The organism is Trichocoleus sp. DQ-U1, from assembly GCF_039961925.1.
Taxonomy (GTDB): domain Bacteria; phylum Cyanobacteriota; class Cyanobacteriia; order Cyanobacteriales; family FACHB-T130; genus FACHB-T130.
In genome coordinates this window covers 1-45,790 of record NZ_JAMPKB010000047.1, presented here as the reverse complement: position 1 = coordinate 45,790, position 45,790 = coordinate 1, and the positions used below count along the sequence as shown (strand labels likewise).

The following is a 45,790-nucleotide window of genomic DNA, read 5'->3' as shown; positions in this document are numbered from 1 at the left end:
AGACAGGACTTTATGAACCAAAGCTTACTCCCCGCGATTTGAAAGCACTTTGTCGGCTGCTGAAATGGACTTTGGAAGAACTGCCCGATTACTTCGGTTCACCGCAACTACAGTAGCGATCACGTTTGGGCAGAGGATGTGAGCGCGTTTTTGGGGTGAAGAGTGCGATCGCGCCTTAGTGCAGATCCTAGATTAATCGTGAAATCGCTTAACTTATAACTCTGCTATTAAGTTAGGAAGAATTTCTTACGTATAAATACAGAGGCACACTCATTAACAAACGTGATTGCATTGAGAAAGAAAAAGGCTTTTTCTTTCTGCTTAGGTATTACGTAATGTTAAATACAAATTTAAATTGGAATAATATTTTAGGCTCTATTCCAGCCAAAGCGCATGAGCCTATTGTAACTAATCAATTTGTAGTACCCCTTCTAGAAGCGCTCGGATTTAATAATCAAGAGCGATTTCCCCAGTTTGGGACAGGTAGAGGTGCTGACAAGGTAGATTTCGCAGTTCGTAAAAACAATGACGGTGATGTTTTTTTAATTTCTAAAACTAATCCTTACCTGCTGGTTGAAGTGAAGGGACGCGCAACAGATGCTGGTGTTCCAATCAACTTATCATTAAATACTCGCCAATACTTAGATACTAAGGAACAGCTTAAAAGATATCTTCTTGCTCCTAAGTGTAAAACCGTTCAGTGGGGTATTATTACTAATTCAAACCATATCCAACTATTCAGAAGGCATGGAAAGATAGTAATTCCAGCAACTGCCAACATTTTAATCAATCATAATAATATTAGTAATGTAATTGCTAACATTAAACATTTGATTGACAATCCGCCAAAAGCTTTAACCGCTTGCCTCTACAACGATAAAGGAGGTGTGGGTAAAACCACAACAACTATCAATTTAGCGGCTATTTTATGGAAACAGGGGAAAAAAGTTCTTGTAGTTGATTTTGATCCACAACAAAGAGATTTAACTGAGTTACTTGGGATCAAAGAAACCTCTGTTAAACTTTCGGATTGTCTGATTAATAGATCGTTGGATATTCGCGATACAATTCAGCCCTTTCAGCTTGCAGATAAAAGTGGGAAGAAAATAAAGTTATTTGATGTTATTCCTTCAGATTCAAAACTGGAAAACTACATGGAGCATGACTATGAAGCAAAAATTCAAAAAGGTTCAGGGAGATTACAAGACTTACTTCGGGTTTGTGTTAATGATTATGATTATATATTGATTGATGCGCCAACCAATTGGACATTTTTTAGTAAAAGCTGTGTTCGCGCTTCAGATGTAGTGCTTATCCCGACAAAGCACACTAACTTTGCATCTATAAAAAATGTATTTAAAGTAATTAAGCAGTTTATTCCAGAAGTGCAAACACTTAGACATGACAGTGGTCCAACTGCTTTACCAATTTTCTTCAATGAACATAAGCCAACTGAGCCTTCAATCCAAAGGACGCACTTGGAAATTAAAAATATTTTGACTAAAAAATCTATTAATAATGGTCAACCAGCTATGTTAGATCCTGAATTACTGCCCTACTATTATCCTAGAGCTAAAAAAGGGAACTTCGATACAACTATATTCAGTATTCCAGAATACGCAGTTGTTTCCAGTGCTGCCTTCGCTCGTGTCCCAGCAGTTTTCAAAAACAAGAACGTTGCTGAATATTATCTCGGCTTAGCTAAGGAGTATTTTTTGTATGGTTGATTTTGATAATATTGGTAAGCTTATGCACTTGCCTCTAGCTGATATTGAGCCTGGAGAGCTATTTTCAGCATCAGAATTTATCATTACTGCCGCAGCAGATGCAGTATTACAATCAAATGGGCGTAATTGGATTCCTATTGTTGTTAAAGAAATAGGTGACTATCAGTATCAAGTTGTTAGCAATCACTTTGTTTATGCAGTCGCTCAACAAGCTGAATTAGAACGAGTCTGGTGCATTGTAATTCAACCAGAGCCTAAAAGCATTGAACAAGCAAGAATTTTAGCGAGAGAAGTTACTCCTAAAGTAAATCTGAGTACAGCATCAAGAGATACCATTTTAGCTGCACTTAGATACTTAATTGCAGAACCAGATGGCGCATTAAAGGGAGTAGATGCAATTGTAGCTGCTAATCGAATTGCAGCAGCTAATAGAAAAAATTGGTCAGGCTTTAGCCCTATCACAACTTTGAAATGTGGAATTACTAAGGGCAAAAAGTTGGATGCCCTTGCTAAAGTATTTTTTCTATCGCCACCAACGGCACCAACGCCGCCGCCAGAGGTTATCAGTATTAAACAGGCATCAAGAGAGGATATTTTTAGCCGTATAAGCTATTTATCAACTAATAAAATCGGTGGGTTTGAAGCAGTTGATGTAGAAAAAGCAGCCGATATTATTTTTACTGCCAGTAAAGGTAAGTGGAAAAGCTTAAATCCTATCTCAAAACTTGAATGTGCTATTGATACTGCCAAAATCAAGACTCTTAAAACAGTATTTAGTCTTTGATATCATCCACGATTAGCTGTGCAGCCTCAATTTCTGAATTATCCAATTATTCTTCGGGGGCTGCTAAATTTTGATAATCTAATGTTCGCAATGGAGTAAGCGATCGCATTCCACTACGCAAGCGCGATCGCTTCTATAAAATAAAACCCCGTAGGTTGATACCCACGGGGTTTTAGTTGTGAAACACGCTCTAACTACTTTTTACCGACTGGGAATTTATCTTGTTCTGGGTTGGGAGTCGTGGGAAGCGATCGCTTCTCCTGTGACTTTGTTTTACGCACCTCCCCATTTTTGTGCCCCCGTTTTCTGCCAAATCCGCGCTTCGGCAGTTGCACAAGCCAGCGCTGCAAGTTGTCCACGTAGGTGAATAGCACCGGCACCACCACCAGCGTTAGCAGCGTGGAAGTCGTGAAGCCACCCATCAGCGCGATTCCCATCGGAGCGCGGACTTCAGCCCCCGCACCGATTCCCAAGGCAAGGGGAATCGTTCCCGCAATCGTAGCCAGAGAAGTCATCAAAATCGGTCGCAGACGATCCATCCCAGCGGCGATTAGCGCCTGATATTGCGACTTCCCTTCCGCCTGGTTAATCAAGGTATAGTCCACCAGCAGGATGGAGTTTTTCGTCACAATCCCCATCAGCAAGACAATCCCAATTAGCGCATATAACCCCAACGCTTCTTGGGCAATCATTAACCCCAACAGTGCGCCGCCTAAAGAAAGAGGCAACGCCACCATAATCGTCAAGGGATGGAGGAAATTATTGTACAGCAGCACCAGGATGGCATAGATACACATAATTGCCAGTCCGATTGCCGAACCAAAGCGACCGAAAATCTCCTGCATAATCTCGGCATCCCCAGCGGATTCCTGCACAACTCCGGGAGGCAGATTCTTGAGGGCAGGTAGCTGTTGCACCGCTTGCACCGCATCTCCTAAAGCAAGACCCTGCAAGTTGGCTTGTACCGACACCTGACGAGCGCGATTAAACCGATCGATTTGCGCCGGACCGCTGCCAAAGCGGATATCTGCCACCGACAGTAAGGGAACCAGATTGCCGTTTTGGCTTGGCACCTGAAGATTTTTGAGCGTGTCAATATCCTGCCGCGCATCGGGATTTATCTGCACTCGAATCGGAATTTGCCGATCGGGGAGGTTAAACTTAGCCAGATTCGCTTCATTGTCGCCAATGGTGGCAAGGGATGCAGTACGCGCGATCGCTTGCACCGTCACTCCCAAATCCGCAGCTCGTGCCGCATCGGGAATAATCAGAATTTCTGGCTTCACCAAACTGGCAGTAGAGGTTGCTTCCACTAAACCGGGCACGCTTCTCATCTGCTTTTCCAGAGCATCCGCTGCCAAGTTCAAAGCTTCCGGGTTTTCACTTTTGAGGACAATTGATAAATCCTTGCCCGCTCCACCGGCTCCCTGGCTTTGGAAACTAATCCGCGCCCCCGGCACTTGGGAGAACTGTTGGCGCATTTGATTCTCAAATTCCTTTTGAGGGATATCCTCTCGTTGTTCCTTCGGCTTTAAGTTGACAAAAAGATTGGCAGTATTGACTTCTGTCGTTGCCAAGACACTCTCAACGGCTGGGCTTTGCTGAATTAACCGAGTTGTCTGCTGTACAACTTTTTTAGTATCTTCCAGCGTCGAACCGGGAGGGAGTTGCACCGCAACTTCCGAGAAACCAATATCCCCGTTATTAAATAATCCCTTGGGGATAAACGGGACTAGCGCCAAACTGCCCAGGAAAAAAGCCAACGCGATCGCCATCGTTGTCAGGCGATGCCGCAAAGCCCACTTCAGCACAAAGCGATACGGTTGAAATCGATTTTTTTTCCGGCTGTTAGCGCCGTTCCCGTTCCCATTTCCGGGTAGCTGATTGGCGGGTGAGGTTTTCTTCGGTTTGAGCAAATAAGCGCCCATCATTGGGGTAATCGTCCGCGCCACCAGAGTAGAGAAGATTGTCGAGACAGCAACCGTCACCCCAAACGGCTGGAAAAACTGTCCCGGAATCCCACCCATAAACGCCACTGGCAAAAACACCGCGATAATCGTCGCCGCGCTCGCCAACACTGCCAAACCCACTTCCGCTGAAGAATCCAAAGCCGCTTGGAAGGGCGTTTTGCCCATATCCATGTGGCGATCCATATTCTCAATTTCAACAACCGCATCATCCACCAAGTTCCCCACCGCCAGCGCCAATGCCAGCAAAGTCATGTTGTTGAGGGTGTAACCCAGCAAATATTGCACGGCAAAGGTAGGCAGCATGGATAACGGCAGTGCCACGGCAGTAATCAACGTGGCACGCCAGTTCCGCAAAAAGATTAGAATCGTCAGCACTGCCAGCAGAGACGCTTGGATCAAGTCATCAATGGTGCCATCGTAGGATTCGCGGATAAAGTCAGCGCGAGTAAAGATGAGTTTTAGCTGGACATCCGTCCCCAGGTTTTTTTGCAGTTCTTCTACTTTCTGGCGTACCCCTTCTTCCACCGTCACCAGAGTGCTGCCAGTGCTACGCAAGACGGAAAAAGACACCACGGGTTGATTATTCAGCAGTGCCGCCTGCCGGGGGTCAGAAGAGCCATCGCGGATTTCTCCCAAAGCGGATAAGGGCACCGAACCCCCGCCCGGAAGGATAATCTCATAGTTTTGCAACGCCTGGACATTCGGCGCACTGCCTAAGGTACGAATGCTTTGTTCGCTCCCGCCTAACTCCGCTCGTCCGCCGGGTAAATTGACGTTGAGGGCGCGGATTTGGTCGTTGACTTGAGTCGCTGTAATGCCTAGAGCTTTCAGACGATCGGGATCGAGATTGACGCGAATTTCGCGGTCAACACCGCCAACCCGCTTGATTTGAGCGACTCCCTCCACCGATAGCAGGGCGCGGCTAATCGTTTCGTCAACCAGATTACTTAATTCTTCTACCGATTTTTGCTTAGAAATGACGGCGTAGTTCATAATCGGCCCACCGGAGAACTCCAGCCGTTGCACGATCGGTTCGTTGATGTCTGCGGGTAAACTTTGGCGAATTTGGGCGACCGCATTGCGGACATCATTCGTCGCGCGATCGCTATCTGTCCCCAATACAAAATTAACGACGGTGGTAGAGACGCCGTCGTTAACTGTTGAATTTAATTGGTCTATATTTCCCAGACCCGCTACAGCATCTTCAATCGGTTTCGTCACCTGAGATTCCAGTTCCGCTGGTCCCGCCCCCGCCTGGGTGACGGTAATCGAAACCGTTGGTAGATCGATATTTGGGTTGATATCAATGCCCAAACCTGTAAAGGAAAACCATCCGACCACGGTCAAAAACAAAAATAAGACCAGGGTAGGAACGGGTTTGCGAATTGACCAGCCGGAAATGTTCATAAAAGGCGAATTAAAAGATTAAAAGATTGCTGATTGCTCGTGGCTAATCGCTGATTATCCTTCGCATTAGCCATTCGCTACTGACCATTGACCACTCGAACTTTGTCGCCTTCTTTGAGATACCCGGCACCGGCAACGACGACGCGATCGCCTGGTTTTAACCCGCTCTTAATCTCCCTTGTGTCCCCGGTCGCCACTTCTCCTAGTTCTACCTTCCGAGCTTGAACCGTGTCTTCACCCGATAGCAGGAATACAATTGCACTACCATCCGGCTGAGGGAGTACCGCCTTAGCAGGCACCGTTACCCCGGTTGTCGTAGTAGTCGTAATTGCGGCACGGGCAAACATCCCCGGTCGTAGGGACAAGCTTTCCCCGCTCGAAGGTTGGGGCAGGTCGATCGTGACGGTTGCTTCACGCCTTTGTGCGTTCACGAGGGGCGCGATTTCTCTGACTCGCCCCTGCAAGCGAACACGGCTATCGTTATCCGAGGTAATCGTGGCAGGTGCCCCAATTTTTACTTGCGGCAGTTGGATAGCAGGAAGTTGTGCCTCTAGTTCCAGTTGTCCGTTGCGGATGATCGAAAAGAGCGGTTTACTGCCAGAAGTGACATCCCCAATCCGGGCTATTTGCTGAATTTCATCATCTACTTTTGGTCTGGTAACAATGCCTCTAGCCGGAGCGCGAACCTGGGTTTGCCCTAGCTGAGTTTGCAGTTGTTGCAGATTTGCCGCACTGCTCCTGACCTCAGCTTCAGCACTATTGATATTCGCTTGGGCAAGGCGAACCTCTTCTCTCGCGGTTGCGGCAGTGGTGGCGCGAGCATCTAGCTCTTGACGACTAATCGCCCCTGCCTGAGCCAGTTGCTGATAACGCTGGAGATTCCGTTGGGCTTCGGCAAGGGTGGCTCGGCTTTGCGCTAAGGCAGCTTGTCTTTGCCGGACAGCAGCTTGGCTCGATTCTAGCTGTGCCTTTCCCCGATCGAGTTGCGCTTGTAGGACGGAATTATCCAGAACTGCCATTACCTGTCCGGCTTCCACCGTTTGTCCCTCGTCCACCAAAACTCTCTGGATTTGTAAGCCGGTTGTCTGGGACAAAACGGGGATGAGTTCGCGGGCTTCTACTGTGCCGCTGGTTGTCAGCGTGCGGGCGACTTCGGCGGATTGGGCGACAGTTGCAGTGACACTTTGGCTGGGTGGTGCTGCCTGTTGCGTGGCATCTGGCTTCTTCGCAGTCTTAGGCTGTGAAAGCAGTTTCATTCCGCCTGCGGTGAGGGCGATGCCTATCCCTACGCCAAGCGCCACACCCTTCCAACCAGACAGAGCTCTTTTTTTGCGATCGCTCCGCTTCCAGCCGTCGTCGGAGGATTCTTCGTCACCGTCCCAGGTTTCATCTAATTCATCAACTTCTATCTTTTTTGGGGCTTCGTCCATCACCGCGCTCCCTCCACGCTTTCACCTTACTGGCGGCAACCTTTTGCAAAGAAATGTTGCAAGGGCTACTTTTACTATGATGCAAAATTTCCGGAAAAAGATGCGATCGCAATGTGACGCTAGGAACCCAGACTTGCGGTAGAGTTCTCAATAAAAGACCCTTGGCTTAGCAACAAGAACGACCTGATGAAAGCAGTTTTGATGACAGCATCTGGCGCACCGGAAGTCTTGCAACTTCAGGAAGTCCCAAACCCGACGATTGAACAAGACACAGAAATCCTTGTCCGTCTTCGGGCGGCGGGAATCAACCCGATTGACACCAAGTTGCGGCAGCGGGGCACCTTCTACCCAGACCAAATGCCCGCTATTTTAGGCTGTGATGGGGCGGGAGTCGTGGAAGCAGTCGGTTCTGGCGTCCAGCGGTTTAAGGTTGGCGACGAAGTGTATTTCTGTGCAGGTGGACTGGGGGCAAAGCTGGGAAATTATGCTCAAATGGCGGTTGTTGATGAGCGATTTGTCGCCAAGAAACCCACCTCCATAAGCTTTGCGGAAGCCGCTGCTGCCCCTCTGGTTCTGATTACCGCTTGGGAAGCCTTATTTGAACGGGGGCGGCTAGAACCCAAGGAACGGGTGCTGATTCACGCGGGTGCTGGTGGTGTCGGTCACGTCGCCATTCAACTAGCTAAGCTAAAAGGTGCGGAAGTTTGTACCACCGTTAGTTCTCAGGACAAGGCTGATTTTGTCCGCGAATTAGGTGCCGATGAGGTAATTTTTTATCAGCAAACTGACTTTGTACAGGCGGTTCTAGATTGGACTGGAGGAGAGGGCGTAGACTTAGCCTTTGATACGGTGGGCGGGGAAACCTTCTATAAAACGTTCCCCGCCGTGCGGGTTTATAGCGATCTGGTGACGATTCTGGAGCCAGACCCCGCTTACTCTAATTGGAAGATTGCGCGATCGCGCAATCTCCGGATTAGCTTTGAATTGATGCTCACGCCTGCATTGCAAGGACTTCTGGAAGCTCAACAGCATCACGCAGAAATTTTAGAACAGTGTGCAACCTGGATTGATGAAGGTTCGCTGAAAATTCACCTCGCCAAAACCTTCCCCCTCGAAGCCGCCGCCGCCGCCCACCAACTGTTGGAAGCCGGATCGATTACAGGTAAAATCGCCTTGGTGATGGAGGGTGAATAAAACTAACCCTCGTTGCGTGGCTTCATTAGCTGCAAAAGTGCTGTCAAAGCCTTGTCTTCCGAGGCATTGACCCGGCGATCGAGCAAGGCAATGCTGACCGCTTTGGGAAGTGCGATCGCTGCAATATCTGGATCGAGTCCTTCCAGCAATTGCTCAAGCGACTGGGGCACTTTCAATGCCGATCTGACACCCAGCAGCATGGGTTCTTCTAAACCGAGTGCCTGAAGCTGACGAGACCAAACCTCCCAGCTGATCCTGACTTCCGGTTCCGCCGCCTGAATCAAATAAGCCAGCAACCGCTGTAGTTTACTTTGTTGCTGGGGCGTTAGCTGAGGCTGGGAATCCTCCGCTGGCTTTGCATCGGTTTCTTGATTAAGGTTGTGGACAATTTGCTGCCAGTCTTGTTTGTCGCACCCTTCGGGTTGGTCTACCGTCAGCGAAATGCTAATTTTTTGGTCTGAACCGGCGTTGAGGTGCGTGACTTGGGCACGTACACCGAGAAAGCCCAGCCACTGGGCAATCGTCCCAATCAGTGTGGAACGAGTTGCCTGACAGCTAGCGAGTAACCGGATTTGAGTGCGAACCATTGGGCGCACGATTTGCGAAAGCATAGTTTACAAAATTGCCTGGATGGTTATCTGCTTATTAACGCTTCATCTGCATTGGGTGCTGTTACCAATCAGACTTTTCTCACCTTACATTTTGCACCGGGAAACTTCTTCCCTACAGGTGTAGGTTTTTGACGATTTGGGAGCGTTAAATATTCAAAACTTACCCGTATAAGGAGGAGTTGGGGGAGAGGTTCGTGGATTTCTGGCGAAACAGATGAGTATGTTCAGGATCGTACAGACGCGAACGACGTTTCGCTGTCGCCAAAGACTCTGGCGTATTTTCCACCGTCCCCAAGGCGGGACTAATCACATAAAGCGTCGTCCGAATCAAATTTTCCTGCTGCGTCACAGTTGCCATTTGATCCAAAGGAACCAGGAAGATTTTCTCATCAGGCCAACCGACTCGAAAGCAAATCGCCACAGGTGTATCGGCGGGGTAGTGCTGCATCAGTTTCGCTTGCGCGTCTTCGACGTGACGCGCCGCTAGATAAAGGCATAAACTTGCCTGATGCGCTGCTAGGGAGGCTAATTCTTCTCGTTCCGGCACCGCTGAAGCGCGTCCGCTAATCCGGGTGAGGATAATCGTCTGTACCAGTCCTGGCACCGTTAGCTCAACTTTGAGCTTGGCGGCGGCTGCCTGGAAAGCACTGATGCCGGGGACAATTTCAAAAGGAATGTCAGCCTCTGCCAAGGCTTGCATTTGCTCGAAGACAGCACCGTAGAGGCTGGGGTCGCCAGAGTGGAGGCGGATCACAGATTTATGCGATCGCACTCGTTCAATCATCACTGGCAGAATTTCTTCGAGGGTTTTATTCCCGGTGCGAATAATTTCCGCATCCGCACGCACCCCCTGCAAAATTTGCACCGGCACCAGAGAATCGGCAAATAAGATTACATCCGCAACCGCGAGTAGTTTCTGCGCCTTAACCGTCAATAAATCTGGATCTCCCGGCCCTGCACCGACAATGTAAACGGCTGGTGCCAGGGGAGACAATGATTCGCCAATAAATTTAGTCGCCAATTCAGACAAACCTCTTCTAGAGTGTGTAACTTATCAGTCATCTGTTGATCGTTCTGCAATTTTGACAAAATTGCAGATTGCTTCTGATTCCCGTACAGCGGTAGCTATCTGCGCCTACCGAGTCAAAAAAATTAAATTGATTACGGACACTTTCCGGATTCGTTCCACTTCCCCGGTAATTAAGGAATGGTAGATGCACCCTGGTTTTGCTCTAGAGTTTGACTCTAGAGCATTTTTTTTGGGATTTTTTTGGGAATAATTTCTCCTGAAACCTGGCTTTTTCTACCAATTCACTTGATTAACGCGACACTTCAACTCTCAAAGCCCGATTATAAAGACGGTTGAGGCATCTGAGGTTTAATCTCGCCCCCGTGAAATGGGAGGATTCATCGTTGGGTGTTCTCGCTGGTAGCATTGTTATCACTAGAAGCTGACACGACATCTGGCAGAGAACGACGCAACAAATAAACCCAAGCCAGACCCGCTAATCCCAGCGCCATTCCCAGTAAACTGATTGCTTGTGCCATTCGCAACGGCCCCAGCATCAAGCTATCGGTGCGTAACCCCTCAATCCAAACGCGACCGGCGCTATAAGCCACCATGTAAACCAAAAACAGCGTGCCTGCCTTGAGACGTGGTCTCTTCAAATCCCGAAAAAACAAGGTCATCAGCAACCCAAAAACCATTAAATTCCAAAGAGATTCATAGAGAAAGGTGGGATGGAAGTAGGCAAAATTTTGGTAATCGGGCGGACGGTTCTCGACCGGAATCAACAGTTTCCAAGGCAGATCGGTAGGTGCCCCGAAGGCTTCAGAATTGAAGAAATTGCCCCAACGCCCGATGGCTTGACCCAAAATGACAGAGGGCGCGACTAAATCGGCAAGTTGCCAAAAAGAGATTTTTTGGATTCGGGCAAAAATCAAAGCCGCCAAAGTGCCACCGACGATCGCCCCATGAATGGCAATGCCTCCTTTCCAGATGGCAATGATGTCACCCGGTCTTTGGGCGTATTGTTCCCACTCAAACAAAACATAGTAGAGTCGGGCACTGGGAATCGCCGCTACAACTAGCCAGAGTGCGAAATCGCCCGGTATATCTGGGTTGATGTGACGGCGGGAAGCCAGATATCGAGAAAGGGTGACGCCAATTAATACCGCTGAAGCAATCAATAGACCGTACCAGCGAATGGTAAACGGTCCCAGCTCAATGAGGATTGGGCCTGGAGAGGTAAATTCAAATGCCAAAGGCAGAGAGGAAATATCAAGAAGCATCGGCTTTGATTGAGTTCCAGCGTAGCCCGGACAAGACTCGCTGCTAGCACTTCATAGTTTATCGAATGCTTGATTCAAGTCTTGCATAGCAGCAGCTAGATCGCGATCGCTCACCCGCCTCTAGCCAATTCTCAGTCCCCTCGTCTCAGTTCCCTGGAAATCCGAACACGCTGACACCCCTTTCAAAGGGCAATCAACATTCAATCAATCAAATCGCTGCTACCCATTGCAAAAAATGTCAAATTATGCAGGTAAATAAATTTCGCGATCGCAAGCAGCAAGATTAAGACAAATAGCGGTAGCGAGTACCGATCGGATAGATAGATATTGATATTGCAACTCTACTTATATACGACCGTGATGGCAGCACTCGCGGCACAATCACGCTGAGATCGAACAGATATGACTGAAGACCGAATTACTCAAAATCTTATCGTTGAAAATCATAATCTGCGGCTAAATCAGCGTTCATTTATGCACCTACCACGCAGCCTGAGTACCTTAGAAACTTGGGGATTCGGGTTCACAGGTCATCTGATCTGGATTAGTACAGCCCCTCTGATACATGCAGCATTAGGCTCATCTGCCATCTTTGTGTGGTTGCCCGCAGTGATAGTGGGGATGCTGCTGAACCTGCAAGTGAAACGGTTAGGGGAACACTGGCCTGAGATGTCAGGAGGGACTCCAAATTATACTTCTAAATTACTCAGAAACTATTCCGGTCTGGGTCGTTATGCAGCGATCGCGTACTTCATCAGCTGGGCCGGATATCTGCCACTCAATCCCATTATCATCACCAATCTGATCAAAACCAACTTAGACCCTTTGGGCATTAATTGTCCCGAAACGTTTCTCAGAATTGGCTTTACGCTGATTGCTTATATTGTGGCGCTCAGCGGTACCCGTACCTTGGCGATCCTGCACACATTTTTTATTCTGCCAGCGGTAGGATTTTTACTGGTATTTTGCCTTCAAGGTTTGGGATGGTTAGCCTTCTCCCCCAATAGCCCCGGACTTTTCCCGACCAGTTGGTCAACCTTAACGTTTGTGGACTGGGCAAAGTGGTCTTTGTTCGCGGTCTACATTACCTACGCCTGCGAGACAGCCTCCTCATTTGTAGCCGACAGCCGACGCCCTGGAGAAACGCTGCGATTTCTGAGCTTTGCGGCTTGGCTAATGCCTCCTGTGATTCTGGGCGGTTCTTGGGTACTGATGCGCTTGGCAACTGTACCCAACTTGAGCGAAGACACGTTCTTGAACTTATTGGCGGCAGCAAAGCCATTCTGGGGCGAGTCAGCTTCCTTAATCGTGACACTCCTGATCGCTTCGTGCGGTCTTCTCGCTACCGCCACTGCGGTTTCTAACAGTCCTCGGATTTTGTACCAACTTGCCTTGGACGGATACCTATCACCCGTGTTTGCTATTGTCTCCCGGCAAGGCGTCCTGCAACCCGGTCTTATATTTTCCCTTTTAATCAGTTTGCTCTTTCTGGTTTGGGGAGATATTTCCCGGATTGTAGTATTAACAGGTGTTAGCTTCCTAGCATCGATCGCGTTATTCCATTTAGGACTGTGGTTGCAGCGAGGTAGACCAGAGGTGCGATGGCCTTGGTTGTCGCTTGGTTTGTTCGTAGTAGACGCGGTTGTTCTAGTCGTTGGAGGCTTAGCTTGGAGCTGGCAAAACCTACTCATTGGGCTGCTGTCTCCAATCGCTGTTTTGGCTTGTGATGCGGCTATCCGTCGGATCGCCTTTCCGCCTTTCTATCCAGCTTGGTGGATTGAGCGTTACCAGGTGAAACGCTTTCAGGTCAAAGATTTTGTTGCCTTTCAGGTCATCATCCTGATTTTATTGGTTTGTAGTGCGACCGCGATCGCCTGGGTGCTTCGGGATGGGATTGGGCAGGCTGCGGGGAATGCCAGCAACAATCTTTTAGTCATTTTGCTGATGATGATCGCTTTTGTAGCGATCGCGGTTGCCTGTTGGACTAGCTTACCCCAAGTTTCTGCGATCGCTGAAGCACGGGAACACGCGGAAAACCTTTTTATCGCTGCCCTTGATACGGTTCCGGATACGATTCTGGTGCTGGATGATAGCGGCGCGATTCGTCAAGCCAACCCAGCAGCTGTTGCCCTTTTCGAGATGGACGCTTATCAGCTGATTGGGCGTCGCCTCAACGATTTCCTCTCTGGGTTAGCTGGGTCGCCTGAGATTTGGCAAAGTCGCAGCGAACAGACATTCCGGCAGGATGAAACGAGCTTACGCACGATCGAGGTGACGCTTTCCCACCGATCGAATCGCCAACTTCAAGAATATATTGTCATCCTACGCGACATCACCGAGCGCAAGCTCTCAGAAGAAACATTGCAGCAATCAGAAGAGACTGCTAGAAAGCAAGCGATCGCTCTAGAAAAAACTCTGCGAGACCTGCGGCAAACCCAAGCTCAACTAATTCAAACTGAGAAAATGTCTAGCCTCGGTCAACTCGTTGCGGGTGTTGCCCATGAGATTAATAACCCTGTCAACTTCATCTACGGAAACCTGACCCATGTGGGTAACTACACTCAGGATCTTCTCGGTTTAGTCAACTTTTACCAGCAGGGTTATTCCTACACTGACCCAAACATTCAAGGTCTGGTTGAAGAGATCGATCTTGATTTTTTAATTGAGGATTTACCGAAAACTTTGTCTTCGATGAAAGTAGGGGCAAACCGGATTCGGGAGATTGTTCTGACTTTGCGTAACTTCTCTCGGTTGGATGAATCCGAGATGAAACCCGTCAATATTCATGAGGGAATCGATAGTACCCTCGTGATTTTGCACAATCGCCTCAAGCATAAACCAGAGTTTCCGGCTATTCAGGTTATCAAGCAATATGGCAACTTGCCGCTGGTGGAATGTTATGCCGGACAAATGAATCAGGTATTTATGAATATCTTGAATAATTCGATTGATGCTTTGCAGGAGCAAGATAAAGCGCGAAGCTCAGAAGAAATTAAAAAGAAACCCAGCACTTTAACAATTTCTACCCAACTTTTAGACAAGAATTGGGTGAGAATCGGGATTAAAGATAATGGGCCGGGGATGAGTGCAAGTGTCCTAGGGCAACTGTTTGACCCGTTCTTTACAACAAAACCAGTCGGTCAAGGCACTGGACTGGGTTTATCGATTAGCTATCAAATTGTTGTAGAAAAGCATGGCGGAAAGATGAAGTGTCTATCTCGACCTGGGGAAGGTGCAGAGTTTCAAATTGAGATTCCGATCGGGCAAACTTATAAAGTGAACCCCAGCGTCGATCGAGAGGTTCTAGGATAGAGATCCTAGCGAAAACTTTTGATTATTTATGTCTGCTACGTCCCGCTCTCAGGTTCAGTCTTCTACAGACAGTCAGCATCAAAATCAGTTTGATGAAACTGCGCCCGTTGCTAAACAGGGGGTAACGAATAAAAACCCAGCCAGAACGATTCCTCCTCTTTTAGGGGCAAATTTAGCTGAATTAACCCAATGGGTGCTTGCTCAAGGACAACCGGCTTATCGGGGACAGCAACTGCATCAGTGGATTTATGAAAAAGGAGCGCGATCGCTTTCCGAAATTACTGTATTTTCTAAGCAGTGGCGCGACCAAGTAGCAGATGTCCCGATTGGACGCTCTACGATACATCATCGTTCTGTTGCTCCAGATGACACGGTGAAGTATCTGCTGCGGTTGGCAGATGGTCAAATTATCGAAACAGTCGGTATTCCCACAGAAAAGCGCCTCACGGTGTGCGTGTCTTCCCAGGTGGGTTGTCCGATGGCTTGCGACTTCTGCGCTACTGGGAAGGGCGGTTTTACCCGCAATCTCGCACGCCACGAAATCGTCGATCAGGTGTTAACAGTTCAGGAAGACTTCAAGCGACGAGTCAGCCATATTGTGTTTATGGGGATGGGGGAACCGTTACTGAATACGGTAAATGTTTTGGGAGCGCTAGAGATCCTGAATAAAGATGTGGGAATTGGACAGCGTTCTATCACCCTTTCTACCGTAGGGGTACGCGATCGCATCCTCGATTTAGCGCAACATCACTTGCAAATCACCCTTGCAGTTAGCCTCCACGCACCCAATCAGGCACTTCGGGAAAAACTTATCCCCACAGCTCAGCGATATCCCCTGGAAGATTTGTTAGCAGAATGTCGGGAATATGTTCAATTAACAGGTCGCAGATTGACATTTGAATACGTCCTGCTTGCGGGTGTGAACGATCTTCCCCAACACGCCAATGAACTTGCATCCCGCCTGCGGGGATTCCAAACTCACGTCAATTTAATTCCCTACAATCCTATCCACGATGCTGACTATCAGCGTCCGGATTCTACTCGGATTCAAGCTTTTGTGGCAGCTCTAAAAAAACAGCATATTGCTGTTAGCGTTCGCTACTCTCGTGGTTTGGAAGCCAATGCTGCTTGCGGACAACTTCGAGCTTCTAAATAATCAGTACAAGCAATTCTTTGAGGATTGCTTCTACAGACGACTTGCATCAAGACCGGGTGCGTATGCTTCGATTACTCTCCCGGTTCGAGAACAAGTCACCATCAAGTAGTCACAAGTACGGCATTGTGTCCGCGTTAGCTGGCTGCTAGAAATGTAATGCCGTTCACCCGGACTGCCACAGTTAGGACAGCGAATTGCTTGGACGAGCTGCATTGTTAAAGTTTTCATGTCAGTAAGTTTTTTAAAACAAGAGAATTGCTAGATTTGACCCCGATACCATCCGGTAAAAGTGTAGCTAAAGTAACAATTTAGCTACATGCAATGAGTGAAAAATCAATTTACCTTTCTAGACTATTATGGCAACCTTTTTGATAATTATCCATAATCAATTGAATGATTTATATGAATCATTCTTTAGGAATATGAGTCTATCTAGCTTTGATCCCCATTGTGAACTTATGCAAATGCGGGAGGTTTGCACAGGCATTTAACATCGTTTAGACATTTCTGACGTGTTGATTTTGTAAAGTTGGGCAGTTCTTTAGTAATAATTTATAGAAGTTCTCAACATCTATCAGAATTAAATTTACAGCTAAAATAAAATTCTCTGGTTAAACTTTATGTGGATTTAAGGTTTAATAAAATTCTGGCATCTGTCTATAGAGATATTTCTTTTTTACAAAATAGGGTTGAGCGAGAAGATTGCAGATAGGGGCATCAGCGATCGCTCTGATGAAACGTAAAGGATGCCAAAAAAAGCGATTCACCCTCAAGAGCAAATCGCTGACCGTTAAGGATTGAGATTAAATCCGGTTAATCGCGCCTCCCATTAGAAGCACCTCCTCACTCCGGCTCCCCTCTCCGTGAAGGTCGAGGGTCTGGGGGTGAGGTTCTATCAAGCCAATTTAAAAAGTCAGTTGACGCGCCGTACTATCGTCAACGAAACGCTGTTCGCCAACACCCACTAGCTGCACGATAGTTTCGCGAGTAGGGGGCGTCCAATTGCCCTCTCGCGCTGGAATTTCAACCACCGTTTGTTGTCCTTGGGAATAAACGCGGTAGGTTGTAGTTGCAAAGCCACCCGTTTGATATTCAAACGTATGCCCATCATCTTCGTAGAGTCTAAACTCGCCATTTCCAGGCCAGATGCGGAGGGTGAGTTCGTCAAGGGGACGTTCATCCGTGTATTGCATCACCGGCTGCATGGGGATAATCGCTCCCGCACGCACATATAGCGGCATTCGCTCTAACGGTGCATGAGCTAAGATATGGGTCGCGCCTTCGTAACGTTCTCCTGTCCACCAGTCGTACCAAGTGCCTTCGGGAAGATACACGGCCCGATACTCCACTCCTGGTCGATAGATGGGTGCTGCCATGAGGGAAGAACCGAGCAATACTTGGTCGTAGAGTTTATAGGTTTTCGGGTCGTTGGGGAAATGATAGAGTAAGGGACGTAAAATCGGTGCGCCAGTAGTTGCAGCTTCCCAGAAAAGCGTGTAAACGTAGGGCAATAGCTGGTAGCGGAGATTAATATATTCGCGGCAGATAGCTTCAACGCGATCGCCAAAAACCCAAGGTTCGTGTCTTGCCGTACTCATTGCCGAGTGACCGCGCATCAACGGGTAAAGCATTCCCACTTGCATCCACCGAGCAAATAATTCCGCCGTGGCGTTGCCAGCAAAACCGCCAATATCGGAACCGACAAACGCCACACCGGATAGTCCCATATTGCAGAGCATCGGCAGAGACATCTCCAGATACTCCCACAGCGATTGATTATCGCCCATCCACACCGACGACCAACGCTGAATTCCGGCAAAACCGGAGCGTGTCAGCACAAACGATCGCTCTGTAGGACGCAGCCGCTTCAGTCCTTCGCAAGCCGATTGAGCCATTGATTGCCCATACAGGTTGTGAGTTTCGGTATGGGTAGTGCGTTCTTCCGGCGAACCTTGGGGGGCATCTAAGGGAAAGGATATTTTATTCCCCGGATCTCCAAACGGGCGATCGTCTATCGCCGGTTCGTTCATATCGTTCCAGATACCCGCAACGCCGACTTCTGTCAGACTTTTGTGCAAGTCGCCCCACCACTGGCGCACTTCCGGACGCAGAAAATCGGGAAATACTGCTTTGTCGGGCCAAACGTAGCCGTGGAATAGCTCACCCTCTGCCTTACGGATAAAATAGTCATTTTCTATCCCTTGGTCGAAGACGTGGTAATCGGCTTCCGGCTCGTACTTGACGCCTGGATCGATAATTGTCACCGTCTTGAAGCCATCCTGCGCCAAGTCATTGACCAATTGGGCAGGATCGGGGAACCGTTTGGGACTCCAGGTAAACACCCGGTAGCCCTTCATGTAGTCGATATCGAGATGAATCACATCGCAAGGGATGCGACGGTTGCGGAATTCCTGGGCAAGTTCTCGCACCACCTCTTCAGATTCGTAACTCCAACGGCATTGGTGATAACCAAGCGACCATTTCGGTGGAAGTTGCATCCGACCTGTTAGCTGCGTGTAGGTGCTAAGAATTTGCGCCGGTTCCGGGCCATAAATGATGTAATAATCCAGCTCATCGCCCCGCGTTTCCATCCGATAGACGCCCGGTTGTTCTGCACCAATATCGAACTGGCTCCAAAAAGTAGTGTTAAAGAAGATACCGTAGGCGAGTTCTGGACGCAGCGCTATAAAAAATGGAATCGCCTGGTACATTTCATCGGTAAATGAGCTGTAATCGAGGGCGTCAACTGTCCAGTTTGTTTGGACTTCGCTGAGTTTGTCGAGTAGCTTGGTGCGTTCGCCAAAACCGTAGAAATGTTCATCAGCTTCGATGCGTTTCCAGGCAGCGATCGCGCCTATGCGTTCAGCCATTCCCATCCCGGTATCTTGCGCGAAGGGTCGCCCAGTTTTATCAAAACACTCGATCCGGCACCCTTGGCGGTGGATGTACACCCGCATCTGCTCGGTTTCGATTTCTACCGCTGCGTCAGTTTCCCGAAGTTGGAAGGGTACGACTGACCATTCTGGATCGTCCAAGGTGACTGCCCAAGAACGACGTGGCATCAAATCGCCGCTGGGTGCCCAGCGTACTCGGACTAAGTTTGGTGCCAGGATGCTAATGGCAAGGCGCGAATTCTCACAATCGCCGTAGATTCCTCGATCGTGGCGTTCTATGGTTTTTAGGGTTCCAATTGTTGACCAAGATGTCCCTGTCGTAGGCAGTTTTCCAAAATATTGCGGCATCACCCCTCCCGGTAAACTGTGAATTTGAGTAGAAGCGATTGATAAGTTGCCCCTACAGCTAGCGATCGCTAATGAGCAAAATGCTTTTACTCACCTCGATCCAGCTTGTAACAGTTGATCGGCTGCGGCTTCTTCCAGGGGGAAGGTTTTGCTCCGGAGAAGCAGGGCTTTGAGAAGTCCGTTTAACATAGATCAGGACTTACGCTCTCGTTATGGAAAAACGAACCGCCAAGGACGCCAAGGACGCGAAGGAATAAGTAGTTTTAGAGAGTTATTGCGTAAGTCCTCATAGGTGTCAGCATCAATTCAAAGCGTATGGGATATGATTGCGCGATCGCGTTAGCGAAGCGAGGCGTTAGCCTAGCGCTGAAGGCTGCTGCCGAGAACATCGGCGGTTATCCCCGCCCAACTGATGCACAATCTAGACTTGAAGAAGTTTTTTGGAGAAAACTGCTGATGAAATTCACGCGCCGCGAATTTATCATGGTCTCTACGCTGGCGGCAGGGTTTGCCGTAGCAGTTCGCCCCATTTCTGCCCAAGTCATCACTACCGATAAAAAAGGCTTGGTGGCGGGTGAAGTGAAGATACCCGTAGAAGATGGGGCCATCCCCGCTTATCGGGCGATGCCTGCCAGGGGTAAGAATTTCCCCGTCGTGCTAGTTGTGCAGGAAATCTTTGGCGTCCACGAACATTTGCAAGATATCTGTCGCCGTTTTGCAAAACTGGGTTATTTAGCGATCGCGCCGGAACTCTATGCGCGTCAAGGCGATGTTTCCCGGATGAGCGATATTCAAGAAATTATCACCAAAGTAGTTTCTAAAGTCCCCGATGCTCAAGTTATGTCAGATTTGGATGCAACGGTTGCTTGGGCAGCCAAGTCCAGTAAGGGCAACACTGATAAACTGGGAATTACAGGCTTTTGCTGGGGTGGGCGAATCGTTTGGCTGTATGCGGCACATAATCCCACGCTAAACGCTGGCGTTGCCTGGTACGGACGCCTAGTAGGCGAGTCTTTGCCCCTCATTCCCAAATATCCTCTCGATCTAGTTGATCAGCTGAAAGCGCCCGTACTGGGACTCTATGGCGGCAGCGATACCGGCATTCCGAACGAAACAGTCGAGAAGATGCAGGCGGCGCTGAAAGCAGCAGACAATGCTTCGGAAATTATCCTTTATCCAGACACGCCCCACGGTTTTTTTGCCGACTACCGCCCCAGCTACCGCAAAGAGGAAGCAGAAGACGGCTGGAAACGCCTGCAAGCTTGGTTTAAAAAGTACGGGGTTGCTTAAGAAGCGATCGCTCATTCTGCGCTTCGGTTGCTTTTAAGTCTACTTAAGCCCTGGCGATTGGAAATCGCGGCTATACAAACGAAGTCCGCCTTCGCGGACTAAGGAAAAATCATTCTTGAACCTGTGTTAGCGAAGCGTGCCGAAGGCTAGGCAGGTTTTGTCTGTATAGCTGCGGTTTCAACCACCAAATCTTAATTTGAAACCGCTGTGCAATGTCATGCCCCTATGGAACTATCTCCAGATTGATGTTTCTTCCCAAGACATTGATAAACTAAGCGATGTATCAGTAGCTGTCAGGTAAAACTTTGCTAGACGAACAAGCCAAAAAAACTATTCTGCGTAAGATTCCTCACGGACTCTATATCTGCGGTGTCAAAGATGGCGAAGAAGTTAACGGCTTCACATCCAGCTGGGTGATGCAAGGCTCGTTTAAGCCACCGCTGGTTGTGAATTGCGTTAAGCAGGATTCTAAATCCCACGCCATGATCAAAGCCAGTGGCGTTTTTGCGCTTAGTTTCCTGGATGAGGGACAGCAAGACTTAGCGGAAAAATTCTTCAAGCCGCAGCGCCGCGTCGGTAATAAATTTGAAGATGTGGAATTTTATCTAGGACAAGAAACCGGCTGTCCCATCATCGCCGACTCCCTTGGTTATGTGGAGTGTAAGGTTGTCGGTGCTGTGGAACACGGCGATCATACGGTTTATGTCGGGGAAGCGATCGCTGCTGGCGTCCACCGCGAGGGTAAACCGCTTTTACTCGAAAATACCCCTTGGCAATATGGTGGGTAATCGGTAATTGGTAATCGGTAATTGGTAATTGGTTAGTAGCAAAGGACTAATAACGAATGACTAATAACGATTACCCATTACCTAATCCCTTTTAAAAGGAATTAGAGTAAAAGATTATGCCGCTAATCAAAGTTCAAACTTCTGTTGATTCTCCCGATCGGGGTGCTGTCGAGGGATTGCTGAAAAGTCTTTCTGCTAAATTAGCCAAGCATACAGGCAAACCGGAATCTTATGTGATGACAGCTTTTGAGCCGAGTGTGGCGATGACATTTGGGGGGACTCTCGATCCCGTCTGCTACGTCGAAATTAAAAGTGTCGGTAGCATGAGTCCGTCGCAAACAAAGGCAATGAGCCAAGATTTTTGTCAGCAAATTAATGAGAAACTTGGTGTATCTACAAACCGGATTTACATTGAGTTTGCTGATGCGAAAGGTTCAATGTGGGGTTGGGATGGGTCAACATTTGGTTGATTAAATCCTACTTGATAATGCCCGCACCTAGAAGGCTGGGGCTACACAAATAAAGTCCGGCTGCGTGGGCTAAGAAATTGGAAATATTGAGGTTTGTAATTGGGTGCAATACATTGTGACCTCTCCCCAACCCCTCTCCTACAAGGAGAGGGGCTTTTCCCCTTCCCTACAAGGGAAGGGGGTAGGGGGTTAGGTTCTATATTTGATTCAAATGACAAGCATTATATGGAGGCGATCGATCGCATTTGTCTCTTACTCAGCTTGCGTCCAAGGTGCAGGTCTTTCCAAATTGTCTGGCAAGACAGTTTTGCTATCTCCGTATGCTCTTTCAATTTGCTCTTGTTTAAGGTTTTGGACTTCCCTGAGTTTTGCTCCATGCAGTTTAGCATCATCAAGAATTGCTCCTAAGAGGTCGGCTTCACTGAGGTTTGCCCCTTGCAATTTTGCCCTACAGAGTTTTGCCTTTTGCAGGTTGGCTTTTCTGATACGTGCCCACTGCAACTTAGTATCCCAAAGGTCTGCCTCTTGCAGGTTGACCCTATCTAGGTCTGCCTCTTGCAAATTGGCGTCACAGACTTCTGCCCCTTCCAGGTTAGCGTTAAATAGTTTCACCCCTACCAGGTTGGCTTCATTAAGTTTTGCTCTTTCTAGCTTGGCTCCATTGAGTAGTGCCCCTTGCAGATTAGCTCCATTGAGTAGTGCCCCTTGCAGGTTAGCTCCATAAAGGTTTGCCCCCCTGATATCGGTATTTTGTAAATTAAGTCTTTGATTGTTCGGGTCTTTTTCTACGTTGCGCTGTCCGATAACTGTAAGAGCTGCTTGAATATCCGTAGGAATTTTTGGTGATTGATCCTGCTGTATCTCTTCTTTGTTCAAAGGAGCCTTCTCTCGCACAAAAGCAGTCAACACTTCCATAATTGTCCAATGGTCTTTTTCGGAATCCTCAGCAATTCGTTTTAGGGCGTAAATTCCACCTAAACGGATAGAGATATTCTCATGACCAAGAAGTTCAACAGCCTTAGTAAAGCGTTCTGTGATTTGCTTATCTTGTGCTGCTTCTGCATTCTTTAGGGCAGCTTTAGCATTATCAAGAGCTGCATCAGCGCTCTTATTGGCAGCTTCAGCACTTTTATTGGCCGCGATCGCGCTATCATCCATCGCTTTAGCTCGTTTCGCCGCATAGAAAACGTTAAAGAGGATTGCGGCTCCTCCAAAAGTTGTTGCAACAATTTTTAAAGCTTCAATAACAGAGTTGACGCCCTGCCTTTTAAGTTCAATAAACTCCTTTGTGGTCAGGATTTTAGAAGAATTCTTGAAGTGTTCAATGGGTACTACATCAATTTGCCATAAACCCAGAAAAACTATCACTCCTATGCTAATAAATGTAAGTGACAGAATTATAAGCCAGTTTTTTAAGCCCTCTGTTTCATCACGCATAAAGTTATCCTGGCAGAGAGTTTATCAGCGAATTAATTGCTCGAATTGCGACTAAAAGCACTAAACCTCCAATCGCTAATAGACTCAAAGGACGTAAGATTCCCTCCAATTGTCTCAAACGTTTCTCTAAGTCGCTTTCGTAATATTGCTCCAATTTTCGCAGCGCCGCATCTAAATTTCCAGTTTCTTCGCCAGTGCGAATATATTGGATTGCAAGTGGCGGTAACTTGGTTTGCAGACTCTCGCTGAGGCTTCTACCGAGACGAATTTGCCGAGCAGCTTTTGCTACGTGGGTTGCCATCTGAGGATCGGGGATGCGATCGCGCAACAATTCCAGCGCGGCGAGAATGGGCACCCCACAACTTAAAGGCAATGACAGCTCGGTAAAGTAAAGGAGCGATCGCGCTTGCATGACTTTATCCAAACCGGGAAGTTGCGCCGCTAACCGCTGTAACCCGCGTCCGGGAAAGCGAGAATTCAGGATAGCTACCCCAACCAAAAGCAATGCCAATCCAAAACTGCACAGCCAGAAACCAGGGTGGGAGAGCTTTTGAGGATTTCGCTTAAAAAGTGCGGCGACGAGTACCAGCAGACTCCAAATCAGCGCGATCGCGGCGATTCCCACCGAACGATAGAGGCGTTGCCGTTTGACTTTGGCTTCCGCCGCCGTTGCCAATCTCTCAAACGTCTCTGCTAGCGATCCGCTGTATTCTGCTAACCGAATTAGGCTAATCGTCCAGCCATCAAAATATCGAGCGTCTAGTGTCAAAGCTGAAGCCAAATCTTGCCCAGAATCCACTGCTGCACTGACTGTTTGCAGATAGCGCCCGAATGGAGAATTGCGATCCTGATTTACCAAATTTAAGCTTTGCTGTACTGAAATGCCAGAATTCAGCAAAGTGGCGAACTGCTGGAAAAATTGAGCCTTTTCCTGGTTTTTCAACTTAATGTGTAGATTCACTAATCGGATTTTAGCTTTTGCTGATTTTCTAGCGAACCTCCTGAAAGTTAAGGAGTGGCGCTGGTTGCACTAATCTAGAGACTCTCTGCGATTACAGCAGAGGTCGATTGCTGGCTCGTGTATGCCGCGAGAAGAGGCTGCTGACGCGATGAATCCTCTTTGGTTGCGATCGCTCTGGTTTAGTGGTTGGTGCTTCTCGCCAAAACCGGAGACTTTTAACAATTCGTAGTTTTAGGGGTACTGTATGAGTACAATTTCCTTAAGCTAGCTCACACACCTCTTCCGTGATTGCAATCTATCCTGGCAGCTTCGATCCAATTACTCTGGGACACCTCGACATCATTAAGCGCGGTTGTCGGCTTTTTGATGGGGTGATTGTTGCGGTGTTGCGGAACCCCAACAAAACGCCCCTGTTTACAGTACAGGAGCGCATCGAGCAGATTCGTCTATCGACGCGATCGCTGCCGAATGTAGAAGTTGACAGTTTTGACGGTTTGACAGTCAACTATGCCAGAATCCGAGAAGCGGGCGTGCTGCTGCGCGGTTTGCGGGTGCTTTCTGACTTTGAACACGAGCTACAGATGGCTCATACAAATAAAACTCTGGACGACCGGATTGAGACGGTTTTTCTAGCAACCTCTAACGAGTACAGTTTCTTAAGTAGTAGCTTAGTGAAAGAGATTGCCAGATTCGGCGGCTCTGTCGATCATCTTGTTCCCCAGCACGTCGCCTTAGATATCTACCGATGTTACGCCAAGACTCTTCCCGCCTCGAACCCGATAGTAATGGACGCTTCCCCGAAGGTGAATTACCCGACAGTGGATCGGGAAGTGTAGATATTCAGCGGGAACTCGACCGCATCGAAGAAATGATTCTCGATAGTACGCGCATTCCCTTGACTAGCCTGCGCTTAGTCGATGAGAATCCGTTACTCGATCAGCTGGATTTGGTGCGGATCAATCTGCCACCAGCTTTTCAGGAAGCCGAAGAAATTGTTCGCCAGAAGGAAGAAATTCTCCTGCAAGCGGAGGATTATGCACAGCAGATTATTGAGACAGCAGAACGCCGAGCCGATCAGATATTGGATGAAATGGGCTTGATTCGGCAAGCGGAACGGGAAGCTCAAGCGATTCGGCAGGCGGTGCAGCAGGAGTGCGACGCCATCCAAGAACAAACGATCGCAGAACTCGAACGGATGCGCCTACAAGCACAACAAGACCTAGAACAGATGCGATCGCTTGCTCTCCAAGAATGCGAGGACATTCAAAACGGAGCGGATGATTACGCCGACCAAGTTCTCACCAATATCGAGCAGCAGCTTAACGATATGCTCAAGGTCATCCGCAACGGTCGGCAACAGTTACAAAATGACGCTCCTCCACCACCGTCGCCGCGTACTCCCACGATTAGAGAAGTGGAGGGGGACAGAGGCAGAGGCACAGATAAGAAGAAGTAGGTATTAGGTGGCGGTGCCTATCCACGATACTTTTGTGCTTTAGCTCTCAAACCTTCATATTAGATTTGTGTAATTATCCATAATAAAAGAACCCCACCCCCAGCCCCTCCCCGCAAGTGGAGAGGGGAGCCGGAGCCGGAGCCGGAGCCGCAGGTGAGGGCGGGGAGGGGTTCCTCTTAAGTGCGGTTTATCCTTACTAGAGGTAGCCCAGTTCTTCCAGCTTTCTCAAAACTTTCTCTGTGCTTTCCTCTATCGTTTCTTGGTCTGTGTGGCATTCGATTTGGGGATGCAGGGGCGATTCATAGGGGTCATCAATCCCAGTGAAGTTTTTGATTTCCCCAGACCGCGCTTTCTTATACAACCCCTTCACATCTCGCTGTTCGCAAACCGCTAACGGTGCATTCACATAAACCTCAACAAAATCTCCAATACGCGATCGCACTTCTTCTCGAATTTCCCGGTAAGGCGAAATTGCCGAAATGAGTACGACTACCCCGTTGCGAGTCAGGAGATGAGCCACAAAACCAATGCGCCGGATATTCTCATCCCGGTCGTCTTTACTAAACCCCAAGCCTTTGGTCAGGTTTTGGCGCACCACGTCTCCGTCGAGGATTTCCACCTTGTATGCGCGTTTCTGTAATGCTTGCGCCACTTCCTGGCTAATGGTGGTTTTTCCCGCACCGCTTAAACCTGTAAACCATACGGTGACACCACGCTGCTCTCGATCCATTGTTCTTCGCTAAAACTGACGGTATTCTCATCCGACTTTAAGCGATCTGCGGAAAATGGGAAAGCAGGAGCATCATCGTTACATCTTTTAAACTAAATGAAGAAAGAGAGGACTTCCAGTCATGGCATTTGATTACGATTTGTTTGTCATTGGGGCGGGTTCGGGGGGATTAGCGGCTTCCAAACGCGCGGCTAGCTACGGAGCGAAAGTAGCGATCGCAGAAGGCGATTTAGTGGGTGGTACCTGCGTCATCCGTGGTTGTATTCCCAAAAAATTGATGGTTTACGCCTCCAAATTTTCCCATTTGTTTGAGGATGCCGCAGGCTATGGCTGGACTGTGGGCGAGAGAAGCCTAAACTGGGAGCATCTGATTACGACTGTCGATAAGGAAGTCCACCGCCTCAGCCACTTGCATATTGGGTTTTTGGAAAAAGCTGGGGTGGAGTTAATCCAGAGTCGCGCCACTTTATTAGATCCGCATACGGTGGAAGTGGATGGGCGCAAAGTCACGGCTGACAAGATTTTAATCGCCGTCGGTGGGGAAGCCATCAAGCCGAATTTACCAGGGATGGAACACACCATCACTTCCCGCGAGATATTTCTCCTCAAGGAACAGCCGAAGCACATTGTCATTATTGGCGCTGGCTATATTGCCGTGGAATTCGCCTGTATCATGCACGGACTGGGATCGAAAGTCAGTTTGTTGCTTCGAGGCGATCGCATTCTCAAAGGCTTTGATGACGATATTCGCACTGCCATTCAGGATGCCATGACCCATCACGGCATCAACATTATCACGAATGTCACCGGGAAAGGCATTGAGAAAACCCCAGAGGGTCTGAAGGTCGCCTTTACCGAAAAAGGCAAAGACGCGGATACAACCCTCACGGCAGACCAAGTTCTAGTCGCCATCGGTCGCGCACCTTTGTTAGGAAAACTTGGTTTGGAGAATGCGGGCGTTAAGGTTGTTAATTGTGAAGACGAAGATTTACCCAGGTTGCACGGGTACAGCGTCAACTGTGCCATCGAAGTCGATGAGTACAGCCGCACCAACCAGCCGAATATTTTCGCTGTAGGCGATTGCACCAACCGGATCAATTTAACCCCCGTCGCCATTGGCGAAGGTCGCGCTTTTGCTGATACTGAGTTTGGCAACAATCGCCGGGTATTCAATCACGAAAATGTTGCCTCCGCCGTATTCACTCAGCCAGAAGCCGCTACGGTAGGAATCAGCGAAGCCGATGCTCGGAAAAAGTTGGGCGATGACAACGTGCAAATTTATCGCGCCCGGTTCCGTCCTCTGTTCCACAGCCTCACCGGCGCGGATGAGAAAGTCATGGTCAAGTTGGTCATTGACAAAAATACCGACCGCGTGCTGGGCGCTCACATGGTAGGCGAGTATTCAGCTGAGGTGATTCAAGGAATTGCGATCGCAGTCAATATGGGAGCCACCAAAAAAGACTTCGACGCCACCGTTGGCATTCATCCTTCCACCGCCGAAGAGTTCGTCACTCTGCGATAAATTACGCTTACTTATCATTTTGTTGACCCGCTCCTAAAGCCTTTTTAGGGCGGGTTTTTGGGTAGTAGGCGGTTGGTATCCTCCAAGCGAAGATCCTCGTCATCAAGAGTAGCGCGATCGCTCTTTTTTCTCATTTTCTCGATAGATGCGATCGCACTTTCTCTAGTGATTCACCGCATAGATGCGCTGCTTGCCTTTGAACCTTTTCCCCAGATGCCCAGTCTAAAGCATTAGAAATCCAACAGTGGTAAGAGAGAGCCAATCGGTGCCAGCTGTACCAATCAATGCGCTAATGGGCGATCAACCCAACGAAAAACTCCATCTCGACACCGATGCTTACCTGGTAAAGCGGTGTCAAGAAGGCAACAAGCAGAGCTTTCAGCAACTCTACCAGCGCCATCAGCAGCGCGTTAGATCAACTCTTTACCAACTCTGCGGTACCTCATACTTAGATGATTTGGTGCAAGAAGTCTTCTTACGCGCTTGGAAGGGATTACCAAAATTGCGGGAAACCGCCCATTTTTCGACTTGGCTTTATCGCATTAGCTGGAATGTCGCTTCCGATCGGCGGCGGCAATTTGCTGTAGAAACCCGAAATTTTGCGTCTTTACAGCAAAGCGCTACCAATGCCTTCCCAAGTCAACAAGAATCTCCCACTCTGATGCACTTACATTATGAAGATTTAGTGCAGCGCGGACTGCAACAGCTAAGTTTCGAGCATCGCGCCGTACTGGTTCTGCACGACTTAGAAGACGTTCCGCAAAAAGAGATTGCAAATATCTTGTCGATTCCAGTTGGCACAGTAAAATCGCGGCTCTTTCATGCTAGAACCTCCATGAGGCAATTTCTCCAGAAGCAAGGAGTCCAACTATGACTCAGTTCCCCGATGATGACAAACCCCTAGTAGAGTTTCTGCGCCAACACCGGGGTTATGTTCCCCCATCTGCACCCGATTTAGAGAGCCAGATTATGCAAGCAGTAGCATCTGCGCCTTCACAGCCGCAATGGCGGCGACAGAGGTGGATTTTACCTTCTGCCCTTGTTGCTAGTCTGTTAGTTAGCTGGGCAGGATACCGCGTGCTGGTGCCTAACACTGCATCGACTGCATCCAAAAACACCGCAGAACTGGAAGCATTTCTGGCGACGAACTGGGATAGTGTTGTCGCGGGTGAAACGCCCGCGTCGTCGAGCAGCCAAGATGCAGAAGCTGATTGGTTGCTCTCAGAAAATTAGCTTTTTTAGGGAATCGGTATGGGTAATAATCAGTTGTCCTGAACGATCTTATTGCTACTGCCTAATGACCAATGAAGAATGGCTAATTGCGTCTTAACGAATTACTAATTACTAATTACTACTAACGACGGAGATTGTTTTCATGTCCCTAAATCGTATTTCTCTGTTAGCGGTTCTCATACTATCTATAGGGAGTGCGGTTGCTCTTGCCGATCCGAATCCCCAATCTTCTCAAACAATTGCCCAAAATTCGCCGGGTGGCCGTCTTCAAAGAGGCAACAAGGATGGACTCCTTCAGCAACTCAATCTTACCCCACAGCAAATGCAGCAAATGCAGGCGATTCGGCAGAAGTATAGAACCCAGATAGCGCCGCGCCAGCAAACTCTACGTCAAGCTCGGCAAGAGCTAGCGACACTGATGAATAGTACAGCTTCCGCCAGCCAAATTCGCTCTAAAAATCAGCAAGTTGAAGAGTTGCAGCAGCAGCTACAAAAGTTGCGGTTTGAAAGTATGTTAGAAATGCGAGAAGTTATGACTCCAGAGCAACGCGCCAAGTTTGTCCAACTGATGCAACAGCGACGACAACAAAAGGGGCAACGGGCGGGGAAAAATAGAGGACAAGGATTTCCAGGTTCGCTGGAGCGAAATTTTTAGCGGTTGATACGCCGGAAACTACTGCCCAATTGGATGCTTGATTATCTTTATCTGCATGGATTTGCCTCTAGTCCCCAGTCAACGAAGGCGATCTATCTGCGCGATCGCTTATCTTCCCTGAAAATCCCCTTGACAATCCCCGATTTCAACCAAGGCGATTTTTCCCATCTGACGATAACTCGGCAAATAAAGCAAGTCGCCGCTGAATTTCCCCCAAACTCAATGCCTGTTACTGTCATAGGCTCCAGTTTGGGGGGGTTAACCGCAGCTTGGGTGGGAGAAAAATACCCCCAGGTTCAGCGGTTAGTGTTGCTAGCTCCGGCTTTTGAGTTTCTGACTCACTGGTTGCTCCGACTGGGGGAAGAACAACTGCAACAATGGCAGACAGAGCAATATTTGCCGGTATATCACTATGGCGAGAAGCGATCGCTTCCTCTGCACTACCAGTTCGTCACCGACGCCGCCCAATATCAAGACGAACAGCTACAGCGCCCCATTCCTACTCTGCTTCTGCATGGGCGTCACGATGAAGTGATTCCAATTGCAGCTAGCCGCAACTACGCCGCCTCACGCCCTTGGGTTAAATTTATCGAACTAGAGGACGATCACAGTTTAGGAAACGTCCTGCCTGAAATTTGGGAATTGATAAAAGCTTTCTGCCAGTAATACTAATTTGTTTAGCCACGCCTTTAGGCGTTCCGCTTCAGTATAAAAACTAAAACCCGCCTAGGCTACTGGCGGGTTTATGAACGAGCTATAAATGGTCAGGTTAGTCAAACGAAAGAGGAAAATTTCAAGAAAAGTTGACGAAACCAAAAACTAACTCTACTAGGGTGGACTTAATTCGCAACAAACCTTTTCTAACTATCTTGCATTCCCTACGCCGATTCAGGCAATGATCTAGATCCGCGACCAACAGTTCAAATTCAAAAAGAAGCGAATGAACTTCAGCGCGATCGCTACATTTATTAGAGAAATACAACCGAGATTCGGTGTTGCGTTGGATAAGAGCGGGAGACACAGGCTCGAATCCGAAAACTTGGTGTCGAAGGTTCTTACTTCGTTGTGCCTATATTTAAATTAGCACTTGATTCTCCAACCTAACTCGTTCGTTAAATTAAATTCATATCCCTTTATGTGTCGAAATCTTTAAAAATGCTAGTTCAAAAATGAAAGATTTGCGATACACCGATGACAAAGCCCCCTCCAATATTAGGAGGGGGCTAGATTGCAAAATTTTAGTCGTTATTGACCCGTACTGCTTGACCCACCAGTTGTAGAACTGCTTCCCGGTGTGGTGCCGGTGGTTCCATTGGTGGTCGAACTGCTTCCCGGTGTGGTGCCGGTGGTTCCATTGGTGGTCGAACTGCTTCCCGGTGTAGTGCCGGTGGTTCCGTTGGTGGTAGCACCGCTATTCGGTGTGGTGCCGGTGGTTCCATTGGTGGTAGCACCGCTATTCGGTGTGGTGCCGGTGGTTCCATTGGTGGTAGCACCGCTATTCGGTGTGGTGCCAGTTGGATTTTGGGTGCCTGGGGTGGTGCCAGAAGTATTCGTTCGAGTTGAGTTCTGACGCACTGAAGGCGCGGTTAGAGTTGTACTAGGACTTGATTGAGTAGTCCCAGAAGTATTCGTTCGAGTTGAGTTCGACGGTTGAGAAGGCGTTACGTTAATATTTGTCTGATTTCGAGTCGGTTGTTGCCCGGAACTCGGAGGAACTGTAATGTTTACATTTGGCGCTCTTTGAGCAGGCGGTGCGTTTTGTGTCTGAGGAACCTGAATCACCGTAGGAGCCTTCTCAACTGTGGTTCTTTCGATAATTCTCTCTTGTGTAGGCTGTTGAGAAGCGCCCGATGAAGACGTATCTGGTGCAGTTGAGTTCGGTGCAACAGAAGCTGAAGGTGAAGGGGAAGGTACGGGAACCACCACAGGCGCAGGCGCAGTGTACTCTTCTACCTGCTGATTTCGTTGGTTGAGGAAGTAGAGGGCACCGAGGGTCAACCCTAGCAGAGAGGTGAGGGCAATCCCTATCAACAAGCCTCTGGCGGCATTATTATTATCGCGGATTTCTTGTCCTTCCTCGTTGACGCGGCGCTCGGAAACGCGACCGTGGACATAACCATCTCGATAGGAGGTCACTTTGCCTGGGTCTACAGTGCCATTCCCGTGAACCGTGTTAGTTGGGCCAACCGGATTATGGGGAGAAACCGGCTGATTTGGGTTCTGGGGAACTTCACGGTTATCGTTATTGCGATTTTGTAGGTTAGACATGAGTATTACTACAACTCCTGAATGGTTTAAAGGCAGAAAAGGATGTTTAAAACTGTTTATGGTCAGTAGATTTGAGCAACGCTGTCTCAACCAAGCCTAGCTAGCAAGGTTAGGAGCCTACCTCGCGCAGAGTTAGAAACATTGTTTTCAATGTCCCCTGTCCTGCTTGTTATTGAGGTGCTGGAACGAGTTCCTGAATTTCCTGAATATTTATCTACAGTTCTTTCAAAGATGGTTGTCTTTTTCTCGATGCTTTGAGAGGGACTGTCATTGGGAACAGGCACAGAGGGTAGAGAAGATTCATTTCGCTGAGCAACGAAGAACAGAGTTCCAACGAGGAAACTTACAATCGATGTGAAAGCAAGATTCATCAGCAAATTAGTCAAGGCATTGGTATTCTCATCAACGAGATAGCTCTGTTCCTGAAAACGACGTTCAGAATTGCGACCTTTAAGGTACTCATTCTGGTAGGAAACCCGTTCAGAATTGCCTCTACCCTGATAGACCGATTTAGGCCTTTGATTGTTATCGGTTTTAGGGTGGTTGTACATGAATGTCGATCGAACTCTTTGTGTCAATCAGGAAACCGAGAAGACCCTGATTTTTTTAGATTGATTGGCAACTACAAGCTAAGAAAGTTATTTACTTAGCTGTTTTGTCTTTATAAGCAATACGATATCCGTTAGTCTTGCCTGAATCTCTCTATCTGAGAATGGATTGTCTCCTCCATCCAAGGATTGAGATCGAAAAATCGAAAGGAAGAAGTCCGTGAAAACAGCACGCAGTTGTTCAAAAAAGCTTAAAAAAACCGTTTTCATCAAGAAAACGGATTTGTGTCATTTTATTTTTTTATAATTGCTATTTAATTAACGCAGCAAAACGTTCCAAGTCGCTGGACCCACTACACCGTCGGCGTCTAGCTTAAATCTTTGTTGAGCAGCTTTTACCGCAGTTTGAGTCGTTGCATCAAAGACACCATTCACCGTTCCTTTGAAAAAGCCAAGGGTTCGCAGGCGCTGTTGCAAACTGGTAACGGCTGGGCCTTGCGTTCCCAGCCTCAGAACTGGAAAATCGAGCTGTCTGGGCTGCTGCGGGTTCGTCCGTGTCTGAGAGCTAGGAGCAGCGGTTGTGGAACGGTTAGCGGTGGTTCTGGCAGCGATTGCCGGACGGTTGGGGGTTCTGGCAGTCGTTGCCGGACTGTTGGAGGCTGGAACATTCACACTGGGACGGGAAGTTGCCGCGGGTCTGGGATTGGCAGCGGTGTTTGTCGTAGTTGGGACGGGAAAAGATGCTGCCCCAGTGGTAGAAATTGTTGAAGCTGAAGGAGACGGGATAACCAGTGGCGTCGCGGCTGCTGTAGATTCCGATGGTGGGGCGACTGGAAATAAACGCTTCCAGGTTTCTGCACCCACGATTCCATCCGGTGCTAAACCAGCGGCTTGCTGAAAACGGGAAACTGCGATCGCGGTATTTTCCCCGTACACGCCATTTACGTCGCCATTATAGTAACCCAATAGTTTAAGGGCTGCCTGGAGTTCCGCTACTTCTGTTCCTTGGCTACCGGGTCGTAACGTTTGCCGAGTAACGGTTGCGGATGGAAATGTTTGGGCGATTTCTTTGGCATCACTGGGGATCGCCATAAAAGGTAAAAGTAAAAAGGCAAAAGGCAAAAGAATGTTTTTTTTCATTTTTACTTTTTCCTCTTGAGTTTACAAAAAGGCAAAAGGATGTTTTTTTCATCGCTTTTTCCTCTTGACTTTACAACGCGATTGGAAAAAGCGAAAAGGTTCAAGAAAAAATCTTTCATTTTTACTTTGTCTTTTTACTTTTTTCCTTTTTTAATTTTTAATGTCTAATTTTTCGGCTGGACCAACGAGAGAGACATAAGGTTCGGTAAAATACCGGGAAGCCACTTTTTGGATCAACTCTGGGGTGACGCTGGTAACTTTTTCCTGAAACTCGGTATCAAACTCAATTCCCAGCCCCAAAATTTCGTACCAGCCGAAAACTTGAGCCAGCTGAGCATTGGTTTGTTTGCCGAGAGCGTATTGACCAAGCAGCTTGTTTTTGGCAGCTTGTAGCTCCCGATCGCTCAGTTGAGTGGTGCAAAGGCGTTCCACTTCAGTTCGCAAGCCTTCATAGGCGATCGCGGTGTTTTCCGGTGCCGTGCCCATATATACCACAAACTGAGAGGTTTCTAGCCGAGTCGGATAAAAAGCTGAGACATCGTAAGCCAATCCCCGCTTCTCGCGCAGTTCCACAAACAAGCGGCTAGAAAGACCGTTGCCCAAGTAAGTATTGAGCAGTTTCAGGCAGGCGTAGTCGGTTTCTTGCACGGATGGCGCGACGTAGCCCAGCATCACGATGGATTGCTGCGTATCTTGTGGGGTAGCGCAAGAAATGGGTTCAGGGGTGATTTGGGGCAGACTGAGGGTAGGTAGAGGGGTGGTTCCACTCTGCCAATCTCCAAACACTTGATTAACCAAATCAGTGGCGTCTTGGGGAGTCAGGCGACCGGCAATACTGATAACTAGGTTATCGGGACGGAAATACGTCTGATGGTAATGCTGGAGGTCAGCGCGGCTTAAACCAGAGACGGTAGCTTCGGTGCCCAGGCTGGAGAATCCGTAGGGATGATTCTGGTACATGGCTTGCCGCAGCTGGTCGAAGGCGATGGTGAACGGCTGTTCCTGCTGGGAGCGAATATCCTGCAAAGCGAGACGCCGTTCCAGTTCCACCTCGGCTTCTGGAAAGCTAGGCGATCGCAATAATTCCCCTGCCAGTTGCAACATCTCCGGAAAATCTGCGGATACTGTTTTGAGACTCAGCAAGAAATAATCCGCAGCCGCATCAGCACCGAGACTGGCTCCCACTGACTCTACTTGCTCGGCAATTTCTAGGGAAGAAAGGCGATCGGTTCCTTTGGTGAGTACCGTGGATAGCAGGTGAGAAAGTCCAGCTTTTTCTCGTGGCTCCCACCGACCTCCAACCCGTGCAAAAATTCGACCAGCAATGATATCAGCCGCTGGATTTTCCACCGTAATTAATACGATGCCGTTGTCTAAAACACTGCGGTGGATAGTTGGGTTGGCGAGCGATCGCGTCACACTTTGAGTCATTCGTTGTAGAGTCCTTAGTCATTGATCGTCGGCGATGAGTCATCGATCGTGAGTGCTAGGAACAACTTACGACTCGCTAATGACGAATGACTCATCACTCCTCTCCTCAAGCTAACAAGGTTTGAGGATTGTGACCGCATAGCGGTACGGGGAGAGATACTGCTGTGCCAGCTGCTGAAGTTCTGTGTTCTCAAAAGACTGTATTTTTTCGGGATAAGTCGTGGCGACTTCAGCCGCTGCAATGGTGTTGTAATAGCCATACAACCCCGCTAGCTGGCTGGGTGCTTCTGTAGAAAAAGCATAGTCATTCGACAGCAGGCGTTTACAGCGAGAAAGTTCTCCCTCGGAAACAGGAGCGTTTTGCAACTCGGAGATCGCATCGCCAATGATTGCCTCTACTCGATCTAGATTCTCTGGTGCGAGGCAGGCACTAATCGTAAACAAACTGGAATCCCGTTGTAGGGAGAAACTACTACTAATGTTCTGGACTAATTGCTGCTGTTCTCGCAAGTTCCTGATCAGCCGGGAAGACCGCCCTTCTGCCAACAGTACCGAGATCAAGTCTAAGCCGTAGGCATTTCGCAACTGCTCTACACCGGGTCCCACCCATGCCATCATCAGACGAGCTTGTCCTAGCCTAGGTAAGTGGATTTCCTGACGCCGAATTTCTATCATCGGAGGTTCGGCTTCGGCTTCAGCCAGAGGACATTCCAACGGCGGGGCGAAGTGCTGGAACGAGCGATTTACCAGTTCTAGTGCAGGTTCTTTCTCAACTCCCCCAACAATGACGACGGTCATGTTTTCCGGCTGGTAGTGGGAGCGATGGAAGCGACGCATCTCTTGGGGCGATCGCTCCATCAGATGCGCTTCTGTTCCTAAGATGGGACGCCCGTAAGGATGGCGTTGGTAAATACTTTCTGTCAGGGCTTGGAATCCAATAAAATCAGGATCGTCATAACTCTGGCGGATTTCCTCCAAAACTACATCGCGTTCCCGAATAAATTCTTCTTCTGGGATCGCCGCGTTTAAGAGAATATCTGCCAGAGCAGGCAAGGTATTTTCTAAATACTGAGCGGCTGTAACAATAAAGAAATGGGCGTAGTCGTGGCTGGTCGCCGCGTTCGTCATGCCGCCGGTATTTTCAATTACTTGGTCAAATACACCGGGCGGCAGTCGGTCGGTGCCTTTGAAAATCATGTGTTCCAGAAAGTGAGCCATTCCCGACCACTCTTCTGTCTCAGCGATCGCCCCCGCCCGCACCCAAACATCTACCACAACCACTGGTGTCGCTGGGATGTGTTGATAAATCACTGTTAAGCCGTTGTCCAGCTTGAATACCTCAGCTGGAAATTTTGAAGTAGTATTTAAGAGTTGCAACAAACTTTTTATTTTCTAACTGTAGTTAGATACGAATTCAATTATCCTAGCGCCTAACGCTAAATAATTATCATTTGTCGATCCAAAGTTGGCACCTTTGCATCCATTATTTAAGAAATACAATCAAAATTTAAAACTTTCAGCCAAGTAAGATACAAAAATCCCCTTATCTCTTGGACAAGGGGATTTTAATTCTATGAGGTTCACCGCAACGCCGTTTTACCTCAGTTTATGACCTGGATAAACCAGGTGGGCACCTAATGTCTGACTTAAAGTTTCCGGGTACTTGCCCGGTCTACTGCTGTCAAAGCTTTTTGGTTCCCGTTAGAACAAGGCAAGATCAAAAAACGTTATTGGCAGTCACCAACGCCGCAGCCTAACCTAAAAATTATTATAGCAAAGGAGCTAGGCCGTGGGGGAGTAGAAGAATCTCATTTAGTTCCCCTCTCCTGTGTTCACTCCTAACCCATACCTCCCAACCTCTAACTCCTAACTCCTAACTCCTCAGCCCTCAGTCCTCAGTCCTCAGTCCTCAGTCCTAACTCCTAACTCCTCAGCCCTCAGTCCTCAGTCCTCAGTCCTCAGTCCTAACTCCTAACTCCTCAGCCCTCAGTCCTCAGTCCTCAGTCCTAACTCTTCAGCCCTCAGTCCTCAGTCCTCAGTCCTCAGTCCTCAGTCTTCAGTCCTCAGTCCTCTTCCCTCATTCCTCTGAATACCAGATAGATTCAATGGTTTGAGCGATTGCTTCTGCCTCAGAACGGTCGGCTGTTTCTAGCAAAACGGTGACGTGACCGAGTTTTCGACCGGGACGAGATTCGGTTTTGCCGTACCAGTGGACGTGAGTGTGAGATAACTCAGCTAGCTGTTGCCGTTTGGCAAGATAATCGCTCTGAGAATGCTCGTAACCGAGTAAATTTACCATGACAGCACCCGCACTTTTGAGAGCGGGACTGCCTAAAGGGAGACCGCTGACGGCTCTAAGTTGCTGCTCAAATTGAGAAGTTTCGCAGGCATCCAGGGTGAAGTGTCCGGAGTTGTGAGTGCGGGGGGCAATTTCATTGACCAACACTTTTCCGGCTGGAGTTAAAAATAGCTCAATGCCAAAGACGCCAACCGCTTGCAGGCTATCTAGAAGCGTATGTGCGATCGCTTTCACCTCTTGTTCCACCGTTAGCGTAATTGCCGCGGGCACTAAGACACGCCGACACACTTGATCGACCTGCTGAGTTTCTACGACTGGGTAAGTCACCACCTCGCCTGCGGCAGAACGAGCGGCAATAATCGCTAATTCTCGCTCAAAAGGCACAAATTCTTCTAACAACACTGGCGCATATTTCAGTCGCTGCCAAGTTGACTCTAGGGCGTGGCTATCTTTAATAATGAAGGTGCCTTGACCATCGTAGCCGCCGCGTCGGGCTTTTAGAACGACGGGAAAATCCAGGTCTTGGAGGTTCAAGGGGTGAGTGAAGGATTTTGAAAGATTGACTTCCTGATTCTCGGCGTCTCCCTCCAGCGTTGTAAAACTGGGAGTTGGCAAGCCGATATCTTCTAAATAGCAGCGCTGATCGTATTTATCTAACAGCGGGGCTAATACTTCCAGCTTAGGGCGAAAGCAGACGCCTTGCTGGACAAGAGAATCTAAAGCGTTCAGGTTAATAAATTCGTTTTCAAAAGTAATGACATCGCAGCGAGACGCTAACTCGGCTGTAGCGGCAGCATCATCAATGGGAGCAAAAATGGTGGAAGATGCGATCGCGACCGCTGGATCGCTCGGATTGGGCGTTTGCACCACCAATTCAATCTCCAATGCCTCCGCTGCACCTGCCATCATCCAGGCTAGCTGTCCCCCCCCAATTACTCCTACACGCTTCATCGACACCCCAAAGACTCACGAGTTGCGATACCAGTTTTAGAATTTACACCAGATGCTTTAATACAGAGTTCTTTTATTTGCGCCCCATCTAAAATTGCATCGGTGAAGTCCGCACCAGCGATATTTACACCGTCAAATATAGTACGCAATAGGATACTTTCCACCAAAACGGCATCGCTTAAATCCGCGCCGTTGAGTTTTACCTGATCGACCATTGCATTGGTTAAATCTGCCCCGTGTAAATTGGCATTCGTCATCACCGATGCACTAAAAATCGCCCCTTTTAAGTCCGCACCCTCAAAGTTAGCGAGTTCCATGTTGGCATTGGAAAACTCAGCCACCTGCAAAGTTTGACCGGAGAAATCCTTGGCTTTCAGTTCGGCATTGCTATAGGACAAGGGAGGCGGGTAGTATCCTGCTTGGGCTGGAAATGCCCAGATAACGAGAACGATTGTTAGTAGGAACGCAGCGAGTTGCCGAAAGATCATAGAAAAGCGCTTCAAAACACGCTATAGAGTTGGCTATCTTTCAGGTTAGTGTATTCTGGAATCCTTCTAGATGCGAACCAGACCCTTAAAATTGTGAGTGAGCGAGGTTTAAGGAAAGCTTATGCCATACTTTTTAGTGACTTGGCTACTTACAGCGATCGCGCTAATGATTACTGCATACATTGTCCCCGGCTTTACAGTCACAAATTTTCTGGCTGCGCTGGTTGCTGCGATTGTTTTGGGCTTAGTGAATGCAATTGTCAAACCCCTTTTGGTAATTTTGACATTGCCGCTGACGCTCGTGACCCTAGGGTTGTTTCTGTTTGTGATTAACGCCATCACAATTTTGATTGCTGGGGCGATTACTCCCGGTTTTAGTATCGCTGGTTTCGGGCAGGCTTTGATAGGTTCAATTGTTCTGAGTCTAGTGGCTAGTGGGCTAAACTTTTTGTTCAACAGAGAAGCCGAATAAATTAACGGATTTTGGCGTCAAAACCGGCGTCAAAACCCAAGTAGCCGCGGGGGGTAATCATCCAATCGGCGTGGGTGCGAGTGCTGCTATTGCCAATCAGTACCGTTGTCAGCATATCGATGGGAGTATCGAGTAATTTCTCAAGTGTAATCAGAGTAATTTCTTCGTCTTCTCGATAAGCTGATTTCACGATCGCTACCGGCGTTTGGCGATCGCGATATTGCAGAAAGATACTTTGGGCGATCGCGATTTGTTGGGTGCGAGTTTGCGATCGCGGATTATAAAGTGCGGTAACAAAATCTGCTTGCGCGGCGGCTGTCAGGCGCTTTTCAATCACCTCCCAGGGGGTCAGCAAGTCGCTCAAACTAATCGCGCAGAAGTCGTGCATCAAAGGCGCACCCACCCGCGAGGCAGCGGCTTGCAGGGCGGTAATTCCCGGAAACACCTGTACTCCTGGCGTTTTGCCATCCCAGCCTTTTACTTGGAGTTCTTCCATGACTAACCCAGCCATGCCGTAGATGCCGCAATCTCCAGAAGAAACAACCGCTACGGTTAAGCCCCAATTCGCTAATTCTATTGCTCGTTCTGCCCGTTGACGTTCCTGGGTAATCGGTAACGCTTCGACAATCTGTCCGGGACGCAGCAAAGGAGAAATGAGGTCGATATAGAGAGAGTAGCCAATAATGGCGTCAGCGCAGGATACGGCGGTTTGAGCCGCTGGGGTCATTTGGTCTAATTTTCCAGGTCCCGTACCTACTAGCAGTAAACAGCCCGTGCGACCTGTATATTCTCGCTCGGATTGCGCGATCGCGACCGTTACCGCCCCTGGTTGACCTTCTAACTTAAAAACTTGTTTTGCCACTTTCAGCAGTGCAATGCCTTCCGCCCCTACAGAAGCCGCATGAATCGCTGCGGCTTCTGCAACACTGGGTGTTCCGACTTCTGCTTCCACAACCGCTGAGGGCGTGGGGACGCTAACAGAACGCAGGATATCCGCCGGGAAAGTTCGCAAAGGCAAATGGCGATCGCGGCATAATTCCACTAACCCAACTTCATCGGCTTTAATATCGATGGTGGCAATTCCGGCGATCGCTTCTTGGGCTAAGTGATTTTTCTCAAACACCTGCCCAATCGCTATTTCTATCAACGCTTTCGAGGTTCCTCGTTCGCAGCCGATTCCCACCCACAAGACTCTAGGATGCCACTGGACTTTTGGCTGCTCCAATTCTGAGGAAAATTGTCGCCGGGTGGGGCTAATCCAAATCCTCGCCGGGGATGATTTTGGATCATCGGGTTCTTGGTTAGATTCAACAATCTCTGATTGACTGGCGGGATATTCTGGAACCCCAAAATCAAATGGATGATTTTGGGGAAGATGACTTTGCCATAAAGGAGAACCCGCTTCCTGAATGACTTGTACCCGTTCCCCTCTCGCTACCGCTGCACTAACGCCCGTCCAATCTCCCTCGCCTCGATTCCAGCCGAAAGGAACGCCCAGCATATCCACTGCGGGTAGTCCTAAACCAGCGGAGGCACCCGTCAAGACTGGTGTTGCCCCAATCGTAAGCGCGATCGCTTGTGCCAACCGATCCGCCCCTCCCTGATGACCGCTACACAGACTAATCACAAATTGGCTATTTTCATCCACCACGACCACTGCTGGATCGCGGTATTTATCTTGCAACAAGGGTGCAATCAAGCGCACCACTGCTCCAGATGCCAAGCAGAAAACAAAGCCCCGATGCGTATTCCACAACGTCGCTAGGTGGTCTTTGAGGGAACCGCGATAAACTTTGGCTGACGCGATCGCCCTTGCCTCTACAACATCAGTGAGAGACTCTGGAACCCAAAGAGTAGCACCCGTGGATTGACAAAGCGGCTGTAGTTTTTGGGCACCCGTAGGAGTGGTCGCGATCGCGGCTAATGGTTGAAAATCACCTAACAGTAATACCATCGATTGTCTTGAGTTGTTTTGTGACGATTATTTTGCGCGATCGCAAAGCGTATGTCCAAAGGGCTATGGCACTACTCGCTCTCCGGATTTTACTCTTCTTCGAGGGTTTCTGAGTCGTACTCTTCGTCTAGCTCCTCGACATCTTCATCGTATTCCTCTACAGCTTCTTCGTCTTCGTCGTATTCCTCGTCTTCGTATTCTTCGTCTTCTTCTTCTGCGACGGCTTCTATATCCTCTTCTTCTTCGACGTATTCTTCGTCTTCCTCTTCTTCCTCTACAGCTTCTTCATCTTCGTCGTATTCTCCGTCTTCGTCTTCTGCGATGGCTTCTATATCCTCTTCATCTTCGACGTACTCTTCATCTTCGTCTTCGACGTAGTCTTCGTCTTCGGCGACGACTTCTTCATATTCTTCCTCTTCATCCTCGACGTATTCTTCGTCTTCGGCGACGGCTTCTATGTCTTCAACGTCTTCGACGTATTCTTCATCTTCCTCTTCGACATACTCTTCGTCTTCGGCGACGGCTTCTTCGTACTCTTCCTCGTCACTGCCGATGTCGCCGTCTGAAATATCGAGAGCATCGCCAATCAGCGGGATAATGTCATCCAAAAAGGAGGCGTCATCATCACTCCAAACGCCCCGGCTATAGTCGAGGTCAGTGACGCTGCGAATCGTCCAGCAGTCATCGCAATATTCGGGATTGGTCATGTAGTCGTAGGGAATGTAACAGTATCCCTTGTCTCCCCAGTGTGCGCCCCAAGAATTGCGAACCACAAATACCCGATCTTTGTCCGAGTAGCCGACGCACAACATCGCGTGACCGCCTTGAGACTCCTCTCGCTCCGGGTTAGGCATGGGAATCCCCTTATTTCCCTCCCTCATGAACGAATCGAAAAGCTGTAACCCAAAGGCAAACGGATAACCCTCGGCTAGACAATGCTTCATGGCGTACAAATCCACGTCAATTCGCTCAGCATCGTCGATCAAGAATTGGGTTGCTTCCTCATAAGCTTGGTCGTGGGGACGGTGAAACAACCGCTCTGGGTGATAGGGCCAGGTTAACTCAGAACAAGCGCCCATCTTTCGCAATACCTGAATGCAATTGCGAAGTGTTGCTCCAGCGTCTTCATCGATTTCTCCGGCGAGCGATCGCGCATTGTAATAAATAAACAACCGGCTTACATCCCCGGCGGTACCGAGTTGGCGCATTGCCAGGTACTCGTAAGCTCCCGCCATCGCATTCCCCGTGCAACTTCCCACGTCCCCCTGATCTTCTACCGGAGTCAGGTAGTGACGCAAATCGACTCTTGGCGGCAGCTTTTCGGCTTGAAATCGATGCGCCGAGTATTTCTTATCGTTCGCATCCTTTGTGTCGGGTCGATAGCCGCCTAATTTCAACTTTTTGCCGGTCGAATGCTGGACGTAAGCAAGTTTGGGCGAATAGCGAAGATTCGACATAAAACAACCTCTTGGGTCAGCAATCGTTTTATCTGCTCATCTATCTAGGGATAGATTTATGCGCTCATTCTAACTGTCCGCCTGATGAGCGTCCAGGGATGAGAAGCGCCAGTGGATGCGATCGCTCGAAAGCCGAAATACACGCTACATTTCGCCCAAATAGTCAAAACCCGGCTTCTTGAAGAAGCCGGGTTTTCCTAAGAAAGGACTTTTTACGTTTTTTAGGCGAGAGGAGTCCTGCTTATCCCTTGTCCTAACCTTGACGCCAGGATGTTAAATCTTGGCGCTGGAATCAAGCTGAGGCTGGATTTGGCTAACCGAGTCAGCCGGAGGAAGCATAGATTCTAAGGGAGCAAGGTCTTGCGTCGCTACTGTGTTATGCACCGATGCTTGCAGCATTGGCGTGCGGATAATTGAATTATTCGCTAGGGTAAACAACGGGTTAGACAAAATCCCTGCCAAGGATGTCACCACTAACGACACCACTAAAGTCACTTGCAAAGGACGCATTCCCGATATATTCCAGCGAATTTCTGGATAATTCTTCACGGCGTCAGACATTTCTTGGGGTTCTTTTACCACCATCATCTTGACGACACGGATGTAGTAGTAAATCGAGACGACGCTCGTGAGCAACCCTAGTAAGACTAAGCCGTAAACACCCGCCTGCCAACCTGCCCAGAACAGGTAGATTTTTCCGAAGAAGCCAGCCAAGGGCGGAATCCCTCCCAGGGACAGCAGACAAATACTCAAGCACAAGGTCAGAAGCGGGTCTTTTTGATACAGTCCCGCGTATTCGCTAATTTGATCCGTACCCGTTCGCAGGGTGAACAGAATCACGCAGGCGAAGCCTCCCAAGTTCATGAACAGGTAAACCAGCATATAAAACACCATGCTGGCATAACCTTCTTCGGTGCCGGTAATCAAACCGATCATGACGAATCCAGCTTGGGCAATGGAAGAGTAAGCCAGCAGACGTTTCATGCTGGTTTGGGTAAGAGCAACGACGTTACCCAGTATCATGCTCAAGACTGCAAGGGCGGTGAAGACAAAATGCCACTCTTGAGTGACGAGGGGGAAAGCTGTCACCATTAGGCGGATGGCGAGGGCAAATCCAGCGGCTTTTGAACCGACGGAGAGGAAGGCTACAACAGGTGTTGGCGAACCTTCGTAAACGTCGGGTGTCCATTGGTGGAAGGGAACGGCGGCAATTTTGAAGCCAATCCCGGCGATCGCAAAGACTAATGCAATCAGCAGTCCTAAGGATAAGTCAGCGTTCGCGCTGGCAATGCCAGTGGCGATCGCGCTCAACTTCGTTTCTCCTCCCGATAGTCCGTACAGCAGCGAGACACCGTAGAGGAAAATTGCTGTACTCGAAGCGCCAATCAGCAGGTATTTTAACGCTGCTTCATTGGAACGGGGGTCGCGCTTCATGTATCCCGTCATCAGGTAGGACGAGATACTGAGGGTTTCTAAGGCGACAAAAATCGTCACCAACTCATCTGCACCACACAGAATCATTCCCCCAATGGTGGCGCTGAGCATAATCCCAATAAATTCTGCCAGGGAGGTGCCGCTTTGCTCTACGTAGCGGATCGACATCAAAATGGTGACGGCGGTAGACAAGGCAACGATGCCGCGAAAGACGACGCTCATGGCATCGCCGTTGAAGCTACCCAAGAAGCCGATGGTGTTCGTGTTCCCCCATTGATAGTACAAGGCGACGATAGAGGCGAGTAGACCCGCGATCGCGATATAGGGGGTGAAGCGCGAGGACGACCGTCCGATAATCAAGTCAACGACGAGAACTGCCAAAAGGGTGACAATTAAAATCCCCTCAGGCCAGATTGTCCCAACATTCAACTGGGCTGCAAGTTCAGCAAAACTCATGAGATATATAGTTTTGGGTATTTAGGCAGAGAGACTGAGACTCTTAATATTATTTAATTTTATGGCGTTCGGGGTTGCTTGGATTATTGATGAGGGCGATCGCTTTTGGCGTAATGAACTCGAAAGACCCTAAGAACAAGGAAAAAAGACAGGAAAGAGGCGAACTGACTTGTCAGCGCAACGCGCGATCGCGCTGTCGCTAAAATCTCAGTATGGCGATCGCGTGTCTTCGATTCTGTAACGATGACGCCATTGATTTTTTCGAGATTCTGCAAGGGCAAAAACCGATGGTACAGTCTTCTTGGGCTACTGTAACTGATGAAGAATTGATGCTCATCAGTTCTAAAAATCCAGATTTACAATTTGAGCGGAACGCTGACGGGTCATTGGTAATTATGCCGCCAACTGGAGGAATTTCTGGGAATCGAGAACTCAAAGCAGGAGCCTATCTGCTGAATTGGGTGGAAACTCACGATTTAGGAGATGTTTTTGGTCCCAGTACGGGGTTCAAGTTAGCAAATACAGCGATTAAATCGCCGGATGCTGCTTTTGTTGCTAAAGGACGCTTGGCAGAAGATTGGGATCGGCAAGAAGATAGGTTTTTAAATTTGGCTCCCGATTTTGTTATCGAAATTCGTTCTAAATCTGATAGTTTAGAAACGCTCCAGGCAAAGATGCGCGAGTATATCGATAACGGAGTACGTTTGGGATGGTTGTTTGACCGTCAAAATCAGCAAGCTTGGGTGTATCGTCCAGATGGCTCAGTTACCCAATATCCCGCTACAGCGGTTTTGAGTGGTGAGGATGTGGTGCCTGGATTTACGTTACCTGTGCGGAGTTTGCTGTAAGCGCGATCGCGTTTAGAGACATGAACCCCCAAGAAGCACAACCCATATTTTATAGAGACGCGATTTCTCGCATCTGGAGAGGGTGTTAGGTTTGCACAGAAAATTCTTCAGGATCGATTCCCCAATTCACCCAGCCAATCGCTTCACGCGCCGATTTCATATTAGGCGGAACGCGCAAGGCATGAATGTGTCCGGTACTGGGGCAAGTCATTTTTAATAAATATATTGGCTCTACATCGAGCTTATTATCTATTTTTAATAAGGTAACCTGAGTTCGGGTTAAGCCGAAGGGAGGAAAAACGCATTGATATTGAGAGAGGGCTTCTTAGGCTGATGGCAATAGGCAATTAATCCACAGACCAAATTCACCAAGAAAT

At 48.6% G+C, this 45,790-nt stretch carries 37 protein-coding genes, 1 other RNA gene and 1 pseudogene; 17 read left to right on the top strand and 22 right to left on the bottom strand.

From position 1 onward, the window contains the following. Positions 1-335: 335 nt before the first annotated feature. Both NDI34_RS18710 and NDI34_RS18705 read left to right on the top strand, forming a co-directional pair. The gene (locus tag NDI34_RS18710) at positions 336-1,727 is read left to right on the top strand and encodes an AAA family ATPase (RefSeq protein WP_348233461.1); all 1,392 of its coding nucleotides are present in this window, start codon (positions 336-338) and stop codon (positions 1,725-1,727) included. Further along, positions 1,720-2,511, top strand: a complete 792-nt coding sequence (locus tag NDI34_RS18705) for a hypothetical protein (RefSeq protein WP_348233460.1) — start codon at positions 1,720-1,722, stop codon at positions 2,509-2,511. The genes NDI34_RS18710 and NDI34_RS18705 overlap by 8 nt, the downstream gene beginning before the upstream one ends. A gap of 194 nt (positions 2,512-2,705) precedes the next feature. Here NDI34_RS18705 and NDI34_RS18700 read toward each other — a convergent pair whose 3' ends face one another. Next, positions 2,706-5,888, bottom strand: coding sequence for an efflux RND transporter permease subunit (locus NDI34_RS18700; RefSeq protein ID WP_190984713.1), 3,183 nt, complete (start codon positions 5,886-5,888; stop codon positions 2,706-2,708). A 77-nt stretch (positions 5,889-5,965) separates the two neighbouring features. Then, entirely contained in the window at positions 5,966-7,318 is a 1,353-nt protein-coding gene (locus NDI34_RS18695) for an efflux RND transporter periplasmic adaptor subunit (RefSeq protein WP_348233459.1), read from the bottom strand. 186 nt (positions 7,319-7,504) lie between these two features. Here NDI34_RS18695 and NDI34_RS18690 point away from each other — a divergent pair, with 186 nt between their 5' ends. Continuing rightward, entirely contained in the window at positions 7,505-8,512 is a 1,008-nt protein-coding gene (locus NDI34_RS18690; RefSeq protein WP_348233458.1) for a zinc-dependent alcohol dehydrogenase family protein, read from the top strand. 2 nt (positions 8,513-8,514) lie between these two features. On the opposite strand, the gene NDI34_RS18685 is transcribed toward NDI34_RS18690, so the two are convergent. From NDI34_RS18685 to lgt, 3 genes are all read right to left on the bottom strand, one after another. After that, positions 8,515-9,123, bottom strand: coding sequence for a hypothetical protein (locus tag NDI34_RS18685; RefSeq protein WP_190426485.1), 609 nt, complete (start codon positions 9,121-9,123; stop codon positions 8,515-8,517). A gap of 160 nt (positions 9,124-9,283) precedes the next feature. Next, positions 9,284-10,144, bottom strand: a complete 861-nt coding sequence (cobM, locus tag NDI34_RS18680; RefSeq protein ID WP_348233457.1) for a precorrin-4 C(11)-methyltransferase — start codon at positions 10,142-10,144, stop codon at positions 9,284-9,286. A gap of 386 nt (positions 10,145-10,530) precedes the next feature. Beyond that, positions 10,531-11,415: a prolipoprotein diacylglyceryl transferase gene (gene lgt / locus NDI34_RS18675; RefSeq protein WP_348233456.1), complete on the bottom strand. Its 885-nt coding sequence runs from the start codon at positions 11,413-11,415 to the stop codon at positions 10,531-10,533. Positions 11,416-11,817: 402 nt separating this feature from the next. Between lgt and NDI34_RS18670 the strand changes: the two genes are divergently transcribed. Both NDI34_RS18670 and rlmN read left to right on the top strand, forming a co-directional pair. Then, entirely contained in the window at positions 11,818-14,727 is a 2,910-nt protein-coding gene (locus NDI34_RS18670) for an ATP-binding protein (RefSeq protein WP_348233455.1), read from the top strand. 28 nt (positions 14,728-14,755) lie between these two features. Continuing rightward, entirely contained in the window at positions 14,756-15,883 is a 1,128-nt protein-coding gene (rlmN, locus tag NDI34_RS18665; RefSeq protein ID WP_190527720.1) for a 23S rRNA (adenine(2503)-C(2))-methyltransferase RlmN, read from the top strand. Positions 15,884-15,913: 30 nt separating this feature from the next. Here rlmN and NDI34_RS18660 read toward each other — a convergent pair whose 3' ends face one another. Continuing rightward, entirely contained in the window at positions 15,914-16,096 is a 183-nt protein-coding gene (locus NDI34_RS18660; RefSeq protein ID WP_190414604.1) for a replication restart DNA helicase PriA, read from the bottom strand. 692 nt (positions 16,097-16,788) lie between these two features. After that, the gene (locus tag NDI34_RS18655; protein WP_348233454.1) at positions 16,789-19,125 is read right to left on the bottom strand and encodes a glycoside hydrolase family 31 protein; all 2,337 of its coding nucleotides are present in this window, start codon (positions 19,123-19,125) and stop codon (positions 16,789-16,791) included. Positions 19,126-19,578: 453 nt separating this feature from the next. Between NDI34_RS18655 and NDI34_RS18650 the strand changes: the two genes are divergently transcribed. From NDI34_RS18650 to NDI34_RS18640, 3 genes are all read left to right on the top strand, one after another. Next, positions 19,579-20,415, top strand: a complete 837-nt coding sequence (locus tag NDI34_RS18650) for a dienelactone hydrolase family protein (protein ID WP_190677362.1) — start codon at positions 19,579-19,581, stop codon at positions 20,413-20,415. Positions 20,416-20,720: 305 nt separating this feature from the next. Beyond that, a complete protein-coding gene (locus tag NDI34_RS18645; protein ID WP_190677147.1) occupies positions 20,721-21,203 on the top strand; it encodes a flavin reductase family protein in 483 nt (160 codons plus the stop codon). A gap of 116 nt (positions 21,204-21,319) precedes the next feature. Then, positions 21,320-21,673 carry a phenylpyruvate tautomerase MIF-related protein gene (locus NDI34_RS18640; RefSeq protein WP_190435216.1) on the top strand — a complete coding sequence of 118 codons (354 nt, stop codon included), beginning with the start codon at positions 21,320-21,322 and terminating at the stop codon, positions 21,671-21,673. A 252-nt stretch (positions 21,674-21,925) separates the two neighbouring features. Here NDI34_RS18640 and NDI34_RS18635 read toward each other — a convergent pair whose 3' ends face one another. Continuing rightward, positions 21,926-23,041, bottom strand: coding sequence for a pentapeptide repeat-containing protein (locus tag NDI34_RS18635; protein WP_348233453.1), 1,116 nt, complete (start codon positions 23,039-23,041; stop codon positions 21,926-21,928). A 73-nt stretch (positions 23,042-23,114) separates the two neighbouring features. Continuing rightward, positions 23,115-24,071, bottom strand: a complete 957-nt coding sequence (locus NDI34_RS18630; RefSeq protein WP_348233452.1) for a type II secretion system F family protein — start codon at positions 24,069-24,071, stop codon at positions 23,115-23,117. A 284-nt stretch (positions 24,072-24,355) separates the two neighbouring features. On the opposite strand from NDI34_RS18630, the gene coaD reads away from it, so the two are divergent. Together coaD and NDI34_RS18620 are read left to right on the top strand one after the other, a co-directional pair. Further along, positions 24,356-24,907 carry a pantetheine-phosphate adenylyltransferase gene (coaD, locus tag NDI34_RS18625; protein WP_190414577.1) on the top strand — a complete coding sequence of 184 codons (552 nt, stop codon included), beginning with the start codon at positions 24,356-24,358 and terminating at the stop codon, positions 24,905-24,907. Beyond that, positions 24,817-25,527 (top strand): ATP synthase F0 subunit B, encoded by a 711-nt coding sequence (locus NDI34_RS18620; protein ID WP_348233451.1) that lies wholly within the window; start codon positions 24,817-24,819, stop codon positions 25,525-25,527. The genes coaD and NDI34_RS18620 overlap by 91 nt, the downstream gene beginning before the upstream one ends. Before the next feature lie 196 nt (positions 25,528-25,723). On the opposite strand, the gene cysC is transcribed toward NDI34_RS18620, so the two are convergent. After that, entirely contained in the window at positions 25,724-26,257 is a 534-nt protein-coding gene (cysC, locus tag NDI34_RS18615; RefSeq protein WP_348233450.1) for an adenylyl-sulfate kinase, read from the bottom strand. Between the two features lie 121 nt (positions 26,258-26,378). Here cysC and gor point away from each other — a divergent pair, with 121 nt between their 5' ends. From gor to NDI34_RS18590, 5 genes are all read left to right on the top strand, one after another. Beyond that, positions 26,379-27,779, top strand: coding sequence for a glutathione-disulfide reductase (gene gor, locus NDI34_RS18610; RefSeq protein WP_348233449.1), 1,401 nt, complete (start codon positions 26,379-26,381; stop codon positions 27,777-27,779). A 292-nt stretch (positions 27,780-28,071) separates the two neighbouring features. Continuing rightward, positions 28,072-28,653, top strand: coding sequence for a sigma-70 family RNA polymerase sigma factor (locus NDI34_RS18605; RefSeq protein WP_348233462.1), 582 nt, complete (start codon positions 28,072-28,074; stop codon positions 28,651-28,653). Continuing rightward, a complete protein-coding gene (locus NDI34_RS18600; protein WP_190678554.1) occupies positions 28,650-29,012 on the top strand; it encodes a hypothetical protein in 363 nt (120 codons plus the stop codon). Before NDI34_RS18605 ends, NDI34_RS18600 begins: the two co-directional genes overlap by 4 nt. 142 nt (positions 29,013-29,154) lie before the next feature. Beyond that, positions 29,155-29,667: a Spy/CpxP family protein refolding chaperone gene (locus tag NDI34_RS18595; protein ID WP_348233448.1), complete on the top strand. Its 513-nt coding sequence runs from the start codon at positions 29,155-29,157 to the stop codon at positions 29,665-29,667. Between the two features lie 33 nt (positions 29,668-29,700). Further along, on the top strand, positions 29,701-30,333 hold the full coding sequence (locus NDI34_RS18590; RefSeq protein WP_348233447.1) for a YqiA/YcfP family alpha/beta fold hydrolase: 633 nt from the start codon (positions 29,701-29,703) through the stop codon (positions 30,331-30,333). Positions 30,334-30,912: 579 nt separating this feature from the next. Here NDI34_RS18590 and NDI34_RS18585 read toward each other — a convergent pair. The 7 genes from NDI34_RS18585 to NDI34_RS18555 all read right to left on the bottom strand — a co-directional run bounded on the left by NDI34_RS18585 (position 30,913) and on the right by NDI34_RS18555 (position 38,792). Continuing rightward, complete coding sequence (locus NDI34_RS18585; protein ID WP_348233446.1) at positions 30,913-31,935, bottom strand: hypothetical protein; 1,023 nt, start codon at positions 31,933-31,935, stop codon at positions 30,913-30,915. Positions 31,936-32,801: 866 nt separating this feature from the next. Then, positions 32,802-33,623, bottom strand: coding sequence for a peptidoglycan-binding domain-containing protein (locus NDI34_RS18580; protein WP_190536096.1), 822 nt, complete (start codon positions 33,621-33,623; stop codon positions 32,802-32,804). Positions 33,624-33,773: 150 nt separating this feature from the next. Beyond that, entirely contained in the window at positions 33,774-35,054 is a 1,281-nt protein-coding gene (locus tag NDI34_RS18575; protein WP_190414569.1) for a pitrilysin family protein, read from the bottom strand. 111 nt (positions 35,055-35,165) lie between these two features. Continuing rightward, on the bottom strand, positions 35,166-36,434 hold the full coding sequence (locus tag NDI34_RS18570; RefSeq protein ID WP_348233445.1) for a pitrilysin family protein: 1,269 nt from the start codon (positions 36,432-36,434) through the stop codon (positions 35,166-35,168). Between the two features lie 196 nt (positions 36,435-36,630). Then, a non-coding RNA gene (gene ssrS / locus NDI34_RS18565) (6S RNA) lies at positions 36,631-36,812 on the bottom strand. 319 nt (positions 36,813-37,131) lie between these two features. Continuing rightward, positions 37,132-38,304 carry a 5-(carboxyamino)imidazole ribonucleotide synthase gene (locus NDI34_RS18560; RefSeq protein WP_348233444.1) on the bottom strand — a complete coding sequence of 391 codons (1,173 nt, stop codon included), beginning with the start codon at positions 38,302-38,304 and terminating at the stop codon, positions 37,132-37,134. After that, positions 38,301-38,792: a pentapeptide repeat-containing protein gene (locus tag NDI34_RS18555; RefSeq protein ID WP_190682082.1), complete on the bottom strand. Its 492-nt coding sequence runs from the start codon at positions 38,790-38,792 to the stop codon at positions 38,301-38,303. Before NDI34_RS18555 ends, NDI34_RS18560 begins: the two co-directional genes overlap by 4 nt. A gap of 121 nt (positions 38,793-38,913) precedes the next feature. Here NDI34_RS18555 and NDI34_RS18550 point away from each other — a divergent pair, with 121 nt between their 5' ends. Further along, on the top strand, positions 38,914-39,264 hold the full coding sequence (locus NDI34_RS18550; protein ID WP_190412944.1) for a phage holin family protein: 351 nt from the start codon (positions 38,914-38,916) through the stop codon (positions 39,262-39,264). 1 nt (position 39,265) lies between these two features. Here the strand turns inward: NDI34_RS18550 and cobJ are convergent, their stop codons facing one another. The 4 genes from cobJ to NDI34_RS18530 form a co-directional block, all read right to left on the bottom strand. After that, the gene (gene cobJ / locus NDI34_RS18545; RefSeq protein WP_348233443.1) at positions 39,266-41,218 is read right to left on the bottom strand and encodes a precorrin-3B C(17)-methyltransferase; all 1,953 of its coding nucleotides are present in this window, start codon (positions 41,216-41,218) and stop codon (positions 39,266-39,268) included. 89 nt (positions 41,219-41,307) lie between these two features. Beyond that, the gene (locus NDI34_RS18540; protein WP_348233442.1) at positions 41,308-42,675 is read right to left on the bottom strand and encodes a C1 family peptidase; all 1,368 of its coding nucleotides are present in this window, start codon (positions 42,673-42,675) and stop codon (positions 41,308-41,310) included. A gap of 273 nt (positions 42,676-42,948) precedes the next feature. Then, positions 42,949-44,565: an NAD(P)H-quinone oxidoreductase subunit N gene (locus tag NDI34_RS18535; RefSeq protein WP_190984729.1), complete on the bottom strand. Its 1,617-nt coding sequence runs from the start codon at positions 44,563-44,565 to the stop codon at positions 42,949-42,951. 83 nt (positions 44,566-44,648) lie between these two features. Beyond that, positions 44,649-44,840 (bottom strand): hypothetical protein, encoded by a 192-nt coding sequence (locus NDI34_RS18530; RefSeq protein ID WP_190678533.1) that lies wholly within the window; start codon positions 44,838-44,840, stop codon positions 44,649-44,651. A 12-nt stretch (positions 44,841-44,852) separates the two neighbouring features. Between NDI34_RS18530 and NDI34_RS18525 the strand changes: the two genes are divergently transcribed. Further along, positions 44,853-45,413 carry a Uma2 family endonuclease gene (locus NDI34_RS18525; protein ID WP_190526385.1) on the top strand — a complete coding sequence of 187 codons (561 nt, stop codon included), beginning with the start codon at positions 44,853-44,855 and terminating at the stop codon, positions 45,411-45,413. 85 nt (positions 45,414-45,498) lie between these two features. Here the strand turns inward: NDI34_RS18525 and NDI34_RS18520 are convergent. After that, a pseudogene (locus NDI34_RS18520) lies at positions 45,499-45,678 on the bottom strand (hypothetical protein); the annotation flags it as partial. Between the last annotated feature and the right edge of the window lie 112 nt (positions 45,679-45,790).

Coding starts and splice junctions, on each gene's coding strand:
- NDI34_RS18700 (WP_190984713.1), bottom strand. CDS start 5,888: ATGAACATTTCCGGCTGGTCAATTCGCAAACCCGTTCCTACCCTGGTC.
- cysC (WP_348233450.1), bottom strand. CDS start 26,257: ATGGATCGAGAGCAGCGTGGTGTCACCGTATGGTTTACAGGTTTAAGC.
- cobJ (WP_348233443.1), bottom strand. CDS start 41,218: ATGGTATTACTGTTAGGTGATTTTCAACCATTAGCCGCGATCGCGACC.
- NDI34_RS18585 (WP_348233446.1), bottom strand. CDS start 31,935: ATGTCTAACCTACAAAATCGCAATAACGATAACCGTGAAGTTCCCCAG.
- rlmN (WP_190527720.1), top strand. CDS start 14,756: ATGTCTGCTACGTCCCGCTCTCAGGTTCAGTCTTCTACAGACAGTCAG.
- NDI34_RS18660 (WP_190414604.1), bottom strand. CDS start 16,096: ATGCAGCTCGTCCAAGCAATTCGCTGTCCTAACTGTGGCAGTCCGGGT.
- NDI34_RS18685 (WP_190426485.1), bottom strand. CDS start 9,123: ATGCTTTCGCAAATCGTGCGCCCAATGGTTCGCACTCAAATCCGGTTA.
- NDI34_RS18560 (WP_348233444.1), bottom strand. CDS start 38,304: ATGAAGCGTGTAGGAGTAATTGGGGGGGGACAGCTAGCCTGGATGATG.
- NDI34_RS18600 (WP_190678554.1), top strand. CDS start 28,650: ATGACTCAGTTCCCCGATGATGACAAACCCCTAGTAGAGTTTCTGCGC.
- lgt (WP_348233456.1), bottom strand. CDS start 11,415: ATGCTTCTTGATATTTCCTCTCTGCCTTTGGCATTTGAATTTACCTCT.
- NDI34_RS18590 (WP_348233447.1), top strand. CDS start 29,701: ATGCTTGATTATCTTTATCTGCATGGATTTGCCTCTAGTCCCCAGTCA.
- NDI34_RS18535 (WP_190984729.1), bottom strand. CDS start 44,565: ATGAGTTTTGCTGAACTTGCAGCCCAGTTGAATGTTGGGACAATCTGG.
- NDI34_RS18640 (WP_190435216.1), top strand. CDS start 21,320: ATGCCGCTAATCAAAGTTCAAACTTCTGTTGATTCTCCCGATCGGGGT.
- NDI34_RS18540 (WP_348233442.1), bottom strand. CDS start 42,675: ATGTCGAATCTTCGCTATTCGCCCAAACTTGCTTACGTCCAGCATTCG.
- NDI34_RS18525 (WP_190526385.1), top strand. CDS start 44,853: ATGGTACAGTCTTCTTGGGCTACTGTAACTGATGAAGAATTGATGCTC.
- NDI34_RS18580 (WP_190536096.1), bottom strand. CDS start 33,623: ATGAAAAAAAACATTCTTTTGCCTTTTGCCTTTTTACTTTTACCTTTT.
- NDI34_RS18655 (WP_348233454.1), bottom strand. CDS start 19,125: ATGCCGCAATATTTTGGAAAACTGCCTACGACAGGGACATCTTGGTCA.
- NDI34_RS18575 (WP_190414569.1), bottom strand. CDS start 35,054: ATGACTCAAAGTGTGACGCGATCGCTCGCCAACCCAACTATCCACCGC.
- NDI34_RS18595 (WP_348233448.1), top strand. CDS start 29,155: ATGTCCCTAAATCGTATTTCTCTGTTAGCGGTTCTCATACTATCTATA.
- NDI34_RS18605 (WP_348233462.1), top strand. CDS start 28,072: ATGGGCGATCAACCCAACGAAAAACTCCATCTCGACACCGATGCTTAC.
- NDI34_RS18690 (WP_348233458.1), top strand. CDS start 7,505: ATGAAAGCAGTTTTGATGACAGCATCTGGCGCACCGGAAGTCTTGCAA.
- NDI34_RS18710 (WP_348233461.1), top strand. CDS start 336: ATGTTAAATACAAATTTAAATTGGAATAATATTTTAGGCTCTATTCCA.
- NDI34_RS18620 (WP_348233451.1), top strand. CDS start 24,817: ATGTTACGCCAAGACTCTTCCCGCCTCGAACCCGATAGTAATGGACGC.
- gor (WP_348233449.1), top strand. CDS start 26,379: ATGGCATTTGATTACGATTTGTTTGTCATTGGGGCGGGTTCGGGGGGA.
- NDI34_RS18670 (WP_348233455.1), top strand. CDS start 11,818: ATGACTGAAGACCGAATTACTCAAAATCTTATCGTTGAAAATCATAAT.
- NDI34_RS18555 (WP_190682082.1), bottom strand. CDS start 38,792: ATGATCTTTCGGCAACTCGCTGCGTTCCTACTAACAATCGTTCTCGTT.
- NDI34_RS18550 (WP_190412944.1), top strand. CDS start 38,914: ATGCCATACTTTTTAGTGACTTGGCTACTTACAGCGATCGCGCTAATG.
- NDI34_RS18695 (WP_348233459.1), bottom strand. CDS start 7,318: ATGGACGAAGCCCCAAAAAAGATAGAAGTTGATGAATTAGATGAAACC.
- NDI34_RS18705 (WP_348233460.1), top strand. CDS start 1,720: ATGGTTGATTTTGATAATATTGGTAAGCTTATGCACTTGCCTCTAGCT.